Annotated in this window: 54 protein-coding genes and 1 tRNA gene (1 of these 55 cut by a window edge); 22 read left to right on the top strand and 33 right to left on the bottom strand. The window is 58.4% G+C overall.

Going from position 1 to position 57,070, the window contains the following annotated elements:
• The 10 genes from QN370_RS16210 to QN370_RS16165 all read right to left on the bottom strand — a co-directional run.
• Positions 1 to 852: the 5' portion of a 5'-nucleotidase gene (locus QN370_RS16210; RefSeq protein ID WP_322128641.1), read on the bottom strand. 54 nt of this gene lie to the left of the window's left edge; 852 of the gene's 906 nt are visible here — the first part of the coding sequence; its start codon is at positions 850 to 852; the stop codon falls past the left edge of the window.
• 1,373 nt (positions 853 to 2,225) lie between these two features.
• Entirely contained in the window at positions 2,226 to 2,543 is a 318-nt protein-coding gene (locus QN370_RS16205) for a hypothetical protein (RefSeq protein ID WP_322128640.1), read from the bottom strand.
• Positions 2,540 to 2,884: a hypothetical protein gene (locus tag QN370_RS16200; protein WP_322128639.1), complete on the bottom strand. Its 345-nt coding sequence runs from the start codon at positions 2,882 to 2,884 to the stop codon at positions 2,540 to 2,542. Before QN370_RS16200 ends, QN370_RS16205 begins: the two co-directional genes overlap by 4 nt.
• 236 nt (positions 2,885 to 3,120) lie before the next feature.
• Positions 3,121 to 5,958 carry a DUF927 domain-containing protein gene (locus QN370_RS16195; RefSeq protein ID WP_322128638.1) on the bottom strand — a complete coding sequence of 946 codons (2,838 nt, stop codon included), beginning with the start codon at positions 5,956 to 5,958 and terminating at the stop codon, positions 3,121 to 3,123.
• On the bottom strand, positions 5,955 to 6,281 hold the full coding sequence (locus tag QN370_RS16190) for a hypothetical protein (protein ID WP_322128637.1): 327 nt from the start codon (positions 6,279 to 6,281) through the stop codon (positions 5,955 to 5,957). Before QN370_RS16190 ends, QN370_RS16195 begins: the two co-directional genes overlap by 4 nt.
• A complete protein-coding gene (locus QN370_RS16185) occupies positions 6,278 to 6,478 on the bottom strand; it encodes a hypothetical protein (protein WP_322128636.1) in 201 nt (66 codons plus the stop codon). The genes QN370_RS16190 and QN370_RS16185 overlap by 4 nt, the downstream gene beginning before the upstream one ends.
• A 281-nt stretch (positions 6,479 to 6,759) precedes the next feature.
• Positions 6,760 to 6,909 carry a helix-turn-helix transcriptional regulator gene (locus QN370_RS16180; RefSeq protein ID WP_322128635.1) on the bottom strand — a complete coding sequence of 50 codons (150 nt, stop codon included), beginning with the start codon at positions 6,907 to 6,909 and terminating at the stop codon, positions 6,760 to 6,762.
• A gap of 178 nt (positions 6,910 to 7,087) precedes the next feature.
• Positions 7,088 to 7,963: a hypothetical protein gene (locus QN370_RS16175; RefSeq protein WP_322128634.1), complete on the bottom strand. Its 876-nt coding sequence runs from the start codon at positions 7,961 to 7,963 to the stop codon at positions 7,088 to 7,090.
• 69 nt (positions 7,964 to 8,032) lie between these two features.
• The gene (locus QN370_RS16170) at positions 8,033 to 9,256 is read right to left on the bottom strand and encodes a tyrosine-type recombinase/integrase (RefSeq protein ID WP_322128633.1); all 1,224 of its coding nucleotides are present in this window, start codon (positions 9,254 to 9,256) and stop codon (positions 8,033 to 8,035) included.
• 175 nt (positions 9,257 to 9,431) lie between these two features.
• Positions 9,432 to 9,516: transfer RNA gene (locus tag QN370_RS16165), tRNA-Leu, on the bottom strand.
• 133 nt (positions 9,517 to 9,649) lie between these two features.
• Between QN370_RS16165 and QN370_RS16160 the strand changes: the two genes are divergently transcribed.
• Positions 9,650 to 11,611, top strand: coding sequence for an APC family permease (locus QN370_RS16160; protein WP_322128632.1), 1,962 nt, complete (start codon positions 9,650 to 9,652; stop codon positions 11,609 to 11,611).
• Here QN370_RS16160 and QN370_RS16155 read toward each other — a convergent pair.
• On the bottom strand, positions 11,608 to 12,657 hold the full coding sequence (locus tag QN370_RS16155; protein WP_322128631.1) for a PDDEXK nuclease domain-containing protein: 1,050 nt from the start codon (positions 12,655 to 12,657) through the stop codon (positions 11,608 to 11,610). The two genes, QN370_RS16160 and QN370_RS16155, sit on opposite strands and share 4 nt — an antisense overlap.
• A gap of 27 nt (positions 12,658 to 12,684) precedes the next feature.
• Between QN370_RS16155 and QN370_RS16150 the strand changes: the two genes are divergently transcribed.
• On the top strand, positions 12,685 to 12,855 hold the full coding sequence (locus QN370_RS16150; RefSeq protein WP_322128630.1) for a hypothetical protein: 171 nt from the start codon (positions 12,685 to 12,687) through the stop codon (positions 12,853 to 12,855).
• A 9-nt stretch (positions 12,856 to 12,864) separates the two neighbouring features.
• On the opposite strand, the gene QN370_RS16145 is transcribed toward QN370_RS16150, so the two are convergent.
• Genes QN370_RS16145 through QN370_RS16130 form a run of 4 tightly spaced genes read right to left on the bottom strand, consistent with a single transcriptional unit; the run spans position 12,865 to position 17,957 of the window.
• The gene (locus QN370_RS16145; RefSeq protein ID WP_322128629.1) at positions 12,865 to 13,974 is read right to left on the bottom strand and encodes an acyl-CoA dehydrogenase family protein; all 1,110 of its coding nucleotides are present in this window, start codon (positions 13,972 to 13,974) and stop codon (positions 12,865 to 12,867) included.
• Between the two features lies 1 nt (position 13,975).
• Positions 13,976 to 15,184: an acyl-CoA dehydrogenase family protein gene (locus tag QN370_RS16140; protein ID WP_322128628.1), complete on the bottom strand. Its 1,209-nt coding sequence runs from the start codon at positions 15,182 to 15,184 to the stop codon at positions 13,976 to 13,978.
• Positions 15,185 to 15,202: 18 nt separating this feature from the next.
• Positions 15,203 to 16,387, bottom strand: coding sequence for an acyl-CoA dehydrogenase (locus QN370_RS16135; RefSeq protein WP_322128627.1), 1,185 nt, complete (start codon positions 16,385 to 16,387; stop codon positions 15,203 to 15,205).
• Positions 16,388 to 16,430: 43 nt separating this feature from the next.
• Positions 16,431 to 17,957, bottom strand: a complete 1,527-nt coding sequence (locus QN370_RS16130) for a 3-hydroxyacyl-CoA dehydrogenase (protein ID WP_322128626.1) — start codon at positions 17,955 to 17,957, stop codon at positions 16,431 to 16,433.
• 157 nt (positions 17,958 to 18,114) lie between these two features.
• Here QN370_RS16130 and QN370_RS16125 point away from each other — a divergent pair, with 157 nt between their 5' ends.
• The 4 genes from QN370_RS16125 (at position 18,115) to QN370_RS16110 (ending at position 21,741) form a co-directional block, all read left to right on the top strand.
• A complete protein-coding gene (locus tag QN370_RS16125) occupies positions 18,115 to 19,596 on the top strand; it encodes a class I adenylate-forming enzyme family protein (protein WP_322128625.1) in 1,482 nt (493 codons plus the stop codon).
• Positions 19,589 to 20,383 (top strand): IclR family transcriptional regulator, encoded by a 795-nt coding sequence (locus tag QN370_RS16120; RefSeq protein WP_322128624.1) that lies wholly within the window; start codon positions 19,589 to 19,591, stop codon positions 20,381 to 20,383. Before QN370_RS16125 ends, QN370_RS16120 begins: the two co-directional genes overlap by 8 nt.
• A 400-nt stretch (positions 20,384 to 20,783) precedes the next feature.
• Positions 20,784 to 21,380 (top strand): nucleotidyltransferase domain-containing protein, encoded by a 597-nt coding sequence (locus QN370_RS16115; protein WP_322128623.1) that lies wholly within the window; start codon positions 20,784 to 20,786, stop codon positions 21,378 to 21,380.
• Positions 21,310 to 21,741, top strand: a complete 432-nt coding sequence (locus QN370_RS16110) for a hypothetical protein (RefSeq protein WP_322128622.1) — start codon at positions 21,310 to 21,312, stop codon at positions 21,739 to 21,741. The genes QN370_RS16115 and QN370_RS16110 overlap by 71 nt, the downstream gene beginning before the upstream one ends.
• A 328-nt stretch (positions 21,742 to 22,069) precedes the next feature.
• Here QN370_RS16110 and ybeY read toward each other — a convergent pair whose 3' ends face one another.
• The 9 genes from ybeY to QN370_RS16065 all read right to left on the bottom strand — a co-directional run bounded on the left by ybeY (position 22,070) and on the right by QN370_RS16065 (position 28,504).
• Positions 22,070 to 22,534, bottom strand: coding sequence for an rRNA maturation RNase YbeY (ybeY, locus tag QN370_RS16105; protein WP_322128621.1), 465 nt, complete (start codon positions 22,532 to 22,534; stop codon positions 22,070 to 22,072).
• Positions 22,518 to 23,600, bottom strand: coding sequence for a PhoH family protein (locus tag QN370_RS16100; RefSeq protein ID WP_322128620.1), 1,083 nt, complete (start codon positions 23,598 to 23,600; stop codon positions 22,518 to 22,520). Before QN370_RS16100 ends, ybeY begins: the two co-directional genes overlap by 17 nt.
• Positions 23,597 to 24,976 carry a tRNA (N6-isopentenyl adenosine(37)-C2)-methylthiotransferase MiaB gene (gene miaB / locus QN370_RS16095; protein ID WP_322128619.1) on the bottom strand — a complete coding sequence of 460 codons (1,380 nt, stop codon included), beginning with the start codon at positions 24,974 to 24,976 and terminating at the stop codon, positions 23,597 to 23,599. The genes QN370_RS16100 and miaB overlap by 4 nt, the downstream gene beginning before the upstream one ends.
• Positions 24,976 to 25,320 (bottom strand): hypothetical protein, encoded by a 345-nt coding sequence (locus QN370_RS16090; protein WP_322128618.1) that lies wholly within the window; start codon positions 25,318 to 25,320, stop codon positions 24,976 to 24,978. The genes miaB and QN370_RS16090 overlap by 1 nt, the downstream gene beginning before the upstream one ends.
• Before the next feature lie 63 nt (positions 25,321 to 25,383).
• The gene (locus tag QN370_RS16085) at positions 25,384 to 26,217 is read right to left on the bottom strand and encodes an HDOD domain-containing protein (protein ID WP_322128617.1); all 834 of its coding nucleotides are present in this window, start codon (positions 26,215 to 26,217) and stop codon (positions 25,384 to 25,386) included.
• Between the two features lie 60 nt (positions 26,218 to 26,277).
• Positions 26,278 to 26,877, bottom strand: a complete 600-nt coding sequence (locus QN370_RS16080; RefSeq protein WP_322128616.1) for a DUF2946 family protein — start codon at positions 26,875 to 26,877, stop codon at positions 26,278 to 26,280.
• The gene (locus QN370_RS16075) at positions 26,870 to 27,865 is read right to left on the bottom strand and encodes a YheT family hydrolase (protein ID WP_322128615.1); all 996 of its coding nucleotides are present in this window, start codon (positions 27,863 to 27,865) and stop codon (positions 26,870 to 26,872) included. Before QN370_RS16075 ends, QN370_RS16080 begins: the two co-directional genes overlap by 8 nt.
• Positions 27,862 to 28,290 (bottom strand): YybH family protein, encoded by a 429-nt coding sequence (locus QN370_RS16070; protein ID WP_322128614.1) that lies wholly within the window; start codon positions 28,288 to 28,290, stop codon positions 27,862 to 27,864. Before QN370_RS16070 ends, QN370_RS16075 begins: the two co-directional genes overlap by 4 nt.
• Before the next feature lie 16 nt (positions 28,291 to 28,306).
• Positions 28,307 to 28,504: a zinc-finger domain-containing protein gene (locus tag QN370_RS16065; RefSeq protein WP_322128613.1), complete on the bottom strand. Its 198-nt coding sequence runs from the start codon at positions 28,502 to 28,504 to the stop codon at positions 28,307 to 28,309.
• Positions 28,505 to 28,635: 131 nt separating this feature from the next.
• On the opposite strand from QN370_RS16065, the gene QN370_RS16060 reads away from it, so the two are divergent.
• From QN370_RS16060 to QN370_RS16010, 11 genes are all read left to right on the top strand, one after another.
• Positions 28,636 to 29,391, top strand: a complete 756-nt coding sequence (locus tag QN370_RS16060; protein WP_322128612.1) for an AzlC family ABC transporter permease — start codon at positions 28,636 to 28,638, stop codon at positions 29,389 to 29,391.
• Positions 29,391 to 29,723 carry an AzlD domain-containing protein gene (locus QN370_RS16055; RefSeq protein WP_322129191.1) on the top strand — a complete coding sequence of 111 codons (333 nt, stop codon included), beginning with the start codon at positions 29,391 to 29,393 and terminating at the stop codon, positions 29,721 to 29,723. Before QN370_RS16060 ends, QN370_RS16055 begins: the two co-directional genes overlap by 1 nt.
• Positions 29,724 to 29,804: 81 nt before the next feature.
• Positions 29,805 to 30,998, top strand: a complete 1,194-nt coding sequence (locus QN370_RS16050) for a phosphoglycerate kinase (protein WP_322128611.1) — start codon at positions 29,805 to 29,807, stop codon at positions 30,996 to 30,998.
• A gap of 36 nt (positions 30,999 to 31,034) precedes the next feature.
• Entirely contained in the window at positions 31,035 to 32,468 is a 1,434-nt protein-coding gene (gene pyk, locus QN370_RS16045; protein WP_322129190.1) for a pyruvate kinase, read from the top strand.
• A gap of 47 nt (positions 32,469 to 32,515) precedes the next feature.
• The gene (gene fba, locus QN370_RS16040) at positions 32,516 to 33,580 is read left to right on the top strand and encodes a class II fructose-bisphosphate aldolase (protein ID WP_322128610.1); all 1,065 of its coding nucleotides are present in this window, start codon (positions 32,516 to 32,518) and stop codon (positions 33,578 to 33,580) included.
• A gap of 98 nt (positions 33,581 to 33,678) precedes the next feature.
• Positions 33,679 to 34,575, top strand: a complete 897-nt coding sequence (locus QN370_RS16035) for a phosphoribosylaminoimidazolesuccinocarboxamide synthase (protein WP_322128609.1) — start codon at positions 33,679 to 33,681, stop codon at positions 34,573 to 34,575.
• Position 34,576: 1 nt separating this feature from the next.
• The gene (gene purE / locus QN370_RS16030) at positions 34,577 to 35,068 is read left to right on the top strand and encodes a 5-(carboxyamino)imidazole ribonucleotide mutase (protein ID WP_322128608.1); all 492 of its coding nucleotides are present in this window, start codon (positions 34,577 to 34,579) and stop codon (positions 35,066 to 35,068) included.
• On the top strand, positions 35,065 to 36,258 hold the full coding sequence (locus QN370_RS16025) for a 5-(carboxyamino)imidazole ribonucleotide synthase (protein ID WP_322128607.1): 1,194 nt from the start codon (positions 35,065 to 35,067) through the stop codon (positions 36,256 to 36,258). Before purE ends, QN370_RS16025 begins: the two co-directional genes overlap by 4 nt.
• Before the next feature lie 7 nt (positions 36,259 to 36,265).
• On the top strand, positions 36,266 to 37,267 hold the full coding sequence (locus tag QN370_RS16020) for an L-threonylcarbamoyladenylate synthase (RefSeq protein WP_322128606.1): 1,002 nt from the start codon (positions 36,266 to 36,268) through the stop codon (positions 37,265 to 37,267).
• 137 nt (positions 37,268 to 37,404) lie between these two features.
• Positions 37,405 to 38,472, top strand: a complete 1,068-nt coding sequence (locus tag QN370_RS16015) for an SGNH/GDSL hydrolase family protein (protein WP_322128605.1) — start codon at positions 37,405 to 37,407, stop codon at positions 38,470 to 38,472.
• 71 nt (positions 38,473 to 38,543) lie between these two features.
• Positions 38,544 to 39,230 carry an OmpW/AlkL family protein gene (locus QN370_RS16010; RefSeq protein ID WP_322128604.1) on the top strand — a complete coding sequence of 229 codons (687 nt, stop codon included), beginning with the start codon at positions 38,544 to 38,546 and terminating at the stop codon, positions 39,228 to 39,230.
• Between the two features lie 81 nt (positions 39,231 to 39,311).
• On the opposite strand, the gene QN370_RS16005 is transcribed toward QN370_RS16010, so the two are convergent.
• Positions 39,312 to 39,830: a flavin reductase family protein gene (locus tag QN370_RS16005; RefSeq protein ID WP_322128603.1), complete on the bottom strand. Its 519-nt coding sequence runs from the start codon at positions 39,828 to 39,830 to the stop codon at positions 39,312 to 39,314.
• Positions 39,831 to 39,930: 100 nt separating this feature from the next.
• Here QN370_RS16005 and msrA point away from each other — a divergent pair, with 100 nt between their 5' ends.
• Positions 39,931 to 40,461, top strand: coding sequence for a peptide-methionine (S)-S-oxide reductase MsrA (gene msrA / locus QN370_RS16000; protein WP_322128602.1), 531 nt, complete (start codon positions 39,931 to 39,933; stop codon positions 40,459 to 40,461).
• Between the two features lie 26 nt (positions 40,462 to 40,487).
• Here the strand turns inward: msrA and pdxH are convergent, their stop codons facing one another.
• Positions 40,488 to 41,123 (bottom strand): pyridoxamine 5'-phosphate oxidase, encoded by a 636-nt coding sequence (pdxH, locus tag QN370_RS15995; protein ID WP_322128601.1) that lies wholly within the window; start codon positions 41,121 to 41,123, stop codon positions 40,488 to 40,490.
• A gap of 149 nt (positions 41,124 to 41,272) precedes the next feature.
• Between pdxH and tcdA the strand changes: the two genes are divergently transcribed.
• The gene (gene tcdA, locus QN370_RS15990; protein ID WP_322128600.1) at positions 41,273 to 42,094 is read left to right on the top strand and encodes a tRNA cyclic N6-threonylcarbamoyladenosine(37) synthase TcdA; all 822 of its coding nucleotides are present in this window, start codon (positions 41,273 to 41,275) and stop codon (positions 42,092 to 42,094) included.
• 51 nt (positions 42,095 to 42,145) lie between these two features.
• Positions 42,146 to 43,516, top strand: a complete 1,371-nt coding sequence (ppnN, locus tag QN370_RS15985) for a nucleotide 5'-monophosphate nucleosidase PpnN (protein ID WP_322128599.1) — start codon at positions 42,146 to 42,148, stop codon at positions 43,514 to 43,516.
• Positions 43,517 to 43,549: 33 nt separating this feature from the next.
• Here ppnN and QN370_RS15980 read toward each other — a convergent pair whose 3' ends face one another.
• The 6 genes from QN370_RS15980 to QN370_RS15955 form a co-directional block, all read right to left on the bottom strand.
• Positions 43,550 to 44,497, bottom strand: coding sequence for a metallophosphoesterase family protein (locus QN370_RS15980; protein ID WP_322128598.1), 948 nt, complete (start codon positions 44,495 to 44,497; stop codon positions 43,550 to 43,552).
• A gap of 20 nt (positions 44,498 to 44,517) precedes the next feature.
• Positions 44,518 to 46,533, bottom strand: a complete 2,016-nt coding sequence (locus tag QN370_RS15975) for a putative bifunctional diguanylate cyclase/phosphodiesterase (RefSeq protein WP_322128597.1) — start codon at positions 46,531 to 46,533, stop codon at positions 44,518 to 44,520.
• A 138-nt stretch (positions 46,534 to 46,671) separates the two neighbouring features.
• Positions 46,672 to 47,835, bottom strand: coding sequence for a Wadjet anti-phage system protein JetD domain-containing protein (locus QN370_RS15970; RefSeq protein ID WP_322128596.1), 1,164 nt, complete (start codon positions 47,833 to 47,835; stop codon positions 46,672 to 46,674).
• Positions 47,832 to 51,215, bottom strand: a complete 3,384-nt coding sequence (locus QN370_RS15965; RefSeq protein WP_322128595.1) for an ATP-binding protein — start codon at positions 51,213 to 51,215, stop codon at positions 47,832 to 47,834. Before QN370_RS15965 ends, QN370_RS15970 begins: the two co-directional genes overlap by 4 nt.
• Positions 51,208 to 51,834, bottom strand: a complete 627-nt coding sequence (locus QN370_RS15960; protein ID WP_322128594.1) for a DUF4194 domain-containing protein — start codon at positions 51,832 to 51,834, stop codon at positions 51,208 to 51,210. The genes QN370_RS15965 and QN370_RS15960 overlap by 8 nt, the downstream gene beginning before the upstream one ends.
• A 2-nt stretch (positions 51,835 to 51,836) precedes the next feature.
• Positions 51,837 to 53,300, bottom strand: a complete 1,464-nt coding sequence (locus tag QN370_RS15955) for a DUF3375 domain-containing protein (protein WP_322128593.1) — start codon at positions 53,298 to 53,300, stop codon at positions 51,837 to 51,839.
• A 250-nt stretch (positions 53,301 to 53,550) separates the two neighbouring features.
• Between QN370_RS15955 and QN370_RS15950 the strand changes: the two genes are divergently transcribed.
• Positions 53,551 to 53,988 (top strand): hypothetical protein, encoded by a 438-nt coding sequence (locus QN370_RS15950; RefSeq protein WP_322128592.1) that lies wholly within the window; start codon positions 53,551 to 53,553, stop codon positions 53,986 to 53,988.
• Positions 53,985 to 54,980, top strand: coding sequence for a CapA family protein (locus tag QN370_RS15945; RefSeq protein WP_322128591.1), 996 nt, complete (start codon positions 53,985 to 53,987; stop codon positions 54,978 to 54,980). The genes QN370_RS15950 and QN370_RS15945 overlap by 4 nt, the downstream gene beginning before the upstream one ends.
• 7 nt (positions 54,981 to 54,987) lie before the next feature.
• Here QN370_RS15945 and QN370_RS15940 read toward each other — a convergent pair.
• A partial coding sequence (locus QN370_RS15940; RefSeq protein WP_323581749.1) for a carboxypeptidase regulatory-like domain-containing protein occupies positions 54,988 to 57,070 on the bottom strand: 2,083 nt, incomplete at its 5' end.

Genomic DNA, 57,070 nt, shown 5'->3' with positions numbered 1-57,070 from the left:
GCAATGGCCCGGCTGATCATCAAAAAACATATGCGGACGAAATGCGGCCAGCACATCTGACTTCGCCACGCCCCCCATGAAAAATGTTTCGTCTATCGTCACGTCCCAAGCGCGCAATGTACGAATCACGCGTTCATGCGCAGGGGACGAACGCGCTGTCACCAAGGCAGTACGAATCGGACGCGCGCGCCCATCCGCCGCCTTGAAATTATTCTGGATAAATGACAGCGCCTTGAGCAAACGCGCAAAGGGTCCTTCGGGTAATGGCTTCAGTGCGTTCTCACGTTCGTGCCGTTCAAATGCTTCGATACCTTGCGTCTGGTAAATGCGTTCTGACTCATCCGAGAAGATCACGGCATCGCCATCGAAGGCTATTCGGATCTGATCCAGTTCCTCCAATACATTCTCAGGTTTCTGATAGAGCAGGGCAGCAGCCACGCCACTGTCAACAGCGGCTTGCACATCGTCTTCATGCAGCGACAGGAACAGGCTGACATTGAAGGCGTGCAGGTAAGGAGCCAGTGGTGCGCCACCTGACAAAACCGCGCGCGTGATGTCGAGGTCATGGTACGTAATCGAATTAAAAATACGCATCGAGGTTTCCGACGAATTACGCGACATGATGACCACTTCGACGAAGCGCTTGTTGTGCGTCAGTACGTTGAGTTTCAACAGAGCCCGCACCAGTGCGAAACCAGCGCCGAGTTGCAGGATTTGATCTTCATGATCGATCTGATGCTGGCGGTAGGCTTCAAGTCCGTGCTGCTGAAACAGCGCTTCTTCGACTTCAAGGTCGAACAATGCACGAGAAGAAATTCCAATGACCAGCAACTGATCGAGTGATACCGGCATCGTGGCTCCAGGGATGAAATTACAAAAGCAGCAGGCGAAAAAAAACAGGCAGGTAACTGTATATAAAATTTATACGATTAACTGACTGTTCAATTTGCTTGATGTCGCTTGGATCTACTCGAATACGTTTGGTGCGGGAGCCGGAACCCCATTCACGCTTGAAACCCGCATAGATGCTGGGTTCTAAGAATCAAATAAAAAAAAGTACCAACAAAAATACCAACAAAATTGAATGTGTCTCTTATTTGACACGCAGCAAGACAGGATAATACCGGATAAGTCAGCGTTGCTTACGTGATGACTGGTTGATCCCTTATGAATCTGATCGGCATCGAAAAACATGAATTTTGAGGACGAAAAAAAATAGGTTCGATGACGGTCAGGAGCCGAGCCGTTTAGAGTTTTCCACTCCCCCCGGCCTGGGTGCAATGTCGCGCCGTCATCGGGTCGGCTTCGTCCTATCGTTTCAGCCATCTTGAAAAATAGTTTCATTACGCGGTTGTGTGCGCAAAGAGGCATACACGGTACCCGCTTTAACAAGGTTTTGAGTTTTTACCCGCCTACCCGCTTGCGGCTACATGGTGTTGTTTGAAACCTGCCCCATGCAATGACTCACAGCCTCGCCACGCTGTTTGATTAATTCGACGGCGCAACTCCTACCCGTAACCTCCCCGTGCCGTAGTTCAGTTGTAGCGTTCGAAGCTGACGCAATAAATGGCGGTTTTCTTGGCTAGCTAGCCTTGGCTAATTCTGCCGGTCTCGCGCGCGCACGCGAGGCGTTTTGTGGGTTAGCGTTTAACTGAAGGAGCGAGACGGTCCTGCGCGCCAGCAGTCGCAGACTTTTTACCCGCCTATGCCGTCCGTCCATCATTGACGGCCCGATCTGTGCCATTCGGTTTGATTTTCGATGCTGGCGAAATTGATTCTATTTCATCCTACTTTAGATTGAACCTTACTGTTCCAGGCCGTCAAGCTACTGCATACCCTTGCCGTAACCTTGCCGTTCGATGGCATGAACCCTTGCTGTAATGTTGACGTTCGATGCCCCGAACCCTTGGGGTAATGTTGGGGTTCGGTGATCCTTCATGGTGTGGCGTTTCAATATGCCTGGCGAACAGTCGGCAAGGCATGCGCCTTTGATTGAAGTTGATTGTTTTTCAATGGCGACACCAGCCGATGCGCCAATAGAAACGACCCAGCATGTCAACCGGCTTGGATCGAAGTCCGTCGCCCCTGATTCGGGGTTCTCGGTGCTTTTGCTGCATCCCCGCTGTTCTCTGCAAAACACCTCGCCGGGTTGCGCTTGTACCGTCCCGCCGAACTGGTGTTCCGAACTGACGGTCTCGATAGTCGTTACGCTGTAACAGTCGGCGTTACTGTCTCATGCGACCGATGACGGTATCCATGGTGGCGCTTCCTGCCGCGTCGCATGCGGCCTGCATCATCTCCACCATGCGCGGCCCTGATTCGTTGCGTGCCAGCAGTGTGCGCAATATGTCTTCGTGCGGGTAGCCATTGGTCCGTGCTGCCGATAGCACGTCATCAATCAAGCGCGTGAACTTCTGTATACCTGCGCGTGACATAGTTGCCCGATCCTCGCCGTACACCATCCCGGCAATTATCAAGATGACGCCAGCCGGTGAAACATCGTAGCCGTCGCCATTCGGTTTAAACATCAGTTGAGCACTCACAGTCGTATCTCCTTGAACAGTGCCATCACGTCAATGAACGTGGCTTCGTCGGCATGTGCCGGGTTATCAGATACCCATAGCGCCGCCGCCGTGATCGCCTCATCAAACAGGTAGCCCCGCGTCGTAATCAGTCGCCATGCAATGTTATTGACACGGTGCAGGTCGTCGGCTGGATACCCGGCATCAATATCGGATTGCACCAGGTCGAACCGGAATTGACAGAGTGATCCGGCAAGCTCGCTGTTTTCTGGCGCATAGTGTTTTTGCGGTGTCAGTGGTGTCAGTGGTGTCAGCGCACCGTCAAACCCCGCATGGTTACTGGGTTTGAAGCCATTCGTCATCGACTGACACCTGTTTTTATCGTGGTGTCCGTCGGTGTCAGTGGTGTCAGCCGATGGCATTCTTTCGCGTTGACTGACACCGCTGACACCTGCCACTTTTCCCGGTGTCAGCCGTGCTGAATACCCGCCAGCCTTTATGCCTATTGGGTTTGCGCCACGACTGACACCACTGACACCGCTGACACCGCTTATTTGCACATTCTGCAATTTGGGTTTGAACGCATCAAGCCACATGGTCATGCCTCCCACATTTTCGGAGTGAAGACATAGCAGCGCGTGACGCCCATATCCGGCAAGGTCTTCCGCTGCGCCGATTTACCGTCACCATCCGGTGCGAGCCATCCCGCATCTGTCAGCACTTTGGAAACGGTCTTCATGTCGAACCCGGCGCACACGTCGCGCTTGTAGGCTTCCGCCAGTACGAAATACTCCTGGCCGTCGCTAGCCGATTTTCTGAACCCGGCCCGGTTGATCGTGATTCGACTTGCATCGGTCATATCAGAAAACCTCGATTCACCATGTGATTCAAAGAACGCTTTCACACTGGAGAGAATCGCCGTTCGTTCCTGATTGCCACTGCCTCCCCGACTATCAAGCCATGATTTAAAACATGTTGCCGATGCCGCCACCGCGTCACCTTGACGCCAGCCTGTAATGCCTGCGCCGGTAGCGTATTCGCCAGCAATAGCGATCACCGCAAACTTGCCACACACGCGCGCCGCCTGGCCTCCTGCATCCGCTGGCAAATTGTCATCCACAAAGGATTTCATGGCTTGCTTGAGCGTTGCCGGGAAGGTGTCCGGCTCCTGAGTGATGCGCTCCAGGAAAGCAATTGCTGGCGTTCCGTAATAGCTTTGCGTCGCCTCCTTGATGGCATCCGACAGCATCGCGCCACCTTCATAGTCCCGCAAGTCTTCAAACAAGCCGTGACCGGCCCCGGCATCCGCCGCAATGTCGATCATGCGCACCTCTTGCCCGGCCTTGGCGATCTTGCCGCCATCGCGCATGTGTTGCGCCAGTCCGATTTCTCCCGAACTGATAATCATCAGTCGCCACGTCTTGCGCTGCCTGGCGTCGCCTGTTCGTGATGCCCGGCCTTTACCAACACCGTTGCCGATCATGTACACAATGTTGCCGACTTCTTTCGGCTCTACCTCTGCCATTTCATCAAGGATCAGCGCCGCGTCATTGTGAAGTGCGCACGTACCTTCCAGTGCATTGCCGGTCGCTCGCCAGCTTTGCTTGAAGGCCGGACTGCCATACACCGAAGCCGCCACCAGTTGCGCCGTGCTCTTGCCAGTCGAACTACTGCCGACAAAGTGCAAGCCGCCCGACTCTTGCCCGGCATGGCGAAGAATCATTCCAGCAAACGATGCCGACACCGCAAATATCAAACGGCTGTTCCCGATGCAAAGCTGCCCTACGTTGTCGCGCCACTGTTGAAGGTCACCGCCTTGCACGTACTGGCACACCGTCTTGTTTTCCGACTGGTACAAAACGACTTCGGTACTTTCCCCGATGGTGCGATCTGGCATGACGAACACGTTATCGAACCATCCGGTTTGTTGAACGCATCGCGCCCGTTCCTTTGGTGTGCTCTCGATCAGATATTCGGAAAGGCGGTTCTTTGCTGCCATGCCGGAACCGATCTTTAGTCCGAGTCGTGACAATTCCCGCCGCATGTCCGAACCATCGCCCGAAAGCAATTCCATCGGGATAGCCCAATGGTGATACACGCCGTCAGCATCATGGAATGCGATCACGCGGCCCCAATTCTCCGAAGCGCGGTCACGTATCAAGGCGGTCACGCGTAACGGCTCACAGACTTTCATCGGCTTGCCTGGCTTCTCGTCGGTGCCTTCCGGCGTATAGAAAACGCCAGCCTTGGAAATGCTGAAGCCGAACGGCAAACCGCTGGCGATCTGCGCCGCCTTGCGTGCGTCCTTCTTCGCTTTTTCTCTGGCTCCGATCTCCGAGACTGTCAGCGTTCCGTCCCCGTTTTCCGACGACTCGCCACCAGCGCCCGGCATGGCTCCATCAATCCGGGCCTTGACTGCTTCCAGCCCGAACATTGCCGCCATGTCGTTAAAGTCATTTTTTTCTGCCTCGCGATCCGGCCCGAAGTCAGGAACCGCCAGCAGTCCACCCATTGCCGCCGCTGCCCCGATAGCATGGCGATCTGGTGCGCCGGTCTTCTTATCCAGGTCAGCAGCAAGCACGATCACCGCGGCCGGGTAACGCTGGCGCATGGCTTGCGCTACCTTCACCAGATTACCCGCCGACAGTGCCGCAATGCCGTGCTGTGCGCTTGCCTGAACGACTGACAGCGTAGTCGCCACGCCTTCGCATATCGCCAGCGTCAGGCCCGTGCCGTCGCCCTCTGGCAAACGTTGTGCCGCCCAGTAGCCGCCACCTTTCGCGCCGTCCTTGATGGCATGCTTGCGCCCGTCGCCGTCGATCAATTCGCATGTGCTGATGGCCTCGCCAATCTTGACGGGGATCACCAGTAACGGGCCGATCAGTAGATCGTCGTTTTGGTGTGGTGGATACCCGATAATCGCCACGGCATCAGCAAGGCTGATTGCTTTGATCGTCGCCACTTGTGGCACCTGTTTGAGCACCAGGTAAGGATGATCTGCCGTTGCCAGTACTGGTGTCGCGGTCGCCCACAACTTCACAGCCTTCTTTGCGCCGCGTGCGTATTTAATGGCGTTTTCGATCCGCTCCGACTCGTCCTTGTTGGCTTTTTCTATCGCTCGTTGCGCGATCTCTGCCGGTGTTCTTGTGTAAGTGGTGCCGGTGTAAGTCCAGCCGTTACCCGTCGCTTCGTGGCGCAGTGTGCCGATGCTGATGCCGCCACCCGATGCGAAGCTTTTCCACTTTGTTCGTGCCTCGCGCTCGTTGTACTTATCGTCACCTTGCGCCCATTCGCTCCACACGGAAAAGCCATCTTCACCAGGCATTTCAGAACTAACCGCCATCCCCATTTTTACGTAAGTGTCGTAGTCGCTGGATGGAATGAAGGACAGTGCGGAAGCAATCTGGTCGCGGTCCATCGTCATAGTGGCGTTCATGGCTTGCCCTCCTTGTCTACTCTGTGGATGCATTTTTCAGCGTCAATTGCCAGCATGTCGGCGGATGCCACGACAAAGCGCAACAGCCGATCAATTGCGTTCGCGCCCAGTATTGGCGGGGTGCCGTTGTCGCGGTCTGTCTCACTGGAATGGATCAGGTCAATACAAGTGCTGATGCCCTGGCAAATGTTCATCGTCTTTTCGGCAAACATGGCTTCCGTGTTGTGCTGGATGGCGTCATGCAGGAAGGTGAACCGTTGATAAATCGCCTTTGGCTCTACTTGCTCTACGGTCTGATCCGCTGGCTTCTTTGGGGCGCTCATGCTGCACCTCCGATCAGTGCGGCCAACTGGCTAGCAATGTCATTAGCAAGGCTGGAACAGGTCGCCAGCGTCGTTTGATAATCCACAGCAGGGAGGATGCCGATTACAGCAAGCAATGCGCCCAGCGCGTCAGCTTGTCCGGCAATGCGGGTGATGGTTTGGAATTGTGCGGGTGTGGTGGTGCTGATGGTCGTCATGGCATGCCTTTGGTGTGGAATTAATCCGCGTCCCACTCTCAAATGGGGTGAGCGGCAAATGACAGGGTTGAGAGACCGGAACACCAAAGGAACCCGGCAAGCCCGAAGGCTTCCCCGCCACCGCCGCCCATAGGCATGCGACAACTGACGCACAAGAAAAAACGGCATTGCGCCGTTTGTGCGCTTTGATGTATTCAGGCTCTCAACCCTGGCTCCCTCTTTTTCGGGAACAGTCGGAGTATCAGTCCGGTCGTAGTGATGCGTCAAGCGGGTGGTGTGAATCATTGCGCGGCCCTTCCACCGCGTTGCACGATGAAGGCTTCGACTTCCGCCGCATTCCAGACTGTGACGGAATCGCCCAGCTTGAACGGCTTGGGAAACTTGTCTTCCCGAACCCAGCGCCAGATAGTCGCCGGACTGACTGGCAGCATGCCCTTACTATTTTTGGTGGTCGCAATGTCTGCGACTCGGATAACTCTCTGCGACATGGATTACTCCCCAGCGGCACGATATAGCGCCATGGGAAGAATCATTATTGATGCGTTGAATTGAAGCTATACCGTCAACTAAGCACGGTATATCCAGTGCTTAGAAGAAAGTATGTTGTGCTTAGCACGGGTTACTTTTTTGGGCTTTGATATAGGCGCGAATCCATTCAAGTGGCTTTGAAGTAGTAGGGTACAGGTCACCGTTTCCATATTTCGACATTGCGACAATTTGCGGCGTGATTATAAGTGCTGCGGCTGGCGCTGACTTCTCTGTTCCAGAGAGGTACATCCGGACTGTTTCATCTTCCAATGTTTTGAATTTGGCCGCCTTTGCATCGCCGCCGGACTTGGCGCGAAATTTTTTTTCGTTTCTTTCACTTTGCGCGCTTCGAATTCTCTCGTCACTCGCATTAGAAAGAACTAAAAATTTATTTGCCTTCAATAATCTATTAACGATTTCTTTTGTGAATCCGTCTTTTTTAATTTCAGATATTGAAAAATCAAGCATCAGTAATATACATATAGCGGCTACTTGTGCAGGTCTTTCTGGTGGAAAAGGCGTTGAAGAATCTTCAATTATCGGGTAACCCCAGCAAGCTCCCCAGAAATATGTCTCCCACATATCGCCGTAAATAATTTTTGGAAATTGCAGCGGGTTAAATTCACTCTCGCAAGATTTTAAATAGTAGTCATAAGAAATATTTGCAAGTCGAATAAATTCTCGGTTATTTAAATCCACTTCCTTGTATAGCAGTAGTTCATCATCTGATTTATTCCAGTAACAGCAAATTTTCGTTGTGTCGATTACTAGTGAAAATAAATCATAGCCGAATTCTTTTATGAATTTTTCGCTGTTCTTCTTTTCGAAGAGTTTTTCTGGGTCGAAATTTTTAAAAATTGATTCATACATTGATTTCGGGAAGTCTTCTGGTTCAACAACACTCCATAAAAAATTTTCGATCATTGCCGCCCCTTTCCCCTTTGAATCGGAAGCCATGCCAGCAGAGTAAAAGGGGCAACACTCTGTTTTCCCGCCGTCGCGGTAGGCATGGCTAAACTGGTGACGCTATGCGGTGCCGCCTCGAAGCTGAATCACGTCCGCCCCGGCCCTCAATTTGTCCAGGTAATCCGCCCATCGTTGCATCATGTCGCGCCGTGCCGGTAGGTGCGCCGTGCGGTTGTAGGCGCGTCCGTTTGCGTCTTTGACGGCATGGGCTAGCTGGTGCTCGATCAGGTCAGGGCGTTCGCCCATCACTTCATCCATGATCGTGCGAGCGGTTGCCCGGAAGCCGTGGGCGGTCATCGTCTCTTTGCTGTAGCCCATGCTGCGCAATGCCGCATTGATTGTGTTTTCGCTCATGCAGCGGTCAAAAGTGCGGATGCTGGGGAAGACGTATTTTCCCTGCCCGGTCATTGCCTTCATGGTGCGCAATACCTCCAGCGACTGCGCCGACAACGGAATCAAGTGGTCTTTCTTCATCTTCATTTTTTCGGCGGGGATAGTCCACTCTGCCGTGTCCAGGTTGATTTCCGTCCATTCAGCCGAGCGCAATTCACCAGGACGAAGGAATACCAGCGGGGAGAGTTTCAGCGCTGCCACCGCATACGGATGGCCGGTGTAATTGTGGATCGCCCGAAGCAGTCCTCCCAACTCGTGAGGATCAGTGATTGCGGCACGGTTCACCTCGACCGCCGCCGACAGTGCGCCCTTTAAATCGGTGGTCACGTCGCGCTCTACCCATCCTGTCCCCGCTGCGAAGCGGAATATCCGTCCGCAAAGCTGCTTGATCTGGTGTGCCGAACTGACAGCGCCTCGCGCCTCGATCTTCTGAAGCATCAACAGCACGTCAGGTGCTTTGAGTGTGGAAATTGGCCTTGAGCCGATGTAGGGAATCACGTCTTTTGTGATCCATGCCGACAGCTTGATGTGCGTACTAGCTGCGCGTGCGCTCTCTGTCTTGGCTAGCCACGCTTGCGCCACGTAGGCGAAGGTCTTTTCCGCTGCATCCGCTCTGGCTTGCTTGTCCTCGCGCTTTGCTTGGCCGGGATCGACTTTGCTAGCCAGCAATTCCTGCGCGTCGTCGCGCAACTTCCTTGCCTTGAGCAATGAGACTGCCGGATAGGTGCCGAGAGCCAGCGTTTTCTGCTTGCCGTCAAAGCGGTAGTTCATGCGCCAGTATTTACCCGTGGCACTGACCAGCAGATACAGGGCTTGGCCGTCCGCGTGCTTGTCGCCAGCCTTCGCGCCGCCATGCTTGAGTGACTTCACTTTAATATCTGTCAGCGCCATATTCCCTCCGGTTGTTGGTATGCGTTTTTGCTGGTTTTGGGAATACCAACAAACATACCAACAAAGCAATGGCATCTGATGCTACAGGGTGCAACTGCTTGAGACAACAAAAAACCCGCTGAGCTAGATGCAGAGCGGGTTTTGAGACTTCTTGATACGGTATAAAACATGTTCTTGGTGCCGGGAGCCGGAATCGAACCGGCACGCCTTTCAGCGCGGGATTTTGAGTCCCGTGCGTCTACCTGTTCCGCCATCCCGGCAACGCAGGCAGCATTATGGCTTATTAAGTTGTGCGGGGCAACCTCGCTGACCGGCTGATTTCGCCGTGGTGCCATAAACTTCAAGGTATGATTTCGCTCTGATCATAACAACCGCATAGCCCGGTCACCACCGATGAATCGTGGGAAAACAATCCGGGAGTTTTTCCTGGGCAAAGCGCTTGATCCACTGAAAAGCGAAACACGGCATTCGCTTGCACTGGTGGCTTTCCTCGCATGGGTCGGATTAGGGGCCGATGGGTTGTCCTCTTCGGCTTATGGGCCGGAAGAAACCTTCCGGGCCCTTGGTCCGCATACCCACCTTGGTCTCTACATGGCCATTGCCACAGCGCTTACGGTGTTCATCATTGCGCTGGCCTACAACCAGGTAATCGAGTTGTTCCCAACCGGCGGTGGCGGTTACCGCGTCGCGTCCAAACTGGTCGGGCCGTACATGGGATTGATCGCCGGATGCGCGCTGATCCTCGATTACGTGCTGACGGTGGCCATTTCGGTCGCAGCCGGCGTTGAAGCGCTGGCCTCGCTGTTACCTCTTGGTTTTCATGCCTACAAGTTATGGACGGAAGTGGTGGTCATTGGTCTGCTGATCATATTGAATTTGCGTGGCATGAAAGAAGCCATCAAAATTCTTTTGCCGATTTTCCTAGGTTTCGTGGCGACCCATTTGTTCCTGATTGTCTACGGCATCATTGCCCATGCCGGTAATTTGCCCGAGCTGGTGCCCAACACGCTTGCCGAGACGAGCCAGCTAGCGGGCAACATCGGCTGGATAGGCGTGTCAGGCATGTTGCTGCTGGCCTACTCGCAAGGCGGCGGAACCTACACTGGCCTGGAAGCGGTGTCCAACAACGTCAATATCCTGGCAGAGCCGCGCGTCCATACGGGCAAGATGACGATGTTCTACATGGCGCTATCGCTGGCGTTCACGGCCAGCGGCATCATTTTGCTGTACCTGTTGTGGAATGCCCGTCCGATCGAAGGTCAGACGCTCAATGCGACGACATTCAAGGCCATCATTGACAGCCTCGGCATGGGGCCCTGGGGCAGTCAGTTGAGCCTGATTGTCGTACTCGCATTCGAGGCGGGCTTGTTATTCGTCGCCGCCAATACCGGTTTTCTGGGCGGCCCTGCGGTGCTGTCGAACATGGCGGGCGATTCATGGGTGCCGCATAAATTCCGTTACCTGTCGACCAGGCTGGTCACGCAAAACGGCATTCTGGTGATGGGTGTCGCCGCACTCGCGATTCTGTTCTGGACCCGTGGCAGCGTCACCTTGCTGGTGGTGCTGTATTCGATTTCGGTGTTCCTCACCTTCGCCATTTCACTGTTCGGACTATGCCTGTACTGGTGGCGTCATCGTAATGAGCTCGAGCATTGGTTGCGCCGCTTCCTGCTCTCGCTGCTCGGATTTTTAATATGCTTCAGTATTCTGATCGTCCTGCTGGTAGAAAAATTTACGGAAGGCGGCTGGGTGACAGCGCTCATCATCACGGCAATCGCGGCGCTGTGCATTTACATTCGTAATCACTACAGCCAGACCAAAGAAGCGATCCGCTCGGTCGATCAGGTGTTCGCCAACCAGCCGTTCGGACCGCATGTCGGTGCGATCGAACCCGATCCCGAAAACCAGACCGCCGTCTTCATCGTCGGCACGTCGCGTGGTGGCGGTTTGCATGCACTGCTGTGGGTGCAGCGCATGTTTCCGCGACATTTCAAGAACTTCATTTTTGTTAATGCGCGCACCGTCGATTCGCATGCCTATGGAGGCGAAGGAGCCGTCGAACTGATGCGGGTCGAAGCCAATGCCACCCTGAAGTTTTTCGTTGATTTTTGCCATAGCCACGAGATGGCGTCGGCGTCCTCGCTGGGCTTTGGCACCGATGTCGTTGATGAGGTCACCCATCAATGCGAAGAAATCAGCCGGACTTATCCGAATGCGATTTTTTTCACCAGCAAACTGATCTTCGAGGCCGACAACTGGTTCATCCGCCTGCTGCACAATCAGGCAGCGCTGGCGATCCAGCGCCGCTTGCATTTCGATGGATTGCAAATGGTGATTCTGCCGATGAAGGTCTAGCACTCCGCGTCCGGCAGGTGCCAGTCTTTCAGGCGCTCTGCGATTTCCTGTTCGGTAGGAAGCAAATTGCGATAGGCCTCCGGTAGACGTGAACTGGTGCCATAGGTAGCGACGCCGATTGGCATCGTGGTTGTCTTGAGGGCGTATTCGACCACCGTGCGGTTCTTGCTCTTGCATACAATGATGCCGATCGCATCGTTTTCTCCTTCGACCTTGACATGCTCGTTCAAGGCGACCAGATAGAAATCCATTTTCCCTTTGTACTCAGGCTGGAATTCTCCGACCTTGAGCTCGATGGCGATCAGGCTTTTCAATACCCTGTGGTAGAGCAGCAAGTCGATATAGAAGTCGCTGCCGCCGACGGTCAAGCGGTACTGGTTGCCGACAAATGCGTAGTGCGGCCCCATTTCAAGAAGAAATTGACGCACTTTGCCGAGCAGCGCCGCTTCCAGCTCACGCTCTTCGTGGGCCTCGGCCAGTTCCAGGAAAGCAAAGGTGTAGTGATCTTTCACTGCCAGTTTGGCCTGACTGGCCACGGCTTTGGGTAGTGCTGCATCGAAGCTGGTCTGGTTCAGCAGATATTTCTCGAACGACTTGTTGTCGATCTGGTGGTCAAGTACGCGGCGGGTCCAGCCGAAGCGGGCGGTGGCGCGCAGGTAGAACTCGCGCTCCTGCGCGTGTTGGCAGCGGTCAAGGATCAGCGTGTTTTTGGTCCATGCCAATTCTGCAGCCAATGGCTGCAGAATTGGCATGTCCTTGTATTCGCGATAAAAAATGCGCATGTACCAAAGATTACGCACCGAGTAGCCACTTTTTTCGCCAAACTCGGCACGCAGATCCCGCGACAGCTTTTCGACTACGCCTTTGCCCCAACCGTCAGCGACCTGTCGCTCCTCGATCAGCTTGCCAAGGTCCCAATACAGCGCGATCAACTCCTTGTTGACAGCGCGTAGCGCCTTGAACTGGGCTGAGTGGATGCGGGATTTCAACGTGGATAAAAAACTGCCGTAGTGCGATTCGGACGGGATCGGGGTGGCTTCTGCCATGGCGTCGCTCCTTGTGGGGGGGAAGGAATGCTGCGCTGGCGGATCAACGGCAAGATCCAGCTGGCGCGACGTCAGATGGTCGCGCCATACAGATGCGAAATGCAGTTTCCGGTCATCCGGGAGGAAGAAATGCCGTGTTTTCCGGTGTCGGTGAAGGTTGTACGCAACCCGATTGCTCGCAACTCAATGACAGTGTGAACGGGGAGGTCACGCCGCCTTCAGCTGCGCCGCAAACGCTTCCAGATGCTGGTCCGTGCTGCCGAACTGCAGCTCGATGGCCATCAGCCGCTTGAAGTAATGACTGACGATCAGTTCGTCCGTCACACCCATCCCGCCGTGCAATTGTACGGCCTGCTGCCCGACAAACCGGCAAGCCTGACCGATCACGACTTTGGCTGCCGCGAGCGCCGCCCTGCGTTGCGCGAGATCGGAATCAGTACAGCGCACCGCTGCCAGAAAACTCATCGAACGGGCCTGTTCGCAATGCAGCACCATGTCTGCCATGCGATGCTGCAAGGCCTGGAATTTGCCGATCGCGACACCGAATTGCTGCCGGTCGCGGGCGTACTGTACGGTGGCCGCAAGCAGCTTGTCGAAGATGCCGACCGCTTCGGCGCAGACGGCAGCGAGGGCGCGGTCACGCATGTCGGCCAGTGCGGATTCGGCATGGTCGAAGAGGGCGTCCGCAGTTACGGCGACTTGATCGAGGAAGACTTCACTGGCCGGCACACCATCGACGGTCAGGTACGACACCAATCGCACTCCGTGCGTTGTACGTGGAATACCGAACACAGCAATACGATCGTCAGGCAGCAGCGCACTGACCAGTAGTAAATGTGCCGAGCCGGCATGCGCAACAAGGCACTTCTCGCCCTCCAGCACGAAGCCATCCGCAGTCGGCGTAGCGCGCGTGGCGATCTGCCGCCAGTCGAAGCGACTACCAGCTTCGTCGTGCGCAGGGACAGCGATGAGCGAGCCATCCTGCAACGCAGGAAGCAGCGCGGCACGCTGCTGGGCGTCACCCAGTTGTGCGATCAGCGTGGTCGCCATCACGGCACTGGCCAGATAGGGTTCCAGCACCAGTGCCTCGCCCATCGCCGTCATCACCAGCAGCGTATCGACCGCCGAGCCGCCCAGTCCATCGTCGGCTTCCGGCACCTGCAGCGCCAGCAAGCCAAGGTCAGCGAAGCCCTGCCAGACCGTGCTGCTGTAACCGTCACGAATTTGCTGGCGCGTGGCAAAGTCGTAGTCCTTGCCGAGAGTGCGGCGGGTTGTCTCGAGCAGCATGTTCTGCTCGTCGGTAAAAGTGAAGTCCATGTCAGAGTCCCAGGATCATTTGCGCAATGATGTTTTTTTGGATTTCGTTCGAGCCGCCATAAATCGACAGCTTGCGCATGTTCAGGTACCCAGCCGCCAATGCGGTGGCGTCATCGGGCCCGACCTGTTCGCCGGTGTAGCCATCGGCCATCGCATCGCGCCGCAGCGGCAATGCATACGGACCGACCGCCTGCACCAGCAGTTCGGTGATTGCCTGCTGAATTTCGGTGCCCTTGATTTTCAGGATCGAGGCTTCGGGACCCGGCGTGCGGCGTTCGGCTTCGGCGGCCAGCACGCGCAGATTGGTGATTTCGAGCGCCATCAGATCGATCTCGATTTGCGCGATGCGGGCGGCAAACAGCGGGTCTTGCAACAGCGGTTTGCTGTGCTTGATCTGCTGTGCTGCGACCCGCTTCAGGCGGGCCAGTTCACGCTTGGCGATACCGATGCCGGCGATATTAGTGCGTTCGTGACCGAGTAAAAATTTGGCATAGGTCCAGCCCTGATTCTCGGTGCCGACCAGATTGGACATCGGGACGTGCACATTATCGAACCAGACTTCATTGACCTCATGGGCACCATCCATCGTGATGATCGGACGCACCGTGATGCCGGGTGACGCCATGTCGATCAGCAGGAAGGAAATCCCGCGCTGCGGTTTGACCTCAGTATCGGTCCGCACCAGACAAAAAATCCACTCGGCATACTGACCTAGCGTGGTCCAGGTCTTCTGGCCATTGACGATGTAGACGTCGCCGTCGCTGTTCACTTCACGCACCGCACGGGTTTTCACCGACGCCAGATCGGAGCCTGCACCGGGTTCCGAATAACCCTGGCACCACCACTCTTCACCAGCCAGAATTTTTGGCAGATGACGCTGCTGCTGCTCCGGCGAGCCGAATTGCATCAGCACCGGTGCGACCATTTTCAGGCCGAACGGCACCGCGCGCGGGGCCCCGCCGGCAGCCGATTCCTCGTCAAAAATATACTGCTGAGTAGCGCTCCAGCCCGGCCCGCCGAACTCGGCTGGCCAGGATGGCGCGCCCCAGCCTTTGGCATGCAGAATGTGCTGCCAGCGCAGGTAATCGTCGCGGCCCAGGCTCAGGCCGCGGGTGACCTTATGCCGGATATCGTCCGGAAGATTGTGTGCAATGAAATTGCGTACAAGCTGCCGGAATGCCTGCTCGTCGTTACTGAAATTCAGATCCATGCGGGTCTCGAAAAAAGATTAGCTGCTAAACGCCTGGATGCCGGTCATTGCTCGGCCGAGGATCAGCGCATGGATGTCATGCGTACCTTCGTAGGTATTGACCACTTCCAGATTGACCATGTGACGGATCACGCCGTATTCGTCGGAGATGCCATTCCCGCCCAGCATGTCGCGCGCCATGCGGGCGATATCGAGCGACTTGCCACATGAATTGCGCTTCATCATCGAGGTGATTTCGACTGCCGCCGTGCCTTCATCTTTCATCCGTCCGAGGCGCAGCACGCCTTGCAGCGCCATCGTGATTTCGGTCTGCATGTCGGCCAGTTTTTTCTGGATCAGCTGGTTGGCTGCCAGCGGCTTGCCGAACTGCTTGCGGTCCAGCACATACTGGCGCGCGATATGCCAGCACGATTCGGCAGCCCCCAGCGCTCCCCACGAAATGCCATAGCGCGCCGCGTTCAGGCAAGTGAACGGACCCTTCAGTCCACGCACGTCCGGGAAGGCGTTTTCTTCCGGGCAGAACACGTTGTCCATGACGATTTCGCCGGTGACCGAGGCGCGCAAACCGAACTTGCCGTGGATCGCCGGAGCTGACAAGCCGGCCATGCCTTTTTCGAGGATAAAGCCGCGGATCGCGCCTTCATCATCTTTGGCCCAGATCACGAAGACGTCGGCAATCGGTGAATTTGAAATCCACATCTTGCTGCCGGTGAGGGCATAACCACCGGCGACCTTGCGTGCGCGCGTCACCATCGAGCCGGGGTCCGAACCGTGGTCGGGTTCGGTCAGGCCGAAGCAGCCGATGAATTCGCCGGTGGCCAGTTTTGGCAGGAAGCGCTGGCGCTGGTCTTCGGTACCGAATTCGAAAATTGGCGTCATCACCAGCGACGACTGCACGCTCATCATCGAGCGGTAACCGGAATCGACCCGCTCGACTTCGCGCGAGATCAAGCCGTAGCAGACATAGTTCAGGCCGGGGCCGCCGTACTCTTCCGGAATGGTCGGACCAAGCAAACCGAGTTCGCCCATCTCACGAAAAATCGACGCGTCCATTTTCTCGTGACGGAAGGCTTCGAGGATGCGCGGTTGCAGCTTGTCCTGGCAATACGCCTGCGCGGCATCGCGCACCATGCGTTCTTCGTCAGTCAGTTGCTGGTCCAGCAGCAGCGGGTCATCCCAGTGGAACGGAGCGGATTTTTTCATGGCGGTCCTCGGAAAAAGTGAATGGTGCTTAGTGTGATCGGATTCAGGCTGACGCGTGTAACAGCGACAAGCCGAGTGCGGCGCGACGCTGCAGCCACGGGCTGGGCCGGTAGCGTGCGTCACCGCTGAGACGTGCGATGTTGTGCAGAATGCGCAGCACGGTGGCGGCTCCTAGCTGATCGCCCCAGGCCAGTGGTCCTTGCGGATAGCCCAGGCCCAGCACGACACCACGGTCGATATCGGCCGGTAGTGCGATGCCTTGCTGGGCGATGTCGCAGGCGATGTTGATGATGTGCGCCAGCACGCGTTGCGCGACCAGTCCGGTACTGTCCTGCAGCACGCTGATGCGTGCGCCGTCGCGACCAAACAGCCCGCACGCCTGTGCCAGATAGGCCGGGTCGGTAGCTGGATTGGTCATCAGGACATGATGGATCGGGCTGTCAAACAGCGCATCGATGGCAACCGTGCGGCGCGCATCCAGACCCTGCTGGACCACGCAGTCGGTGCAATCCTGACCTAGCGGCGTGACGATGCACAGCGCCTGCGCGGAGGGCGTTGGGCCGGATTCGACATCAAGGCCCGCCGCCAGCAAGCGTTCTGCCAGCGCCGGTTCAGCCCGGCTCAGCCAGACCGCTCCTGGCTCGGTCTGCGTGACGGCGACTTCGGCAGGCGTGACCTTCTTGCCGTTGTCATCGTAGGGATAAAAGCCGCGTCCGGTCTTTTTGCCAAGCAGTCCGGCCGTCAGCATTTGCCGCGTCAAGCCTTGCGGCCGGAAGCGCGGCTCATCGTAGTACTGGCGATAAATCGATTCCATCACCGGGTGCGAGACATCGAGTCCGGTCATGTCCATCAGTTCGCACGGGCCAAGCTTGAAGCCGGCGGTGTCACGCAGGATGCGGTCCAGCGTGGCCACCGAAGTCACTCCCTCGGACAGGATGCGCAGACCCTCGGTACCGAAGCCGCGACCGGCATGATTGACGATGAAGCCCGGCGTATCCTTGGCGCGCACGGCCGCGTGTCCCCAATGCCGGCCCAGTGCCAGCAACTGTGCGACGACCGGTTCGGCCGTCAGGATGCCGCCGATGACTTCGACAATCTTCATCAACGGCACCGGATTAAAGAAGTGAAAACCCGCCACGCGTTGCGGGTGCTGCAAGCCGGCGGCGATCGCCGTGACCGACAGCGACGAGGTGTTCGAGGCGAGAATTGCGTCGGGACGCACCAGGGTTTCGAGCGTCGCGAACAAGGTCTTTTTGGCGGCAAGGTCTTCGATGATCGCTTCGATAATCACGTCGCAATCAGCCAGATCAGCCAGTTCGCTGCATACATGCAGACGGGCCAGCGCATCGCTGGCATCGTCGTCCTGCAGCTTGCCTTTGCCGACCAGCGTGGCAAACGTGGCAGTCAGTGTGCGACTGGCGGCGGCGGCTGCGCCGGCATGGGCATCGGCCAGAAAAACAGTCGCGCCGGACAACACGGCGATCTGCGCAATGCCGCGTCCCATCACGCCGCAGCCGATGATGCCGATCAAGGGTGCGGAAGTCGAAACGGGAGGAATTGACTCGGACATGCTGGTCTCCGGTGTTCTGCAATGCAGAATATGTTTTTTGAGTTCTCCTACTCTATTGACCAGCAGCATTGATGTCAACCTGCAAATGCACGAACACCGGCTTGTCAAGCGTGATTCTGCAGTGCAGAATAACGGCTCTATCCGGCGGAGCTCAGTTATGTCACGTATCGATCAGGTATTCCAGTCCTACACTCGCACGCACGCCACTCGTATTGCGCTGCAGGACAGTCATGACAGTGTCACCTATGGCGATCTCGGCGGGCGGGTCGACGCCGTAGCGCGGCAATTGCAACAGGCCGGTGTGCGGCCCGGTGACCGCGTTTTGCTGGTCGCAGAAAATTCGGTGGCGCTGGCGCTGACGATTCTGGCGACCAGTCGTCTGCGCGCCTGGTCGGCGAGTGTCAATGCCCGTTTATCCACGCGTGAAATCGATAACTTCCTGCTGCATTCCGGCGCACGTCGGGCCTTATATTTCAGCGCGGGTTCGGAAGAGGCCGCGCGCCACGGAGAGGCACATGGCGCGTCACTTCTGCACTGGGAAGGCATCGGCGCGGTGATGCTGGGACCCTTGCAGTCCGAGGCCATGACCGAACCGGCTGCACCTGACGTGGCGGCGCTGGTCTACACGTCCGGGACGACCGGTGCGCCGAAGGCGGTGATGCTCACCCATGCGAACCTGTTATTCATCGGCGCCAACAGTCGCAAGATCCGGGCGCTGACACCCGACGACGTGATCTATGGCGTACTGCCGCTGTCGCATGTGTATGGCCTGTCGGCGCTGCTGGTGGCGGCGCTGGCTAGCGGGGCGGCATTGCAGCTGGTGCCGCGTTTTGATCCGCTGGCCATGGCGCACGCGTTGCAGCACGACGGTGTGACCGTGCTGCATGGCGTGCCAGCGATGTATGCCAAGTTGCTGGCAACCAGTGCGCGCGTGTCGGCACCTGCGTTGCGTGTTGCGCAGTCAGGCGGGGCACCGCTGTCGGCGTCGCTGAAAGCGGATTTTGAAGCGTGTTTCGGGATTACGCTGCACAACGGCTACGGCATGACCGAGGCGGCACCGTCGATCTGCCAGACCCGCATGGATGTCCCGCGCAGTGATTGCTCGGTCGGACCGGCCATCGAGGGCATCGAGATTCGCCTCGACACGCTGATCCAGGACGTTGATGGCATCGGCGAATTGCAGGTGCGCGGCCCCAACGTGATGGCCGGTTATTACCGCGCACCGGAAGCCAGCGTCGCCGCGCTGACCGCCGATGGCTGGCTGCATACCGGCGACCTGGCCCGCATTGATGCCGACGGTGCCGTCACTATCGTTGGCCGCAGCAAAGAACTCATCATCCGCTCGGGCTTCAATGTCTATCCGGTCGAAGTCGAGCAAGTCCTCAATGCGTATCCGGGCATCGTGCAGTCGGCAGTGATCGGGCGCAGCAGTGCCGACAATGAAGAAGTACTGGCGTTCATCGAAGTACGCGCCGACGTGCTGCTGGACCGCAGCCATTTGCATGACTACCTGCGGGCCAATCTGTCACCGTACAAAATGCCGGCCGAAATCATCGCGCTGGCCAGTTTGCCGGCGGCAGCCAGCGGCAAAATCCTCAAGCGCGAGTTGCACAAGCTGGCCAGCGCTACCGATGAGTAAGTTGGTCGGCAGGCCCGTCGTGGTCAAGGAAGACCGTCACTTCGTGACAGCACTGGCGCGCGGACTGGAGTTGCTGGCGTGCTTTCGTTCCGGTGACAAGATGCTGGGCAATCAGGAACTGGCCGAGCGCAGCAAGCTGCCGAAGTCGACGGTGTCGCGCCTGACCTACACGCTGACCAAATTAGGCTACCTGCAATTCGATGATGAGTCTGGTAAGTATCGTCTCGGTACCGCCACGCTGTCACTCGGCAGCGCGATGCTGAGCCGGCTCGATGTGCGTCAGCTGGCGCGTCCGGCGATGCAGCAGCTGGCGGATTTTTCGCATTCGATGGTCTCGCTGGGCATGCGGGATCGGCTCAGCATGATTTATATCGAGAACTGTCGCAGTCAGGCCGCGCTGACGCTGAGCCTCGATGTCGGCTCGCGCATTCCGCTGGTCAGTACGGCGATGGGACGGGCCTATCTGGCGGTCGCGCCGCAGGGCGAGCGCAACGACTTGCTGGCGCGGGCGCGCGAACTCGACGAGCAAGGTTGGCCGGTGCTGCAGGAAAGCGTACAGCGCGCGCTCGACGAATATCGGGAGTTCGGTTGCTGCACCTCGATCGGTGACTGGCAACCGGGTGTCAATGCGATTGCGATCGCGTTTCGTCCGCCCGATGGCAGCACGCCGGTCAGCATCAATTGCGGTGGTCCGGCGTTCACGCTGTCGGCGGATTTCCTGGTGCAGGAAGTGCGGCCGCGATTGATTGAACTGGTCGAGCAGTTGCGACGGGCGATGGCGACGTGATAGGCGCGAGACCATTGTTTATTCGCGTAGGATGCAATAACCGAAGGGCATTGCACCGAATGGACTGACTGCGGTAGCTGATTTTGGAGATACTCCGCCATGGCCAAACCGGTCGATACACCATTGCTAAAAAGAGTGCATCCCTATCTATACAAAAGAATTACATAAATAATATTTTGCAGCCTGTAAAACTGAGCGTGTGTTCGATCCCGATTAAGGTATTTAAATACTCGTATTGGGTACTGATATTTTTTAAATGCACACGATTTTTCCAAGGGGATGTACTTTTGTAAAGGAAAATCGATGTCACAGAATTTGCTAGCAAATACCTGTTTTGGGTAATATCATGCCTCTCATGGGCACTTATGCAGATACACTTTTTACGAAGACGCAGCAACGCGTGCTGGCACTGCTCTTTGGCCAGGCGCAGCGTTCGTTCTACGGTAATGAAATCATCAGTTTGGCCGGATCCGGGTCCGGTGCGGTCCAGCGCGAGCTGGCACGACTGGAGTCCAGCGGCCTGGTAACAGTGCGGCGCGTTGGCAATCAAAAACACTATCAGGCTAATGCTGACGCACCGATCTTTCCGGAGTTACGCTCCCTCATTCTCAAAACCTTCGGCGTTGCCGATGTCCTGCACGATGCGCTGCAGTCGTTGTGGCCGGACGTGCAAATAGCCTTCGTGTACGGCTCGATGGCCAAGGGCACCGAGCACGCCGCCAGCGATGTGGATCTGATGGTGGTGGGTACGTTGCCATCCCATACAGCGCTGCTCGAAGCACTATTGCCGGCGCAGGGCCAATTGGGACGGATCATCAATCCGACCTATTACACGACAGACGAATTCGCGCAACGCATCAGCGACGGTGCGGCCTTCATGTCGCGGGTGCTGGCGCAGCCAAAAATCTTTGTTAAAGGATCCGAACATGACATCTCCTCACTTGGCAGCGCTGGCGAATCTGGCGCGGATCGGAAAACTGAAGGCGGAACCGCCTGACGCGCGGGAACGCACAGGATTACTGCGTTCGGCCACGGTGCTTCTGCGCGATGCACGGCAAACGTCGCTTGCGCTGGAAAGCCGCTTTGACCTTGCTTACAATGCCGCGCATGCTGCCGCACTTTCCGCGTTGCGGGCTCATGGGTACCGTAGCGACAATCGCTATTTGGTGTTCCAGTGCCTGGAGCACACGCTTGGCTTCAAACCCGCACAGTGGTTGCTGCTCAGCCAGGCACACAACAAACGTAACCTTGCCGAATATGAAGGCGACCTGGATGTGACGGCCGGGTTCGTCGCCGAACTGATCGAACATGTCGACACGTTGATTGCGGCGGTCCAGGCGTGGGAGCGTCCGGAATGATGGGCAAAACAGTGACTGCATCAGCGTTGGTAATGGGTACAGCCCGGTTGGGAAAGCACAAGGTTATTGTGCTCGCCCTAAGGCAGCCACAAACCCGCAGAGTGCAATAACCGAAGGGCATTGCACCAAATGGACTGACTGCGGTTGCGTAGCCTATCGGTGCTCGATGAGGATTGAGCCTGGTGCTTCTCGCATTTCGGAGCGGTGGAAAAATTAGTGCCTGCAGTGCGCGGGGTGCAATGCCCTTCGGTTGTTGCACCCTACCTGTTGCGACGATAACAGCGCATCCTGATGCTCTCTACAAATACACTTTCACACCCAATCCAAGCTACTCCAGATACGGATTCCCAAACCCCAGCTTCGCCAGTACCTCGATTTCAAGCGCTTCCATTTCGTCGGCCTCGACCTCTGTTTCGTGGTCGTAGCCTTGCGCGTGCATCACGCCGTGCACGACCAGATGGGCGGCATGGGCGAGTAGCGGTTTGTTCTGTGCCAGTGCTTCGGACTGCAGCACGTCGGTGCACAGGATCAGGTCGGCGCGGGTGATGTCGTCGTCAGGATTATCGTCACCGTCGTTGTAGGCGAAGGTCAGTACGTTGGTGGCGTAATCCTTGCTGCGGTAATCGCGATTGAGGCTGCGGCCTTCTTCGCTGTCGACGAAACGTACCGTCAGTTCGGCCGGCGCGAACAGCGCCGCTTGCACCCAGCGTCGTACCAGCGGCCGGGTCACGATGGTGGCCAGGCATGGGTCCGGGTACTGGACTGATAACGCGAGTTTATTTTTTTGGGACAAGACGGCTCGCTGGTTTTTTCAGGGGCGTTGGTGCGCTGGCGGCTTCGTAGGCATCGACGATGCGTGCCACCAGCGGATGGCGCACGACGTCGGCGCTATTGAAGCGCGTGAACGCGATGCCGCGGATGTTGTCGAGGACGTCGATGGCGTCGATCAGTCCGCTTTTTTGCGTACTCTGCAAATCAATCTGCGTAATGTCGCCGGTCACCACGGCCTTGCTGCCGAAGCCGATCCGGGTCAGGAACATCTTCATTTGTTCCGGCGTCGTGTTCTGCGCTTCATCGAGGATCACGAAGGCATGGTTGAGCGTGCGACCGCGCATGTAGGCCAGCGGTGCGATTTCGATCGCCTGTTTTTCAAACATTTTCTGGGTGCGGTCGTGGCCGAGCAAATCGTACAGTGCGTCATACAGCGGGCGCAGATAGGGATCGACTTTCTGGGCCAGATCGCCCGGCAGAAAACCGAGCCGTTCGCCAGCTTCGACAGCAGGGCGGGTCAGCACGATGCGCTTGACGACATCGCGTTCGAGCGCATCGACTGCACAGGCTACCGCCAGGTAGGTTTTGCCGGTGCCGGCCGGACCGACGCCGAAGGTGATGTCATGGTCAAGAATGGCCTTCAGATACGCCAACTGGTTCGGTGTGCGACCGCGCAAGTCAGTGCGACGCGTCTTGAGCGTCGGACCTTCCGCCGGTGCGATATCGGCATTGACCTCGACCAGCTCCAGCGCTTTTTTCCTGGCGGCACCACGCAGCGGTTTCAGCGTTGCCGCCGGGACTTCGGCGAACGCCATGCCGGCGCGCTGTTCGACCACGGCGAGCTGGACATCCTCGATCGAGACAACCTTGTCGGCAATCGCATAAAACTGCGCCAGCAAGGCGGTGGCCCGCTCGGCATTGCGGCCGCCGACGATGAAGCGTTCGCCGCGGCGGAAGATGGTGACGTCGAGCGCGGAGGAAATCTGGCGCAGGTTTTCATCCATCGGACCGCACAGATGGGCGAGTCGCTTGTTATCGAGCGGCTCGGGGATGAAGTACAGCGGTTCGGCGGGGGAGCGAGTTTTCAAGCGGTTCTTTGGTGAGGAGTCTGCAATGGGGAGGCGTTGTCAGCGACGACCAGTTCGCCGCGCAGCGAATAGCCGAAGCTGTGGGTAATGGTCAGGTCGAGCAGCTGGCCGATCAGACTGGCACCGTCGGTTCCGGCGGCAAAGTTGACGACGCGGTTGTTCTCGGCGCGACCCTGCAAATCGCCGGCATCTTTTTTCGACGGACCTTCGACCAGTACGCGTACCACCTGGCCGACCATCGCTTCGCTGTAGCGCCGGGTGTTGGCATCGATCACGGCTTGCAGTCGCTGCAATCGGGCCAGCTTGACGGCATGCGGCGTGTCGTCTTCGAGTGTGGCAGCCGGCGTGCCAGGACGCGGGCTGAAGATGAAGCTGAAGCTATTGTCGTAACCGATGTCGTCGATCAGTTTCATCATCGCCTCGAAGTCGGCGTCGGTCTCGCCGGGGAAGCCGACGATGAAGTCCGACGAAATCGCGATGTTCGGCCGCACTGCGCGCAGGCGACGGATGATCGACTTGTATTCGAGGGCGGTGTAGCCGCGCTTCATGGCCATCAGGACGCGGTCCGAACCGTGCTGTGCCGGCAGGTATAGATGGTCGACCAGTTTCGGTACTTTGGCATACGCATCGATGAGGCGCTGGCTGAATTCTTTCGGATGACTGGTGACGAAGCGGATGCGTTCGATGCCCTCGATCTCGGCGATGAATTCGATGAGCAGCGCAAAGTCGGCGATCTCGCCATCGGCCATCACGCCGCGAAACGCATTGACGTTCTGACCCAGCAGCGTGATTTCCTTGACGCCTTGGGCGGCCAGCCCGGCCACTTCGACCAGCACGTCATCGAAGCGGCGCGAGACTTCTTCGCCACGGGTGTACGGCACCACGCAATAGCTGCAGTATTTGCTGCAGCCTTCCATGATCGACACGAAAGCGGTGACGCCATCCACCCGCGCCGGTGGCAGGTGGTCGAATTTTTCGATTTCGGGGAAGCTGATATCGACCTGCGCCTGGCCGGATGCGCGGCGCTGATCAATCAGCGCGGGCAAGCGGTGCAGCGTTTGCGGACCGAACACGACGTCGACATACGGTGCGCGCTTGATGATCGCCGCGCCTTCCTGCGACGCGACACAGCCACCGACACCGATGACCAGGTCTGGCTTGAGCAGTTTGAGTTCGCGGATGCGGCCAAGATCGGAGAAGACTTTTTCCTGGGCTTTCTCGCGCACCGAACAGGTGTTGAGCAAGATCACGTCGGCATCTTCGGGCGTGTCGGTCTTGATCATGCCGTGCGTGGCGTTGAGCACGTCTGCCATTTTGTCCGAGTCGTACTCGTTCATCTGGCAGCCGAAGGTCTTGATGAATACTTTTTTCTGCATTATTGATTCTGGCTTGGTGAAGTGGTTTTGTCGGGCGGCGGTGCGGCGGCTTCAGCATCACTGAGCAGCCAGACCCGGTCGATCGCGCCGTCGATGTCGGTGGTGTAGTTGACGATGTGCGCGCTGCTGCCCAGTGTGTTCGGGATCACGGTCAGGTTATCGGTGCTCCAGATACGCGCCCCGTTCGTCAGTCGTGTCGCTTTGCCGTCAACCTGCACTTGCGGATAGTCGGTGATGACCAGACTGGCGCGATGGGCGTTGCCCGGAAACGGACGCTCGAAAGCCAGCGCAGACAGGGTCGTCAGCGTCAATACCAGCAAGATCAGGGGGCGATAAAAACGCATGATGGCTCCGCGAAAAGTGTGTGCCAGTCTACCACCAACCCCACGCCGGACCACGGTCCGCGCTTAGCGCAATCGGGCAATGGCAACTTGCGTCTCCTGGCAGATACGGGCGTATGCCTCATTGTCCAGATTTAACGCTTGCCATGCCGTTTGCGAGACCGACGGTGCCAGTTCGTGGCCTTCATCGCTCGACGCCAACTGATGCACGATGGCGTTGGCAATATGGACCAGCGCGGCCAGAAAGCCGACACCTTGCCGGTCCGGTTCATGGTGGCCGGCAATGGCAAGACGCATCGTGTCTGAAAAATTCCAGCTGATCGCCAGCAGTTCACCGGCTTCGGCATGGTCGATGTCGAGGATGTCGCGCTCGGCATCGATGAGTTCGCAGCGGTGGTCCGGGTCGTTGTAGCGGACCAGTACGCGGGCGTACTCGTCAGGAAAGCAGCTCACCAGCACCAGCCGGCCGATGTCATGCAACAGTGCCGCCGTCATCGCGATATCCGGATGCATGCCGACATGGCGTGCCAGCACGCCGGCCGCCTCCGCCGCTGCGCACGAATGGTGCCAGAACACGGCGTGGTCGAAGCCCTTGCAGACGCGCTCCGGAAAGCAGCCGGTCAGTGCCGCCTTGGTGATGAGCGTGCGGACATTCTGGAAGCCCAATAGCGTGATGGCCTGATGGATCGTGGTGACCTTGACCGAAGTCGCGAAATACGCGGAGTTAGCCAGCCGCAAAGTCTTGGCCGTCAAGGCCATGTCTTGCGATACCTTGCCCGCCAGGATCGCGATATCAAGATTGTCCTGATCGACAATGTTGAGTAACTCCATCACGATCAACGGCGGAGAAGGCAGGTCCCGCACTTTCTGGATGCATTGGATCCGGGTGGCGGTCGTCATGAGTAGTCCATGTTTATTGTGGGGATAAAGTGGTCTATCCGGCTGTCCAAAAAGAATAACTCAGACGGGCGCGTGCGGATACGGCTCGAAACCAAAATAGGCAGGCAAGGCATCGGCAGCTAGCCTGCCCAGTACGATTCGCTGGTCACGATAAGACAAGATCAGGGCAGATGGCGGCACCGGATGCGACAGCCATTCCAGTAGTGCCTCGTCATCGATGGCGATGCCATTGCTCCGCAATTGTCCCAGGCAAAGCGCGAGGTCGCGGTCATCGACTTGCGCCACCTGCTCGCCGGCTTGCAGCACCAGCTGGCCCTGGTCGGTCAGCCAGGCGGCCTGGATGTGATCGAGCACGGTGCCGGTCTGCAGCACGAATCCCTGTTGCGGATCGGTGCGTGCGATGAAGGGCGTTGCTTCGAGATTGACGTACACCCGTTGCGGCCCGTTCTGGAAATACCAGCGGCCCGCCGCATCGTGCAGATAATTGCGGTTGATGAATGCCAGCAGCGCGACATGAGCGATCTTGTCACCGGGCAGGTTGTCCTGTTGCGCGGCTTCGTCGCGCATGCGCCAGTAGCCGCGCGCATCGAGCGCGAGCCAGCCGTAGCAATGCGGTACCTCTGGCCATTTGGCCATGGCCTTGCGAACGATCTCATCCATGTGCGGCACTCCTGTGCTGAAGAAAATCAACGATGCGGCGCGGCAGCCAGTCGAGCCGACCCGGCAGCGAGCCATCGGCGAAGCCGACATGACCACCGGTATCCGGATATTCGAGCGTGACGGCGGCAGCGGCGCGGGCGGGCAAATTGCGCGCCGGCAGAAACGGATCATTGCGGGCATTGAGCACCAGCGTCGGTATCGTGATGTCGCCCAGTACATGGCGCGCACTGGCACGGTTCCAGTAATCGTTGGTGTCGCGATAGCCGTGCAGCGGGGCGGTGACGATATTGTCGAACGCGTACAGGTCACGCGCGGCCAGCAGCTTGTCGCGATCGAACAGGCCGGGAAACTGCGTCAGTTTTTGCAAGCACTTGGGCTTGAGGGTTTGCAGGAACATGCGTGTGTAGATCAAGTTGAAGCCGGACGACAGCGCCGCGCCGCCGGCGGCCAGATCAAGCGGTGCCGACACCGCGCAGGCCGCATCGATGATGCCGGCACTGTGCTGTGATTCGCCGAGCCAGCGCAGCAGCGCATTGCCACCCAGCGAGACGCCGACTGCAAAGTAATCACTGGCACCAGTGGCAGCCGGAGTGGTCTTGAGGCGGCGCAGCAGCCAGTCGATTTCGGTCGCGTCGCCGGAATGATAAAAGCGCGGTGCCAGATTCATCTCGCCCGAGCAACCACGAAAATGCGGGACGGCACCGGACCAGCCCAGGCTGTGCAGATGCGCCATCAGCGCACGACTGTAATGACTGTTGGACGACCCTTCCAGGCCGTGAAACAGCACCACGAATGGCATGCCGGGACGACCTTCGACAAAATCAACATCGACGAAATCGCCATCGGGTGCATTCCAGCGTTCACGCCGCAGCGGCGTCGCCGGCGTGGCAATGCATTTGGCCGGATAAATGGTTTGCACGTGACCGCCGGGCAGCCAGCGCGGCGCACGGTAGGCACTGGCCGTACCCTGGTGAGCGGTGCGTTTCAATGCAGCGTCGTTGAATCGTGCACGATGAGCGGCGGTTTGCCCGGTGCGATCGACGCATGATGCACCGCAATGCGCCAGCCCATCGGGGTCTTGATGTAGACATTGGTGGCCAGGATATGCAACTCCTGCGTGATGTCGCCACTGCGCATTTGCTCGAGCACGCTGTGGGTGGCGGCCATCAGGTTTTGCATCACATGCAGTTGTACCGGATGGATGTGCACGCCGCCATGGGCAAACACCGCTTGCCACGAAGCGCGGATCGCGGCATGGCCGATCAGGCGCGGCGCGCCCGGATGGATGCAGGTGATTTCTTCGTCGTCGGCCCAGAGTGCCATCAGGGCGTCCAGGTCGGCACGTCCGAGCGCGTCGTAGAACGCCGCTTCGGTATCGGCGGAACTGCCGGACAATTGCTTCTTGCTGGACATGGCAGGCTCCGTAAAATTAGTGAGCGTGAGCGGTTTCGCCGGCTTTCATGCGGTAGACCGTGCCGCAATACGGACATTTCGCTTCACCGTGACTCATGTCGAGAAACACACGCGGGTGGGATGACCAGAACGGCATCGCATCATTCGGGCAGTGGGCCGGCAAATCGCTGGCAGCCAGTTCGACAGGGGCGAGGGGGGATTTCGGTGCACTCATGGCGGGTTTCGGCTTCATCAGTCTAAGGAGCCCTGATTCTAGCGGATTCTGCAGCGAATTCGGCTCCCGGAAACGGACCTCTGTACTATGTGCCCTCAAATCAATGATCCGACGTCATCTTTATTCCCTTCATGCTCAATTCCGAAACCGCTTCCGGTCACCAGTCCGCTGCCATTGTTGAAAAACGTGCTTTTGCCGCAGCCTTCAAAATCAGTGCGGCCACCATGCCGGGTATTTTTGCGTGGGGCCTGGTGTCGGGCATGGCGATGGTCAAGTCCGGCCTGACGATCTGGCAGGCGCTGGGCATGTCGTTCTTTGTGTTTGCCGGATCGGCCCAGCTGGCCGCGTTGCCGCTGATTGCGGCGGACGCGCCGGCGTGGGTGGTGTTCGTGACGGCGCTGGTGGTCAACTTGCGCTTCGTGATTTTTGCCGCAGCGATCGGGCCGCATTTTGCGCATCTGTGCTGGCCCCAGCGTCTTTGGTACGGCTATTTCAATGCGGACATCACGATGGGATTTTTTCCGCGCCGCTTTCCGTCGGAAACGCTGCACCAGCCGGCCGGCAAGGTCGGCTATTTCACCGGCATCTGTTATCCGAACTGGTGCGCCTGGCAGAGCGGCGCGGTTGCGGGCATTTTTCTGGCCAGCCAGATTCCGGAGAGCTGGGGCATCGGTTTCGCCGGTACGCTGGCCCTGCTGGCAGTGATGATTCCGCTGACCATCAACCTGGCTGCGCTGGGCGGCGTGCTGGTGGCCGGTGTGGTGGCGATCGCGGCGGCGCAGTTTCCTTACCGGCTTGGCTTGCTGGTGGCCGTGGTCGCCGGGATGGCGGTGGCGATGTGCATTGATTACCTGATGGAGCGGCACCTGCCGCGAAAAACACGATGATGACGACGACTGAAATCTGGATCACGATCGGCCTGCTGGCACTGGCCACGATACTGACCCGCTGTTCTTTTTTTCTGCTGGGCGACGCGGTCAAGTTGCCGGAAAAAGTCCAGCACGCGCTGCGCTACGCGCCCGCTGCCGCGATGGCCGCGATCGTGGCACCCGATCTGGTCTTTGTTGATGGCACGCTGGATGTGCACTGGACCAATCCGCGTTTGCTAGCCGGTCTCGGTGCGGTGGCGTTTTTTCTGGCGACCAAACATTTGCTGGGTACGATCGTTGTCGGCATGGTGTTGTACACGGCACTGCGGCTACTGCGGCTGGTTCTGTAATCCGTTGTAAAAACGGCAGGATCGTCCGGATGCTGGGGTAAAATGTCGCCTCTTTCAATCAGGGTTTCGGGATTTTTAACTATGCAATTCAATCGACTTAGCGACCTGATCGCGGCCAATCAATTGCGCGGCAAGCGCGTCTTCATTCGCGCCGACCTCAACGTGCCACAAGACGATGAGGGCAGGATTACCGAAGACACCCGCATCCGCGCCTCGGTACCGGCCATCCGTCAGGCGCTCGATGCCGGCGCGGCGGTCATGGTCACGTCGCACCTCGGTCGTCCGGTCGAAGGCGAATTCAACCCATCCGATTCCCTCGCGCCGGTCGCTACACGGCTGTCAGCGTTGCTCGACAAACGTGTCACGCTGATACATAACTGGGTTGACGGCGTCGAAGTCGCGCCGGGCCAGATCGTCTTGCTGGAAAACTGCCGCGTCAATCGCGGCGAAAAAAAGAACGATGAAGTGCTGGCAAAAAAGATGGCCGCGCTGTGCGACATCTATGTCAACGATGCCTTCGGCACCGCGCATCGCGCCGAAGCGACCACGGTCGGGATTGCGCAATTTGCGCCGGTCGCCTGCGCCGGTCCGCTGCTGGCAGCTGAACTCGATGCCCTTGGCAAGGCGCTCAATGCGCCAGCCCGGCCGTTGCTGGCCATCGTTGCCGGTTCCAAGGTCTCGTCCAAACTGACTATCCTCAAAGCCCTGGCGGCCAAGGTCGATCACCTGATCGTCGGCGGCGGCATTGCCAATACCTTCATGCTGGCAGCCGGCCTGAATATCGGCAAGTCGCTGGCCGAAGCCGACCTTGTCGACGAAGCCAGAGAAATCATGGCGATGATGAGTGCACGCGGTGCGTCGGTACCGATCCCGACCGACGTGGTCTGTGCGAAGCAGTTTGCCGCTACCGCGACGGCCACCGTCAAGGCCGTGGCAGATGTTGAAGACGATGATCTGATCCTCGATATCGGACCGCAAACGGCAGCGTTGCTGGCCGCGCAAATCGCGCAGGCCGGTACCGTGGTCTGGAATGGTCCGGTAGGCGTGTTCGAATTCGAGCAGTTTGGCCACGGCACCAAAACGCTGGCGCTGGCGATTGCCGACGCCAAGGCGTTCTCGATTGCCGGTGGGGGTGATACGCTGGCAGCCATTGCCAAGTACGACATCGCTGATCGCATCGATTACATTTCGACCGGCGGTGGGGCTTTCCTTGAATTCCTCGAAGGCCAGACCTTGCCGGCCGTCGCGATTCTTGAACAGCGTTTCAGCCAATAAGCCAACCACACTTCGTTGAAAGGCCACAGCATGTCATTGTCCCGCGCTACCAAAATCGTTGCCACCATCGGCCCCGCTTCCAGTGACCTTGACACGCTGACGCGAATGATCCGGGCCGGCGTCAATGTCGTGCGCCTGAATTTCTCGCATGGCAAGGCGCAAGACCATATCGACCGGGCCGCGCTGGTGCGCCAGGCGGCCACCGAGTGCGGCGTCGAGATTGCCATCATGGCCGATCTGCAAGGTCCCAAAATCCGGGTTGGCAAGTTTGAACATGGCAAGATCGAGCTGGTCAAGGGTGCCAGATTCACGCTCGATGCGGCCTGCCAGATGGGTAATCAGGATGTGGTTGGCCTCGATTATCGCGAGCTGCCCCGCGACCTGCGCGTCAATGATGTGCTGTTGCTCAATGATGGATTGATCGTGCTGATCGTTGACAAGATCGTCGGTAGCGCCATCCACACCACGGTGCGTATCGGCGGCGAGCTGTCAAACAACAAGGGCATCAACCGGCAGGGCGGTGGCTTGTCCGCACCGGCGCTGACCAGCAAGGACATGGAAGACATCAAGACCGCGATGAGCATTCAGGCGGATTACGTGGCGGTCTCGTTTCCGAAGAGCGCAACCGACATGATGATGGCGCGCCAACTGGCCAACATCGCCGGCGAGCAGTTCGGTCACAAGCCCTTGATGATCGCCAAGATCGAACGGGCCGAAGCGATTCCGGTCTTGCAGGAAATCCTCGACGCTTCCGACGGCATCATGGTGGCGCGCGGTGACCTCGCTGTCGAAGTCGGCAATGCGGCGGTGCCGGCACTGCAAAAACGCATGATCAAGATGGCGCGCGCCTCGAACAAGCTGGCCATCACCGCGACCCAGATGATGGAGTCGATGATTGTCAACGCGGTACCGACGCGCGCCGAGGTGTCCGATGTGGCCAATGCCGTGCTCGACGGCACCGATGCGGTCATGACCTCGGCCGAAACAGCATCCGGCCGCTACCCGGTCGAGACCGTCGAAGCGATGGATGCGATCTGCATCGCCGCTGAAAAATCCGAGGATTACAAGCTCGATGCCGACTTCCTGAACCTGACTTTTACCCGGATCGATCAATCGATTGCGTATGGCGCGCTGTTCACCGCGTATCATCTGCGCGTGAAAGCGATTGTGGCCTTGACCGAATCAGGTTCGACACCGCTCTGGATGAGTCGGCACAACATCGATATCCCGATCTTTGCGATGACGCCGAGCATGGCGACCCAGCGCAAGGCAGCGCTGTATCGCAACGTGCGGCCTTTCGAGCTGGAGCAATCGACCGATCCCGATGTCGTGCTGAAAAATGTCCAGGATTTGTTGCTGGCCAAAGGCGTGGTGGAAAAGGGTGACATGATTGTGGTGACCTGGGGCGAGCCGATGGGACAAGCCGGTGGCACCAACGCGCTGAAGATCGTCAAGATCGGCGCACATTGAAATACCGAATCGAATACCGCACATCTAACTAGCTCTGGAGTCTCACCATGCCACTCGTCTCAATGCGCCAACTGCTCGACCACGCTGCTGAAAATGGCTACGGCCTGCCGGCATTCAATGTCAACAATCTCGAACAGGTACTTGCCATCATGAGCGCGGCCGATGCGGTCAATTCGCCCGTCATCATGCAGGCCTCGGCCGGTGCCCGCAAATATGCCGGCGAACCGTTCCTGCGCCACCTGATCGAAGCGGCCATCGAAGCCTATCCGCACATCCCGGTCGTGATGCATCAGGATCACGGTCAGTCGCCGTCGGTCTGTATGACCGCGATCCGCTCCGGCTTCTCGTCGGTGATGATGGATGGTTCGCTCAATGAAGACGGCAAATCGGTGGCCAGTTACGAATACAACGTCGAAGTCTCGCGCAAGGTGGTCGAGTTTTCGCACGCCATCGGCGTGACGGTCGAAGCCGAACTCGGTGTGCTCGGCTCGCTCGAAACCATGATGGGCGACAAGGAAGACGGCCACGGTGCCGATGGCAAGATGACCCGCGAGCAATTGCTCACCGATGTCTCGCAAGCCGCCGACTTCGTTCACCTGACTCAGTGCGATGCATTGGCCATCGCGATCGGGACGTCGCACGGCGCGTACAAGTTTTCGCGCAAGCCGACCGGCGACATTCTGGCGATTGACCGCATCAAGGAAATCCACGCCCGCATCCCGAACACGCATCTGGTGATGCATGGTTCGTCGTCGGTGCCGCAGGAATTGCTGGCCGAGATTCGCGAATTCGGTGGCGACATGAAAGAAACCTACGGCGTGCCGGTCGAAGAAATCCAGGAAGGCATCAAGCACGGCGTGCGCAAGATCAATATCGACACTGATATCCGTCTCGCGATGACCGGCGCGATCCGCCGCTACCTGTTCGAGAATCCATCCAAATTCGATCCGCGCGACTACCTGAAACCAGCCCGCGAAGCAGCGATGCTGGTGGCCAAGTCGCGTTTCCTGTCGTTCGGTTGCGAAGGCCAGGCCTCCAAGATCACGCCATTGTCGCTCGAAAAAATGGCCACGAAATACAAGCAGGGCGACCTGAAACAGATCGTCCAGTAAGTCTTCAGTAACGCGTTAATTAAACAGAAACCTGTCCCACGGGGCACTTACGGCCGGCGTTGCGCATGCATCCCCGGCCGGATTTCATGGAAAAACATATGACCAGTCTTTATCAATCCGAGATCCCGTCGTTGCCGCTGTTGGGTCGCGGCAAGGTGCGCGACAACTATGCCGTCGGTGACGACCAGATCCTCATCGTCACGACCGACCGGCTGTCGGCGTTCGATGTCGTGATGAACGAAGCGATTCCGGCCAAGGGGCGCGTGCTCAACCAGATGTCGAACTTCTGGTTCGATAAACTCGCCGCCATCGTGCCGAATCACCTGACCGGCGTGTCGCCGGAATCGGTCGTGCAAGCCAATGAAGTCGATCAGGTGCGTGGGCGCGCGGTGGTGGCCAAGCGCTTGCAACCGATCATGGTCGAGGCAGTCGTGCGTGGTTACCTGATCGGCTCCGGCTGGAAAGATTATCAGGCAACCGGCGCCGTCTGCGGTATCGCGCTGCCGGCCGATTTGCGTCAGGCCGACAAGCTGGCCGAGCCGATTTTTACACCAGCGGCCAAGGCCGAGGCGGGCGAGCACGACGAGAACATCAGCTTCGCCGACATGGAACAGCGCCTCGGTGCCGAACTGGCCGCGAAGATGCGCGATGTCAGTATCAAGTTATACCAGGCAGCAGCCGATTATGCCGCTACGCGCGGCATCATCATCGCGGATACCAAGTTTGAATTTGGCCTCGATGCCGATGGAAAAATGTATCTGATGGACGAAGTGCTGACGGCCGACTCGTCGCGTTTCTGGCCAGCTGATTCGTACGCGCCGGGCAGTTCGCCGCCGTCGTTCGACAAGCAGTTCGTGCGCGACTATCTCGAAACGCTGACCGCCTGGCCGAAGACGGCACCGGCACCAAATCTGCCGGCTGACGTGATCGAAAAAACGGGTGCCAAATACCGCGAAGCGCTTGAGCGTCTGACCGGCAGCACGCTGGAGGATTGAGATGACAGAATCGGTAAAAGTTGGCGTCGTGATGGGCTCGTCGTCGGACTGGGAAGTGATGCAGCATGCGGTCGCGATGCTCAAGGATTTTGGTATCGCACATGAGGCGCAAGTGATTTCGGCGCACCGCATGCCGGACCATTTGTTTGCCTATGCCGAGAGCGCCCGCACGCGCGGCCTGGTCGCCATCATCGCCGGTGCGGGCGGTGCCGCGCACTTGCCGGGCATGCTGGCGGCCAAGACCATCGTGCCGGTGCTGGGTGTGCCGGTGCCATCCAAATATTTGCGTGGCGAAGATTCGTTGCTGTCGATCGTGCAGATGCCCAAGGGCATTCCGGTGGCGACCTTCGCCATCGGTGAAGCCGGTGCGGCCAATGCCGCACTGACCGCCATTGCGATCATGGCGACCACCGATGATGCACTCGCTGCCAAGCTCGATGTATTCCGCGCTGCGCAGACGCAAGTCGCGCTGGCGATGGTGCTGCCGGTATGAGCATTGTGCCGTCCGCGTTGATTCCGTCGGCAACACCGGCGACCTGGCTCGGCGTCATGGGCGGCGGCCAGCTTGGCCGGATGTTCGTCCATGCCGCGCAAGCGATGGGTTACAAGGTCGCGGTGCTCGAACCTGCTGCTGATGCGCCGGCGGCACACGCCGCCGATCGCCATCTGGTGGCGCATTACGACGATGTCGACGCGCTGCACGAACTGGCGCGGCAATGCGTTGCCGTGACGACCGAATTCGAGAACGTGCCGGCCGCCAGTCTGGCCTTGCTGGCGCAGCATGCCCGTGTCGCTCCGTCGGCCGCGAATGTCTCGGTGGCGCAGGACCGGATGGTCGAGAAGCGCTTCTTCATCGACTGCGCCGCACGCTCCGGCGTGCTGCCGGCACCGCATCAGCTGATCGCTGCCGACAGCGATATCGACCTCGTGCCCGCTGCGCTACTGCCCGGTATTCTGAAGACAGTACGCCTGGGCTATGACGGCAAGGGCCAGGTCCGGGTCACGACGATTGCCGAACTGCGCACGGCTTTCGCCGGCATGAACGGCGTGCCCTGCGTACTCGAAAAAATGCTGCCGCTGGCCTATGAAGTCTCGGTGCTGGCGGTGCGTGGTCACGATGGCAAATCGGTGGTCTACCCGATTGCCGAAAACGTCCATCGTGACGGCATCCTGTTCACCACCACCGTGCCCGGCCCGAATGTGTCGGCCGAGTGCGCGGTACGGGCGCATGACGCGGCGCTGGCGATCATCGACCAGCTGGGTTATGTCGGCGTGCTGTGCATCGAGTTTTTCATCCTCGATGATGGTTCGCTGGTGGTCAACGAGATGGCACCGCGTCCGCATAACAGCGGTCATTACACGATCGATGCGTGCATGACCAGCCAGTTTGCCCAGCAGGTGCGGGCGATGACCGGACTGGCGCTGGGGGAGGTGCGCCAGCACTCGCCAGCGGTGATGCTCAATATCCTTGGTGACCTGTGGTTTGATCTGGCTACCGGCGAGCGTGTCGAGCCAGCCTGGGATCGCGTGCTGGCTTTGCCCGGTGCAACCTTGCACCTGTATGGCAAGGATGATCCACGGCCTTCCCGCAAGATGGGCCATGTGACTTTCGTGGCGACCACGCTCGCTCAGGCACAAGCAAGCTTGCAAGCGGCCTGCGCACTATTGCGCATCGCACTGTAGGCCGCGAATGAGTCTGCCTTTGTCTGACGAGATCGACCGCGCTGCGCACCTGCTGGAACAAGGACGGTTGGTGGCGTTCCCGACCGAGACCGTCTACGGCCTGGGAGCGGATGCCGAAAATCCGGCGGCGATTGCGCGCATCTATGCCGCCAAGGGCCGGCCGTCGAATCATCCGGTGATCGTGCATCTGGCACCGGAAGCTGATCTGGCTTATTGGGTCAGTGCGATTCCGACTGCTGCGCAAAGTCTGATCGACGCCTTCTGGCCGGGTCCGCTGACGCTGATCTTGCCGCGTGCCGCGCATATTCCGGCAGCGGTGGCAGGCGGACAAAATTCGATTGGCGTGCGCTGTCCGTCGCATCCGGTCGCGCAAGCATTGCTGCGCGCGTTCAAGGGTGGCATGGGCGGGATCGCGGCACCGTCTGCCAACAAGTTCGGGCATGTCAGCCCGACCCTGGCGCAGCATGTTCGCGACGAGTTTGCCGATGGCTCGGTTGACCTGATTCTTGACGGCGGCCAGAGCGAGGTTGGCATCGAGTCGAGCATCCTCGACTTGTCGCGTCTGCACACGCACGGCCCGGTGCTGCTGCGGCCCGGACGCATCACGGCGCTACAACTGGCAGACGTGCTCGGCGTTGCACCGGCCGCACCGGACGCTGCTGCGCCGCGCGCCTCCGGTACGCTTGAAGCGCACTATGCGCCTCAGACACCGGTGGCCATGGTCGCCAGCGCGGCACTTCCACAGGTCCTTCAACAACTCGCCGCCGCCGGTCGTCGGGTCGTATTGCTGCACTGGAGCGATAGCCAGCACGCCGATGCGTTGCAACTGCCATCGTCTCCGGCCGGCTACGCGCACGGTTTGTATGCCGGTTTGCGCGTACTCGATGCTGCGTCTGCCGACGTGATTCTGATCGAAGCGCCGCCGCATTCTGCCGACTGGCAGGCTGTCAACGACCGCTTGCGCCGGGCAGCGTACGACTCGACAGGCATTCTGGAGCGACTCCTCTAATTACTGGCTATCCGAACGGGATTTTGCGTCTGGTCAATCACTGTTATCAGTGACATACTCATTCAAAATTAAAAGAACACACGTGCGTTTCGTGGAGTTTTCGTTCGTTATAAAAAGCCTTTTAAAGGAGACACGCAATGCAACAGTTCAAGCTATCCGCCGCTGTTCTTTCCCTCGCTGTCCTCGCCGGTTGTGGCGGCGGCAGCACCGGCAGCCCTTCCAAGCCGCAATTCAGTGCCGTCATTTCGTTCGGTGACAGCCTCAGCGATGCCGGCTCCTACACCCCGGCCACGATCAATCCTGCGACCAAGTTGCCTACTGGCGGCAAGTTCACCATCAATCCGGGTCCGATCTGGATCGAAGACATTGCCACCAAGCTCAACCTTGCGATCACACCGAACGTGGTCGGCTTCGGCACGGCCAGCGTGACGTGCCCAGCGGCCAGTTGCACGGCTTATGGCCAGGGTGGTTCGCGGGTGACTGACGCCAACGGTATCGGTCACAGCGACGGGGAATTGACCATTCCGATGAAAACGCAGATGGACAATCACCTGGCGGCCAACGCGAGTTACAAGCCGACTGATCTGGTGTTTGTTTATGGTGGCAACAATGACGTGTTTTATCAGGCCGGTTATGTCGGTGCGGTAGTCGGTGCCGCCTCTGCCGCACCGGGGGCAACCGCCGCCAGTATCGGCGCTGCAGCACAGGCAGCCCAGCAAACCGCGGGTCTGGCGATGGCCACGGCAGCTACCGAACTGGCCGGTTACGTGCGCGACAAGATCCTCGCCAAAGGTGCCAAATACGTTGTCGTGATGAACTTGCCGGACAGCGCACAGACGCCGTATGGTGCTTCGACTACCGCTGATGGTCGGGCCTTGCTGACCGGCCTGGTCAATACCTTCAATGCGACTTTCCAGAAAGCCGTCACTGACCTGGCACTGGATGTGGTGGTGGTCGATGCCAATGCGGCCAACAAGGATGTGTTTGCCAACCCGGTCCAGTACGGCGTGACCAACTTCAATGTGCCGGCGTGTGATCTGACCAAATTGCCGGGGGGCTCTTCGTTGTTCTGCAATGCCAGTACCTTGATTCCGACGGCCAATGCGGGCTTCCTGTTCGCTGACTCGGTCCATCCGACCATTTTTGGTCATCGCCTGTTCGCCGATTACGTCACGCTGCAACTGGCGAAAAAGGGCTGGTTCTGATCGCCGTGGGCGGTGCCCGCCGCCCGTAAAGAACAATACATAACGAGAATCCCTCGAACTGGAGAAGACACATGAACAAATCCGTATTTGCTTTGCCTCGGCTGCTTACCCTGGTGGCCGTTGCCGCACTCGGCACGACAGCCTTGCCGGCAGCGGCCCAGTCGGCCGGCCAATGGTCGGTCAAGGTCGGTGAAAACCTGATCACGCCGAAGGTGAAAAGTGGCGATCTGAGCGGTCCCGGTCTGGGTGGCGTGAAGGTGGATGTCAACAGTGCGTATGCACCGATTGTCGCGGCCACCTACATGATCACGGATAACATCTCGACCGAGCTGGTGCTTGGCCTGCCGTATCGTCATGACATGGTGGGCAAGGGCACGATCAACGGCGTCGGCAAGATCGGCGACGTCCAGCAATTGCCGCCTACCCTGTTCTTGCAGTACCGGCTTCTCGAACCGACTGCACGGTTTCGTCCGTATGTCGGGCTCGGCGTGACCTATGGCTATTTCCGTGATGCCCATGCGAGTTCAACGCTGGTGGCATTGCTCGGCCCGACTAACGTCGAGATCGATGCGAAGTTCGGCATTTCGCCACAGATCGGCGCCACGTATGCGATCAACGACCGCTGGTTCATTGATTCCGCGCTAGTCAAAACGTATCTGAAGACGACGGCAACGCTGGATTCTTCCGGGATCAAGCGCACCATCGATACCAAGCTTGATCCGGTGTCATTCAGTATTTCGGTCGGCTACAAATTTTGAGTCGGCGGCTGCGCTCAACAGCGTAGCTGCACTAAAAAAAGCGTTGCAGGTAATCCGCCTGCAACGCTTTTTTTGCGGTGCTTACGCCGTTGGCAGAGTGCTGGCCGAACAATAGGCCCCACCGTGATAGACCAGCGGCGCGCGTGGTGCCACTTCACAGTGGGTCACTTCGCCGACAAAAATCACATGATCGCCTTCCGGGTAGCGGCTGCGGTTGCGACATTCGAACCAGGCCACTGCGCCGCGCAGGACTGGCTGGCCGTTTGCGGAAAAATCAAGTTCGACTCCCGCGAACCGGTCTTCGATGCGGCTGGCAAAACGGTTCGCCAGACCGGACTGGTCGGCTGCCAGCACATTGACCACGTAGTGGGTACCGGTGCTGAATGCATCCATGCTGCTGGCAGAGGCACCAAGACTCCAGAGCACCAGCGGTGGCTGCAGCGATACAGAGTTGAACGAGGTGGCAGTCAAACCCAGCATCGTGCCATCGGCCGCGCGGGTTGTGATGACGGTGACCCCTGTGGCAAACTGAGACAGCGCATGACGAAAGTGGCGGCTGTCAAACGGTTCCATCGTAGTGTTTTGAGTTGGTAGTGGCATCGGGCTTCCTGAGAGTTGCGACATTATGCCGAAAAAGCCGGTTTCCTGCGGTATACCGTTGTTTGCGTTAAAGTCAGGACTTCGACGAGAGGGAGAGAACATGGCTAAGGAAATGGCAACATTAGGCGGAGGCTGTTTCTGGTGTACCGAAGCGGTGTACCAGCAACTCAATGGCGTACTGGCGGTCGAGTCCGGTTACACCGGCGGCAGCGTCGTCAATCCGAGTTACGAAGCGGTATGCAATGGCACCACTGGTCATGCCGAAGTCGTGCAGGTCACCTTTGACAGCAGTGTCGTCAGCTATCGCGAGATCCTGGAAGTATTTTTTACCATTCACGATCCCACCACGCTGAACCGCCAGGGTGCCGATGTCGGAACGCAGTACCGCTCGGTGATTTATTTCCACTCCCCGGAGCAGGAAGACATGGCGCACCACGTGATCGCCGAAATGGCGAATGTCTGGGATGCACCCATCGTTACCGAACTCAGTGCGGCAACGACTTACTACAAGGCCGAGGAGTATCACCAGAACTATTTCGTCCAGCATCCGGATCAAGGTTATTGCGCTTTCGTCGTGGCACCGAAAGTCGCCAAATTCCGCAAGATGTTCACCGCCAAGCTACGTTCGTGAAGTAGCTCGGCGGTACCAACGGCACTTTATGGCTGCAGGCGCTCACGCTCCCAGTCGCCTTCTGGCTGCCGCTGGTAAGCAATCCGGTCATGCAGGCGCGACGGCCGACCTTGCCAGAATTCGAGATAGTCGGGTACCAATCGGTAGCCGCCCCAATGGGCAGGGCGCTCCGGAGCCGGGCCGCTTGCCAGTTCGGCGGCACCGAACTGTGCTTCCAGTGCTTGCCGGCTTTCCACCGGTTCGCTCTGGGCAGAGGCGATCGCACCGATCCGGCTCATCAGCGGACGACTGTTGAAATAGGTATCGTTGTCCGCATCCGAGACCCGTTCGACGCGGCCTTCGATACGCACCTGGCGTTCCAGTTCGACCCAGTGGAATAGCAGCGCAGCATGGCTGTTGTGCTGCAATTCCTGCCCTTTGCGACTGGCGTAATTGGTGAACCAGACAAAACCGTGCTGATCGAATCCTTTGATCAGCACGATGCGTGAGGATGGCCGGCCATCGGCAGCGACCGTAGCGACGCTCATTGCGTTGGGTTCCGGCACCTGTGCGGCCAGCGCTTCGTCAAACCATTTGACGAATTGCAGGATCGGGTCATCGAGCACATCGCTGCGCGACAGGCTGGCCTGACTGTAATCCTTGCGCAGATCAGCGATTGACATGGGAAGCTCCGGTGATTGTGCTGGTGTTGCTCATAGCGTCGCTCATGGTGATGTCCTTGGTAGATGGTGCAATGCAGTGGCCTTTATTTTAGGCGCAAACACAATGATGCCGTCCGTTAAAATGATGGATGACTTTTCTTCACGTAACCATGACAGACTCCCTTGTGCACGATATTGATTTTGACCGACGTTTTGGCGGTATTGCCCGTTTGTACGGGGCTCCCGCGCTAGCCCGATTTCGCGCCGCCCATGTTTGCGTGATCGGTGTCGGCGGCGTCGGTTCCTGGATTGTCGAAGCGCTGGCACGCAGCGCGATCGGACAAATCACGATGATCGACCTCGATAATCTGGCGGAGTCCAACGTCAACCGGCAGATCCATGCGCTGACCGCAACGATGGGGCAGGCCAAAGTCCTGGCGCTGGCCGAGCGCATTGCCCAGATCAATCCGTATTGCCAGGTCAACCAGATCGAGGAATTCATCGACGCCGATAACCTTGATGCGATGATCGGCAGCCGTGGCTATGATTTCATCGTCGATGCCATTGATAACGTACGCGCCAAGACCGCGTTGATTGCGTACTGTCGCACGCACAAGCTGCGACTCATCACGATCGGCAGCGCAGGCGGACAGGTCGATCCGACCAAAATCGCCGTATGTGACCTGTGTCGTACCGAGCAGGAGCCGTTGCTTGCCAAGGTGCGCAAACGGCTGCGCGCCGAGCATGGTTTTCCGCGCGGCACGCGCAACAAGTTCGGCATCGATGCCGTGTATTCGACCGAGCATTTGCGCTTTCCCGCTGTCGCGGAAAGTGCCGATGAGGACGACGAGGCTGGCGTTGCCGGTGCTGCCGGTGCCGCCGGCATCACCGGACTCAATTGCGCAGGGTTCGGATCAGCCATGGTCGTGACGGCCACATTCGGTCTTGTTGCTGCGTCGCAGGTATTAAACAAAATTGCTTTTGAGGAATAACCTATCTCGGTACACTGAGATTGCCCTTCACTTTTTCAAGAATTGACCCCCATGATTTATCCTACTGTCGATACCCAGATCTCCCCTGAAGGTCACCTTGAAGTCCTCTCGAAAGCGGAAGTCACCAGGTTGCTCGATCGCAGTCGCAGCGGCATGTACCAGCTCTTTCGCAATTGCTCGCTGGCAGTGCTCAATTGCGGCAGCGATATGGATGACGGCAAGGTGCTACTGGAGCGGTATCCGGATTTTGATATCGGCATCGTGCTGCGCGAACGCGGTATCAAGCTCGATGTGCGCGGTGCGCCTGCCAGTGCGTTTGTCGATGGCAAGATGGTCCGAGGTATCCGCGAGCACCTGTTCGCGGTATTGCGAGATGTTATCTATGTCGACGAGGCAATCTATAACGGCGGTTCGCTCGACCTCGCGACATCCGAAGGCTTGACCGATGCCGTGTTCCATATTTTGCGTAATGCCCGCGTGCTGAGGCCGTCGCTGAGTCCGAATCTGGTGGTGTGCTGGGGCGGTCATTCGATTGTGCGCAATGAATACAACTACACCAAATCCGTCGGTTACGAACTGGGTTTGCGTGGGCTCGATATCTGCACCGGCTGTGGCCCGGGGGCGATGAAAGGCCCGATGAAAGGCGCGACCATCGGCCATTCCAAGCAGCGTATCCAGAACAGCCGCTACGTCGGGTTTTCCGAACCAGGCATCATCGCAGCCGAGTCGCCTAATCCTATCTGCAATGAACTGGTGATTTTGCCGGACATTGAAAAGCGTCTTGAAGCGTTTGTGCGGGCGGGTCACGGCATCGTGGTTTTTCCAGGTGGACCGGGTACCGCGGAAGAAATTCTGTATCTGCTGGGTATCCTGCTTCATCCCGCCAATGCAGAAATTCCATTCCCGTTAATCCTCACCGGTCCGGCAAGTGCGCAGGCTTATTTCGAGCAGATCGACCGTTTTATTGGCGACACGCTAGGCGCAGCGGCACAGGCCCGCTACCAGATCATCGTCGACGATCCCGCTTTGGTTGCGCAGCAAATGGATAGCGGCATCAAGGCGGTACGCGAATTTCGCAAGACGCATGGCGATGCCTATTACTTTAATTGGCTACTCAAGATTGACCAGGAGTTTCAGCAGCCATTCGCGCCTACCCACGCCAACATGCGCGGGCTGCGCCTGCACAAAAATCAGGAGCCGCACTTGCTGGCGGCGCACCTGCGCCGAGCTTTTTCCGGCATCGTGGCGGGCAATGTCAAAGCCGACGGGATCAAGGCAATCGAAGAACATGGCCCGTTTGAATTGCAGGGCGACGCGGTGATGATGGCTTCGATGGACGCACTGCTGGCATCGTTTGTCGAGCAGAACCGGATGAAGTTGCCGGGCGCTGCCTATTCGCCGTGTTACCGGATTCTGCGCTAACGGCAGTCGGGCCGGGAAGAGTGTCCCGGCCTCTTATTTTCCAGTCATCGCGACGCAGCGTGCACTGCCATGATCGCGGAACAGGCCACCACCGACCGGCACGAAGTCCCATTCGTAGCCGGTTTTTTTCAGGATCAGTTTGAGCACGCCAAAGGTATTGTTGTTGGCGGTTTCACTGCCTGCGACAAAGAAGCGAAATGGCGATAGCTCGGCACCGCCGGTGCCGACGACAAATTGGCGCATGGCACCATTCGGTTCTTGTGGTGCGAAGCGTTCGTAGTCGTGGTCATGTGCCGACAGGATCAGGTCAGTGCCGGCGCTGGCCAGGAGTTGCCATACGGCGCGCATGTGCTCATTGCTACCGTGACCACCCGAGCTTTGCACTGGGTGATGCCAGAATGCCAGCGAGCAAAGCGACGGATGCGCCGCCAGATCGGCCTTGAGCCAGTCGAGCTGGGCCTGCTGGGCAGCGCCTTTGAGGTTACTGTTCAACGACATCAGATGCCAGTCGCCGACCTCGGTGCTGTAATAGCCGCGTCGTTGCGGGCCAGCCAGATCGCCGAAATAATCGTAGTAGCCGGCCGCGCCCACGCTGTAGTACTCGTGGTTGCCGGGGCTGGGCAAGGTACGTTGCTTGAAGCGCCCCCAAGTCGGGGCATAGCAGTCGGCATGTTCCGCGGAGGTGCCGGATTGATAGACGTTATCGCCAAGCGTCAGGACGATTGCGCTGGCATCATTGGCCAGGCCGGCGGCGATCAATTCTGCGCTTCGGGCCGCCATCGTGTCGGCAGCAGCGCTCTGGCGGCAATCGGCAATGTCACCGGCAGCGAAGACGGTGACGCCGCTGCCGGCGATGACCGGCCCGGGTACATCGGCTGCCCCACTGCGGTGGCCACTGGCGCAACCGGTCAGTGCCAGCACCAGCAGTGCTGGTCCGGCTCCGGTCAGAATGTTGAAATAAGGGGCCTGCAAGTTAGTCATCGAAATCTCCTGGCCGGAGACTACGGTGTTGCTGGCCACAAAGCAATGTCTGTCTTGACGGGGGCAGGGAAGACGATTTGACCGGAGTGGCATTGCAAGTAGCGCTGTTGCAGCATGGTCGGTATGTCGCTCGCGGGGACCGGTCGCGAGATCAGATAACCCTGGATTTCATCGCAGTTGAGTGATTGCAGGATGCGCAATTGCTCGACGGTTTCGACTCCTTCGGCCACGACGGTCATGCCCAGCGCATGCGCCATTGAAACAATAGCCCGGAAAAATACCTCGCCTTCCGTTGTTTTGCCGAGCTCTGACGTGAACGCGCGGTCGACCTTCAGGACATCCATGGCGAGCCGTTGCAATTGCGACAGGGACGAGTAACCGGTACCAAAATCATCGACCAGTAACTTGATGCCCAGCGCGCGGATCGTTCGGAGTTCGTGCGACAGCTCCTCCTCTTCGCCCATCATCAATGACTCGGTAATTTCGATCTCGACCAGACCAGCATCAATCCTGTGGCGCAGCATGTGCGTTGCGAACAAGGCCTTGGTGTTGCCCTTGTCAAACTGGCGTGGCGAGACGTTAACCGACACCGGAACAACCGCCAGGCCGGCTTCGCGCCAGCGGGCAAGCTGGCTGCAGACTTCTTCGATAACGAGTTCCCCCAGAGCGAGGATCATGCCCGTTTCTTCAGCAATGGCAATGAACTCAAGCGGCGGCACCATACCCCGTTCCGGATGTTGCCACCGCACTAGTGCTTCCAGTCCGACCAGTTGTCCATTGTCGGCATTAATGCGTGGCTGATAGAAGAGCACGAATTCATTGCGCTCGATCGCACAATGCAGGGCGCGTTCGATATCGACTCTGGCTTTCAGCGCTTCCGACATGCGCGGCTCATAAAACTGGTAGCGATTTTTCCCAGCCGTTTTTGCACAGTACATCGCGATGTCGGCATTTTTCAGCAAGTCACCAGCGGCGTCGCCATCGTACGGAAACAGGCTGATGCCGATCGAGATGCCCACCGTATCCGTGCCATGGCCTAGCTCGAAAGGGGTGGTAAAGGCATCGATGATGCGCTGTGCAACCAGTGCGCTGGCATGGCGATCGGCAATGGCCGAGAGGATGACAGTAAATTCGTCGCCACCGAGCCGGGCGACATGGTCACCCGGACGCAAGAACGATTTCAGGCGTTGTGCCGCCATCCGTAACAGTTCATCGCCGGCAGAGTGGCCGAGGGTGTCATTGACGTCCTTGAAATCATCGAGGTCAATGAACAGGACGGCGACCATGCGGTCCGTCTGGCGTGCCTGCTTGATCGCGTCTGGCAAGAAGCCGGTGAGCCAATTACGATTTGGTAACTCGGTCAGGCTATCTTCGTTCGCCATGCGCCAGAGTTCGCGCTCGTGTATTTTCCTTTCCGAGATGTCGCGCAATGTCATGGCGATGCCAGTGCCGGTGCGCACGAGCTTGCGGTGCATCCATTCTGGTTCGTGCGGATGCTCGCGGTGACCTCGCAATTCATCCTCGACATACCCAAGCTTGAGTGCGGTACGCATCGTTGCCATCATCTCGGTAAAGTGCGTCGCCGAAATCAGTTCGGACAAGTGCATGCCAATCAGTGTGGTCGCATCGACCCCATAGAACAGGGCACCCCGGCTATTGCAATCACTGATGAGGAAATCGACGGTATTGCCTTGCTTGTCATTGATTGCCATCAGGATGGATATGCCGTCAATGCTGCACTCGGTCGCCATGCGGTAGGATTCCCGGACTTCATTTCTCTGGTATCGATGCCAGGCGCGAGAAGACCACAACCAGGCTGCCGTCAATGCAATGAGCGCCGGCAATAGCGTGATTAGCTCAGGCGTTCCGTTGGCGTGCTGTTCACTGACATGAAAGGCAATCAGGACAGCGCAAAGAAAGGCCCAGAACAGCATCATTGCGCTATTGTTTTTAAGGAAGCGCAACCGGCGCGGACCCGATCCCGCAGTCGGTGCCACGTGGCGTTTCAGGGATTGTTGGAGGTCGTTTACGCTCATGTTTCCATGTCTGAGAAATGGATTAAATTGTAACTCTTGGTCAATAATAGTCGGTAATCAGGATTGAGGGGAAGATTGCTTGAGAGGTGTTGCAAATTGAATCGGTGCATTTTTCCATGAGTGCCGGACAGGCACCCTTCAGTCACCAGCGAGCGCTGTCAATGCTGATTCGACCCAGCCGAAACCGATTCTTTCTTGCTCCAGGCGCACGTTCTGGCCCAGCCGGTTGTCGCACAACATGTCGTACAACGCCCGTTCGTTGAGTTGCAGGTGAGGCAGTTCACGTCGTGTCGGCGTGTCTTCTTTTCCCCATTGCGTGGCAAAGGCCAGCAATGTGGCGTGGTCCATCATCAGCGACTCGACGTGCGCAAACTGGCTGCGTAACTGATCGAGAATGGCAAAGCCATGGGTGTCGATATCGCCCCAATAGATCAGGCGACAACGCGTGAGCCAGTTGTTTTCACGCAGTACGTCGAAGCCATAACCGGCACCGAAGAGCACCATGCTGTCCCGAGCCAGCGGCAAGGACAGGAAATTGATTTCGTTTTCAGTGATGAAAACGCGGGTGACGGGCGGATCGAGGCGGGCAAAACTGGCACCATCGAGTGTGATGTCGGTGTCCAGTCCCGCCTGATCAATCAGGCGGAAACGGATGCGCAACGGCTTGTCACGAAAGCCGTACCGGCGCGCAAAACCGGCATTGCCCGTAGCGGCTGCGTCAATGGTTTGGGCAGGCAGTGCGAGGTCGAGCAAGGCACCCAGCACGCCGCGATGCGCTTCGATGAATTTGCTATGGATGCCGGCGATATCGACCTGGCGCAGATAGCGCTCAGGACGCGGATGTGCCTGCATCCAGTCGACCACAGCCAGCAGGTGTGGCCATTCATCGTGGAGTGCCAGCGCTTGCAGTGGCCGGAGAGCCAGCCACGGCAGCACGGCGGGCTGACGCGCACGCGTCTGGTCGAGCAGCGCGCCGAAGCGACGTGCATCACGATGTTTGTCCAGCAGCAGCAGGGCATCGTCGAGGCGATCGATCCAGACTGCATCCGGCACGCTATTGGTACCGAGCACCGGGTGCCGGAACGTGCGCTGGACGACGCGGCAGTGCGGCAGCGTATTGATCGCAGCGATCCACGTTCGTGCGGCATCGAAGTGCCCGCTCAGTTCGGTCGAGGAGGGCGATTTCAGCAGCAGCCGGCGGGGAAACAGTGACGCACCGGTCACCGTGCTGGCCAGCAGATCGCCGCGCTCCCACAGCTTGTGCAATTGCGCGATCAGGTCGGACGGAGTGGTCCACTTCATCCGGCCAGCCGGGCTTTTTCGGCACGGTATTCTTCAATCGACAAGTTGCGTACCTTTGAGGCGCGACCGTCTTCGTTATGGACAAAGCCGACGCTGGCCACGAACGGTTCGATGATATGAATTTTTTGCAATGGCGTGACGATGAGCAGTTGCAAATTGAGCTGGGCAAACAGGCGCAAGCCGTACTGTGCGGATTCATCCGAGCCGCGTCCGAACGCTTCATCGATGACCACGAAGCGGAACGAGCGCGAACGCACTTCATCGAATTTCAGGCCGAACTGATAGGCCAGGCTGGCAGCCAGTACGGTATAGGCCAGCTTCTCTTTTTGTCCGCCTGACTTGCCGCCCGAATCCGAGTAATGCTCGTGCTCGGTGTCATCTTCGCGCCAGCGTTCGCTGGCGGCAAAAACGAACCAGTTACGCACGTCAGTGACCTTGGCAGTCCAGCGCCGGTCTTGTTCGGACAAGCCGTCGCGACCTCGAAAGCGTTCGATGATCTGCTTGACCTGCAAGAACTTGGCTTCCGAATAGTGTGCATCGTCGGTGCCGCTCAGCGAGCCTTCGGTGCAGGCTCGCAGCTCGCCCTGGAAGTCGCGGATATCGGCATCCGGCGTGACCTGGGCTTCAAGCACGATGTAGCGCGCCGGGTTGTAGTCGATGCGGGTTAGCGATTCATTGATGCGGCTGATGCGCTCGCGGATGGTTTCGCGTTCGCGTGCCAGTTGCGAATTGAAGTTGGCAATTTCGCGGATGGTGTTTTCGTTGAGCAGCTCCTTGAAGCGCGCCTCGAAACGTGGCAAGTCGTCGGCCCGGAGATTGTCGAGCATGGTGCGGTATTCAAAGGCCGCATCGATGTTGGCATCGACCTCGGCGGTATCGAGCTTGAACGCGTCGTTGTAGGCGCTCATTGCCTTGATGATGCTGTCGCGCAGCCGGTCTAGTTTGCGCATTTCTGCATCGATACGTCCCTGCAGCCAGTCGCGCAATTCCCGCTCGCGGTTGTCGCACGAGTCGACCGATAACTGATGCTCGCCGAGCGCCTCGCTGCGCAGCGTGTCGAGCCGGACGAAGCGCTGGGAGTGGGTCGTGAACGCGGCATCATCGCGGATATGGATGACACTTGCCTGAGCCAGTTCGGCATCCTGTTTTTTCTGGTCAATCTTCGAACGCTTGTCCTTGTGCGTTTCCAGTTCGCGCTCGGATTCGGCCAGGGACGCGCTGACTTCCTGCAAGCGCTCTGCCAGTTTTTTCAGCACATCCGACGCCGATTCCAGCGCCTCCTTTTCGGCGTGCAATTGCGCGATCTCGCGTGCCAGCGCTGGCCAGTCGAGCTCATCGAAGTCGGTGTATTCGTGCAGTTGCGACAGCGCCGTCAGGCGTTCGGTCAGCGTCTTGCGCAGCGCCTGGATGCGTGAGATCAGGCTGCCGAGATCGGCCAGCTTTTCTTCCAGCGTGCGCGCCTGTGCTTCGAGTGCTGCGATCTTCGCGGCATTGGTCCAGCCGAGCACAAAGCGACTGCGGTCATCAATGCGGTGCCGGTCGTCTTTTTCGTGGCGACCGCCGCCGGTCTTGATCTGGCCGCCTTGCGTGATGGCGCGGGCTTCGCGTCGAAACTGTTCTGGCGTCGTGCAGCAGGGCACGTCAAAGCGCTGAGCCAGTTCGCGCTCCAGCCAGTCATAAAATAACGAGTCAGGCTTGATGGCCATCTTGCGTACCAGCGAATCGGGATGCAGGCTGGCCGACTCCTTGCGTGATGATGGGCGGACGTGGAAGTACACCAGTCGCCCACGCAGGTGGGTCTTTTCGACCCATTCGGTAACGCGCGCGTAGTGTGCCTCGGGCACCAGCAACGACAGGCCAAAGCCACGCAACAGCCGTTCCGCGGCACCCTCCCAGGCACGTTCGTCGTCGCGCACTTGCAGCAGTTCGCCGGCAAACGGCATGTCGTCTTCGGAGAGTTTCAGCGCGGTACACAGCGCAGCGCGCATCATGATTTGCTCGACCGGAATATTGCTGCGACGCGCTTTCAGGCTGGTGATCTCGGTGCTCAGCGCGTCATGTTCCAGTTTGCCCTGACGCAGGCTGACACCGTGTTCGGTCAGTCGATTTTCCATGCTGGCATCTTGCGTGCGGGCCGATTCGACCAGTTCCGACAGGCGCTGTTGCTGTGCCAGAAAAGCGGCTTCCTCGTCGCACGGGGTTTCACCGACCGCACGTGCGAGCTCGGCATACCGGCGTGACTTGCGTTCGCGCACATCGCGCTCGCCGCTCTTGCGTGTGATCTCGCTGGCCAGTCGTTCCAGCCGGTCGCCGCCGTTGTCGGCGATGCTGCGGCGCAGGTCGCTTTCTTCGCTGCGACGTTCTGCCAGCAATTGGGTCAGGCGGCGTACTTGATGATCCTGTCGGGTCCATTCTTCGACCAGGTTGGCGAGGCGCTTGTCGAGAAGATCGCTCTTGAGGCTGGCGAAGTAACTGCGCAATGCATCGCGGCAAGCGCGCAAGTCATCGGACGTGGCGATGAGTTCACCATGGCGCACGCAATCGGCGACCAGCGGTGTCAGTAACGCGACTTGCTGCTTGGCTTTCAGTACCGCTTCATGAGCGCGGTGCAAGTCATCAAAATGGCCAATCAGGGCGGCAATGCGCGGCGCGACATCGAACGGTTCGAGCATGTGATTGCGCACGAAGTCAGTCAGGTTGCCGACGGATTTCATCGAGACGGTTTGATGGAACAGTTCCAGTGCCTGGTCGTTTTCAATGCCGAAGCGACGCCGGAACCACGCCGCATACGGCGGGAAGGTGTCAAAAACATCTGCTCCGGCAGCACGCAATTTCTTGCGCAGCGCACCGATGTCGGCACCGAACTGGGCGAAGTCGGTGGCGATCGTCATGGCCTTTTCGGCACCGACAAAAAAGCGTGCCGGCTGGCCTTGCGCGTCCTTCATCCAGAACACTTGCGCCAGCGTGATGGTCTGGTCGTAGCCGGCGTTATGGAATACGCCAAGGATCACCGAATAGTTGTTGTGGTCGCGCAGCGCAACCGGCTTGGCGCTGCCGCTGCCGTCGTTGCGCTCGGACTTGTAATGCCCCAGCACGTACGAGCGCAGCGTGCGCTCCTTGCTGTCGGCTCCGGCGGCCTTGTTGTAGGCAATCTTGTGGGCTGGCACCAGCAGTGTCGTCACCGCATCCACGAGCGTCGATTTGCCGGAGCCGATATCGCCAGTCAATAAGGCATTCTTGCCGTCGGGATCGAGCGACCAGACCCGGCCATCGAAGGTGCCCCAGTTGAAAACTTCGAGGTGCTGCAACCGGAAGCCGGAGAGGGTGTCATCGGCGATAAAGTCCATGCCGAAGGTCTGTTGTTCGCCGGGTTTATTCATGCGTTGTGACTCCGTTGAGCGTGCTCTGGTAGGCCGCCAGCCGCGTGTCGAATTCGGCTAGCCATTGCGCATCGACGAAGGCTTTCAGGATGCGTCGCACTTCAAAGGCGGGCGGGCCGACCTTGAGTTTGCGCAGAAAACCGAGCTCGACGACTTTGTTGATGTGGGTGTCGACCTGATCGATCAGGCGGACTTCGTTGCTGCTCTCCGGCAGAAAAAGGCGGATCAGGTCGACGATCGCGTCGCGCTCCAGAATCAGTCGGGAGTCGCCGCCACTGGCATCGAACTCGGCCATTTTCTTGCGCAACAGCGCCAGCAGCAGGCTGACCGGAAACGACAGCGGCCGGCGCGCCACCAGTCGCGGCAGCTTCGCGGCATCATCGTCCTCGGTCATCGACCGCGAACGCAGAAACGCATAGCCTTCAGCTTCGTCGAGCACCAGCTCAAGACCCAGCACCAGGACATAGTCGCGCACGCGTGCCTGCAAGTTGAGCAAGCCGTTCCAGAGGCCGGCATCGCCATCCCGGTACAGCACGCCCTTGAGCAAAACGATCACCAGCGCAGACAAGTCGGCGCTGTCGGGGCCATGTGGTGCGTCCCGTTGGGTTTCGTCAGTCATTGTTACCTCAAAAAAATCACGCGCGGCAGGATCGCCTGCTTGTGGAGTAGTTGGCCATCGTCGCCGGTGCGGCTCCAGATGATCGGCTCGCTGGCATCTTCGTCGACGATGCTGGTGAAGGTGTCGCTGGCCAGTTGCAGGTAGGCCACCAGTTCGGCCAGTCCATGTTGCAACGGATGCAGTGCGCAGACTTCGCGCAGCGTCACTTGGGCTCGGTCTTGCAACGCATGTCGAACCTGCCGGACCAGTTGCGGCTTGTCGATCACGACCTGGTCATACAGTGTCTGCAGGGTCGCTGCGGACGTGTCGTCGGCCCCGGACTCCAGCGCGATATCGGTGATGCGCGGCTTGATGGACGGTGTGAAGAGTGGCCGCTCCATCGGCAAGTCGAGATCGGCTGCGGTGTCGTCGATTTGCATGACGACACCCGGTGGTGGCATGGGGCGTACGGCTAGTGCACGTACTTCGATGCCGCGCAGGATATCCATGATGCGGCGGTTTTCCAGCCAGGCCTGATCATCGAGGAAGCGCCGTAATTGTTGCGACAGGTGTGCCACCGTGCGCTGCGTGTGCTCACCGGCTTCTAGCCAGTCATAGTGTACGCGCCGGATCCGCGCATCGGGTTTGAGCTCGGCCACGGGTGCCAGCCCTAGCACGCGGTCGAGCAGCGTCGATAATTCTTCCTGTCGGCTGCTCGACATCAGGAAATCCCAGAACGCGCGAAAGCTCTTGCCCTGGTCCGAATCGGCAATCGCATCGCGTTCGCCCATGATCTGTTCCAGCAATTCCCCTTTGGCCCCATCCCACAGGGCGATGCGTTCGCGCACACGTCGGTCGAGTCCGCGAAAGTTATGTTCGACTTCGCGAAAGTCGGTCAGCAGTTCGCGCGCCAGTGCCGTGAATTGCTGGAAACGATCTTTCAGTCCCGTGTCGTCGAGGACAGCAACATCGCCGGCCAGGACGCGCGCGATGTCGGCATCGATGGCATCGCGCTGCTGGTGCAATTGGGCCAGTCGGGTGGCTGGATTGTCGTCACTGCCGCTGCTGATTTGCTTGAGCAGATCGAACAGCGTCAGCAAGCGTGATTCGGTACCGACGAAACTGCGCTCAGCCAGCGTGCCTAGCCAGGCGATGGCTTTTTCGGTCGATGGTGTCAGGTCGAAATGCGGCTCGTCAGAGCCTTGCTGGTAAAACTTGCGCAGCCAGCCCTTGTCGGTATTGGCCCAGTCATTGAGATAGTCGAGCGCGGGTTTCGGGTAGGTGTCGGCACCGTAGCGCTCGCGCAAGCCGAACAATTCATCGTCGAGCGCTTCGGCCAGATCGGATTGGGCGATCACGCGCAGGTTCGGCGTGATGAAAGCGCGCTCCAGGAAGCTGGCGATCAGTGATGCGTGATCTGATCGCAGCAAGCGCCAAGCGGGGTGGGACAGTCGGAGCAAATCAAGGGTAGGGTAATCGAGAGGCATGCGTTCCTATCTGATTCTGTATCGTCCAGTTATACCCGAAGCATGCGTGAAAGCTTGAAAAAATGCCAAAGGCAGCTTGTTGGCGTTGACGTAGTTCAAACAGAAAAGTGCGTTGCGTGATGGGTGTCGACAGATATTGTTATAAGCGCAATATTGCCGGATACTTTGCCCGCTGCTTTGACGACTGCGTTGAAGACTGCTTAACGGACGCTCGATGCGAAAAGCACGACGTCCAGAAAATGAGGACACCATGGATTGGCTGAGTGATCGGTACTGCCCGGATTTCAAACACCAAGTACGGCACGCATGGTTGGCAACTTGCCTGGTTGCTGCACTGATCCCGGTCACGCTGCTGGCATCTCCGGTCTTGCGTTGCGAACTCGAACAGGGTGGTGTCACACGTATGCTGGACGTGACGCCGACCGACGATCCGTATCGTGTCAGAGGCATCGACATCAATGGACGGTTCCGCTTCAAGGCTGTGATGATCGGCAATGAACGGCAGGTCGATTACATCAAGCTGTACACCTACGGTCAGGCCCGGAACCAATCTGTGCTGCTGCATCAGGCGACGTATCCCTCGCCCTCCGCGTCGCCTGCGTCCTTGACGGGCATCCATTTTGTCTATGCGCCCGACCTGGAGCGTGAATTGCAGTACCAATGCACGCTGCTGGAGGTGGCATCATGAAGTCCTGTGTTCTGATGGCGCTGCTGGCCGGACTGCTCCGGTTGACGCCGGTATCGGCCGCCGAGCCGTCGGTGTCGATCGCTTTTGTCGGCGACATCATGCTTGATGAAACGCCTGGCAAGGTCATTAAAAGCGGTCGTGATCCCTTCGCGCCGTTCGCATCAATTCTGGACTCAGCCGATATCCGTATCGGCAACCTCGAGTGCGTGGTCGCCACCAAAGGCACGGCGCAAGCCGACAAGCCGTACACCTTTCGCGCCCATCCACGCACGCTGCCGGTCCTCAAGCGTCACTTCGATGCCGTGGCACTTGCCAATAACCATTCCGGCGATTTCGGGCCGGTGGCTTTTGCGCAAATGCTCGGTCTGCTGGAGAACCAGGGCATCGCGTATTTTGGCGGCGGGCGCGACCTCGCGCAGGCGCATAGGCCGTTGATCATCGAACGCAATGGCTTGCGGGTTGCCCTGCTCGGTTATAACGAATTTTTCCCACGTAGCTTCGAGGCCGATACCGATAAGCCGGGTATCGCCTGGAGCGAAGACGAGCAGATCCGCCTCGATATCGGCCTGGCGCGCAGCCGGTATCGTGCCGACCTGGTGATACCGGTGATGCATTGGGGCTGGGAGCATGAACCCCTTGCCGGCAAGCGCCAGCGGCAACTGGCGCGATTGATGATCGCCGCCGGGGCCGACGCCGTCGTGGGCGGTCATCCGCATGTGATCCAGGATGTCGAACAGTACCAGGGCAAACCGATCATCTACAGCCTGGGCAATTTCGTGTTCGATGGTTTCACCGATCCTGACAATACGACCGGCTGGTTGCTGCGCATGGAGCTGGACCGGCAAGGCGTGCGTGGCTGGCGTACGGTATCGGCACGCATCGACCATGAAGGCACGCCCCATCCTGCGCTGCAGTCGGGCGGATTGTGCTGGGAAAGAGGGCAGGACGAGGCCTCCCTCTGTACCGTGTCGAGCCTAAAAATGGCGCAGTAGAAAAAAGTTATCGGAAAGGGGCGTCATCAGAGCCTTGCGACAAGGTGCCGAGTTTTACCGGATTGCTGGTGTTGACATGAAAGTGGGTCGTGTGCCCGGCGAACGGCCGTATGACGCTGGCTGCTGGCCGTCCATCCGCAAGCGTCACGCCTTTGATCGCGTCATAGAACGCATTGCCCGCTTTTGCCGTGTAGGTTACATATGCAATCTTGGCATTGAGCCGTACACCTGGCGTGTTGAGGATGTCCACCATTTTTGCCGCCGTCGCTGCATCTCTCGCGTTGTATCCCGGAAACCAGCCATCGGCATCCTGCCCGGTGCGGTGCGAGGCATGCGGTGCCATGGCCCCGCCATGCATATTGCTGAAATCGCCGTATGTCGCGGATATCCTGGAAAAAATAGTGAGGCTACTTGGCCGAGCCCAGCCGTCGCCGCCTTCCAAGCTATTTCGTTCGCCATAGCGGGCCGTTCCTGTCCAGAGCGCAAGCAATGGATAACTCCCTATTTCCTTGACGGCGGTCTCACCTTTTTCAGTTTTTACTTCCAGCTTCAAGGTGAGGTTGTCATCCGCTACCGTGTTGATGGCTCGAAGTGCGGATGAGGGAATTTCAAACGCCAACGCTTTGTTGGGAAAAACAATCGACCCTTTGCTGCCAAAAGGCACGTAAATGCTGGGCTTCAGAGTGTCAACCAGTTCGCCGCTCGCCTTCAGCACACCGCCTTGAAATACCTGCAGCGCCAACGAGGTCACCTTGTCTTCTTCAGGACCATTTAACGAAAAAGTCGCATGGACATGCGTATTGCCATTAAAGAAGGGGTGGGGTGCCGCGCTGAAGTGCGTCAAGGCGGTGTCATCGATATCAAAAAGTGCTGCACTGGTTACGTCCACTTTACTGACACCGACCGCATCCAGAATGACGGACGAGTCCACAACACCATCACCAACATTGGCTACCGTAATGTCGATTTGCACGGGTTTTGCTGGCCCGTCTGTTTTGGGCGGTAGCGTTAAAAATAATTCTTTCCACGCAGTTGAGCCACCAGCATCAAATGCTGACGCACCGAGGCCATTCATGGTGCCAGAGGCCGCTGCGCTCGGGCCCTCTTCACTGCGTATCCTGACGTCAAACGCGTCGTTATATCTGGTGTTGTAAAAGGTTGGAAATTCGCTCGTCTGGAACCGGTAACGGAGTTTTATCGAGGAGGTGGTGCTGGTCGGAGTGAAGGTATAGGACACCGTCTTCGGGCCCTTTCCATTGGTTGAAATTTGCAGGTCTTTTTTAATGACTTCCTGGGCATATGCCGCAGGAAACGGAAGCCACTGGTGGATGAGATGCAGCAAGGCGGCCGTCGTGGATTGGGGAGTGGTCGGGCCGACTGTTTCCGTGTGCGGGATGAGCGTGAGTTTGGCATTGCCCGGATTTTTCCAGCCCAGGATGCCCTGACTGAAATCGTTATTTAACGTAGCGACCGGCGTATCCAGTTCAACCAGCGCCGTGGTGGGAAAAGTTGTGCCGGGTACGCCGGAGGTCGTGCCCGGAAGACCGGATGGGCCAATCACCGAAATGAGGACAGTGCGCGTCGGGAAGTTGCCCAATTTATAGTTGCCACCCGTATCGGTCGTGGTTTCTGCAGCCAGCTTCGCATCGTCACCGAGTGCGGCAACGACCTTTGCGCCGGCAACGGGATTGCCGGCCTTGTCGACTACTCTTCCTGTCACATCCGATACTCCCGCACCAAACGGCAGTTGGGCTTCAATGACATTTCCGTCCTCGTCAGGTGCAAAGATCAAGAGCATATTGACGCCGTCTGTCAACGGCGCGGAGATGCGGAGGGAAGTTGGTGTTGCTACCAGAGAGCCAGGAGCGATCAAGACATTGTTCAGGTAGACCGTATAGGCCGACACATCACTGACGAGGTTTCCACCAATGGCATCCACGGTGACTGGTCCGTTCGCGGCAACGAGTGCATTGTCAGGGTGCCGGATTTGAAAAGTGATCGGAGACATGGCCGCTGTAGTGGTCAAGTTATTTCGGACACCCCAATGGAAGTATTTCTGCCATTTTCCGTTCAAAGACGGAGGGCGACAG

It is taken from the genome of Actimicrobium sp. CCI2.3 (assembly GCF_035019065.1).
Classification (GTDB): domain Bacteria; phylum Pseudomonadota; class Gammaproteobacteria; order Burkholderiales; family Burkholderiaceae_D; genus Actimicrobium.
The sequence above is the reverse complement of the archived record's forward strand: the minus strand, read 5'-3'. Positions and strand labels throughout refer to the sequence as shown.

Bases quoted from the DNA above. Each gene is read 5' to 3' on its own strand.
- QN370_RS16025 (WP_322128607.1), top strand. From the start codon at position 35,065: ATGAGCATTGTGCCGTCCGCGTTGATTCCGTCGGCAACACCGGCGACC.
- QN370_RS16020 (WP_322128606.1), top strand. From the start codon at position 36,266: ATGAGTCTGCCTTTGTCTGACGAGATCGACCGCGCTGCGCACCTGCTG.
- QN370_RS16130 (WP_322128626.1), bottom strand. From the start codon at position 17,957: ATGTCCGAGTCAATTCCTCCCGTTTCGACTTCCGCACCCTTGATCGGC.
- QN370_RS16195 (WP_322128638.1), bottom strand. From the start codon at position 5,958: ATGAACGCCACTATGACGATGGACCGCGACCAGATTGCTTCCGCACTG.
- QN370_RS15980 (WP_322128598.1), bottom strand. From the start codon at position 44,497: ATGACTAACTTGCAGGCCCCTTATTTCAACATTCTGACCGGAGCCGGA.
- QN370_RS15965 (WP_322128595.1), bottom strand. From the start codon at position 51,215: ATGAATAAACCCGGCGAACAACAGACCTTCGGCATGGACTTTATCGCC.
- QN370_RS16120 (WP_322128624.1), top strand. From the start codon at position 19,589: ATGAGTAAGTTGGTCGGCAGGCCCGTCGTGGTCAAGGAAGACCGTCAC.
- QN370_RS16085 (WP_322128617.1), bottom strand. From the start codon at position 26,217: ATGACGACCGCCACCCGGATCCAATGCATCCAGAAAGTGCGGGACCTG.
- QN370_RS16090 (WP_322128618.1), bottom strand. From the start codon at position 25,320: ATGCGTTTTTATCGCCCCCTGATCTTGCTGGTATTGACGCTGACGACC.
- QN370_RS16175 (WP_322128634.1), bottom strand. From the start codon at position 7,963: ATGGCTTCCGATTCAAAGGGGAAAGGGGCGGCAATGATCGAAAATTTT.
- QN370_RS15955 (WP_322128593.1), bottom strand. From the start codon at position 53,300: ATGCCTCTCGATTACCCTACCCTTGATTTGCTCCGACTGTCCCACCCC.
- pdxH (WP_322128601.1), bottom strand. From the start codon at position 41,123: ATGTCAATCGCTGATCTGCGCAAGGATTACAGTCAGGCCAGCCTGTCG.
- QN370_RS16015 (WP_322128605.1), top strand. From the start codon at position 37,405: ATGCAACAGTTCAAGCTATCCGCCGCTGTTCTTTCCCTCGCTGTCCTC.
- QN370_RS16150 (WP_322128630.1), top strand. From the start codon at position 12,685: ATGCTGCGCTGGCGGATCAACGGCAAGATCCAGCTGGCGCGACGTCAG.
- QN370_RS16170 (WP_322128633.1), bottom strand. From the start codon at position 9,256: ATGGCGCTGACAGATATTAAAGTGAAGTCACTCAAGCATGGCGGCGCG.
- tcdA (WP_322128600.1), top strand. From the start codon at position 41,273: ATGACAGACTCCCTTGTGCACGATATTGATTTTGACCGACGTTTTGGC.
- QN370_RS16180 (WP_322128635.1), bottom strand. From the start codon at position 6,909: ATGCTGCCAGTCAGTCCGGCGACTATCTGGCGCTGGGTTCGGGAAGAC.
- QN370_RS16110 (WP_322128622.1), top strand. From the start codon at position 21,310: ATGACATCTCCTCACTTGGCAGCGCTGGCGAATCTGGCGCGGATCGGA.
- QN370_RS15950 (WP_322128592.1), top strand. From the start codon at position 53,551: ATGGATTGGCTGAGTGATCGGTACTGCCCGGATTTCAAACACCAAGTA.
- msrA (WP_322128602.1), top strand. From the start codon at position 39,931: ATGGCTAAGGAAATGGCAACATTAGGCGGAGGCTGTTTCTGGTGTACC.
- purE (WP_322128608.1), top strand. From the start codon at position 34,577: ATGACAGAATCGGTAAAAGTTGGCGTCGTGATGGGCTCGTCGTCGGAC.
- fba (WP_322128610.1), top strand. From the start codon at position 32,516: ATGCCACTCGTCTCAATGCGCCAACTGCTCGACCACGCTGCTGAAAAT.
- QN370_RS16200 (WP_322128639.1), bottom strand. From the start codon at position 2,884: ATGACGAATGGCTTCAAACCCAGTAACCATGCGGGGTTTGACGGTGCG.
- QN370_RS16190 (WP_322128637.1), bottom strand. From the start codon at position 6,281: ATGAGCGCCCCAAAGAAGCCAGCGGATCAGACCGTAGAGCAAGTAGAG.
- QN370_RS16160 (WP_322128632.1), top strand. From the start codon at position 9,650: ATGAATCGTGGGAAAACAATCCGGGAGTTTTTCCTGGGCAAAGCGCTT.
- QN370_RS16140 (WP_322128628.1), bottom strand. From the start codon at position 15,184: ATGGATCTGAATTTCAGTAACGACGAGCAGGCATTCCGGCAGCTTGTA.
- QN370_RS15960 (WP_322128594.1), bottom strand. From the start codon at position 51,834: ATGACTGACGAAACCCAACGGGACGCACCACATGGCCCCGACAGCGCC.
- QN370_RS16060 (WP_322128612.1), top strand. From the start codon at position 28,636: ATGCTCAATTCCGAAACCGCTTCCGGTCACCAGTCCGCTGCCATTGTT.
- QN370_RS16145 (WP_322128629.1), bottom strand. From the start codon at position 13,974: ATGGACTTCACTTTTACCGACGAGCAGAACATGCTGCTCGAGACAACC.
- QN370_RS16065 (WP_322128613.1), bottom strand. From the start codon at position 28,504: ATGAGTGCACCGAAATCCCCCCTCGCCCCTGTCGAACTGGCTGCCAGC.
- QN370_RS16185 (WP_322128636.1), bottom strand. From the start codon at position 6,478: ATGACGACCATCAGCACCACCACACCCGCACAATTCCAAACCATCACC.
- QN370_RS16005 (WP_322128603.1), bottom strand. From the start codon at position 39,830: ATGCCACTACCAACTCAAAACACTACGATGGAACCGTTTGACAGCCGC.
- QN370_RS16125 (WP_322128625.1), top strand. From the start codon at position 18,115: ATGTCACGTATCGATCAGGTATTCCAGTCCTACACTCGCACGCACGCC.
- QN370_RS15945 (WP_322128591.1), top strand. From the start codon at position 53,985: ATGAAGTCCTGTGTTCTGATGGCGCTGCTGGCCGGACTGCTCCGGTTG.
- miaB (WP_322128619.1), bottom strand. From the start codon at position 24,976: ATGCAGAAAAAAGTATTCATCAAGACCTTCGGCTGCCAGATGAACGAG.
- QN370_RS16070 (WP_322128614.1), bottom strand. From the start codon at position 28,290: ATGTCCAGCAAGAAGCAATTGTCCGGCAGTTCCGCCGATACCGAAGCG.
- QN370_RS16035 (WP_322128609.1), top strand. From the start codon at position 33,679: ATGACCAGTCTTTATCAATCCGAGATCCCGTCGTTGCCGCTGTTGGGT.
- QN370_RS16135 (WP_322128627.1), bottom strand. From the start codon at position 16,387: ATGAAAAAATCCGCTCCGTTCCACTGGGATGACCCGCTGCTGCTGGAC.
- ppnN (WP_322128599.1), top strand. From the start codon at position 42,146: ATGATTTATCCTACTGTCGATACCCAGATCTCCCCTGAAGGTCACCTT.
- QN370_RS16055 (WP_322129191.1), top strand. From the start codon at position 29,391: ATGACGACGACTGAAATCTGGATCACGATCGGCCTGCTGGCACTGGCC.
- QN370_RS16155 (WP_322128631.1), bottom strand. From the start codon at position 12,657: ATGGCAGAAGCCACCCCGATCCCGTCCGAATCGCACTACGGCAGTTTT.
- QN370_RS16050 (WP_322128611.1), top strand. From the start codon at position 29,805: ATGCAATTCAATCGACTTAGCGACCTGATCGCGGCCAATCAATTGCGC.
- QN370_RS16010 (WP_322128604.1), top strand. From the start codon at position 38,544: ATGAACAAATCCGTATTTGCTTTGCCTCGGCTGCTTACCCTGGTGGCC.
- QN370_RS16080 (WP_322128616.1), bottom strand. From the start codon at position 26,877: ATGGATGAGATCGTTCGCAAGGCCATGGCCAAATGGCCAGAGGTACCG.
- QN370_RS15970 (WP_322128596.1), bottom strand. From the start codon at position 47,835: ATGAAGTGGACCACTCCGTCCGACCTGATCGCGCAATTGCACAAGCTG.
- QN370_RS15975 (WP_322128597.1), bottom strand. From the start codon at position 46,533: ATGAGCGTAAACGACCTCCAACAATCCCTGAAACGCCACGTGGCACCG.